Source organism: Microcoleus sp. K1-B1 (assembly GCF_036704705.1).
Taxonomy (GTDB): domain Bacteria; phylum Cyanobacteriota; class Cyanobacteriia; order Cyanobacteriales; family Microcoleaceae; genus Microcoleus.
The window spans coordinates 1-44829 of sequence record NZ_JAUBSH010000054.1 but is presented as its reverse complement, the minus strand read 5'-3'; the positions used below and the strand labels follow the sequence as shown (position 1 = coordinate 44829).

Annotated in this window: 30 protein-coding genes; 15 read left to right on the top strand and 15 right to left on the bottom strand. The window is 46.8% G+C overall.

Annotated elements, in window-relative coordinates:
* Positions 1-673 precede the first annotated feature (673 nt).
* From QUA83_RS19265 to QUA83_RS19235, 7 genes are all read right to left on the bottom strand, one after another.
* The gene (locus tag QUA83_RS19265; RefSeq protein WP_333101594.1) at positions 674-1954 is read right to left on the bottom strand and encodes a glycosyltransferase family 4 protein; all 1281 of its coding nucleotides are present in this window, start codon (positions 1952-1954) and stop codon (positions 674-676) included.
* Between the two features lie 137 nt (positions 1955-2091).
* Entirely contained in the window at positions 2092-2820 is a 729-nt protein-coding gene (locus tag QUA83_RS19260; protein ID WP_333245035.1) for a class I SAM-dependent methyltransferase, read from the bottom strand.
* A 138-nt stretch (positions 2821-2958) separates the two neighbouring features.
* Positions 2959-8316 (bottom strand): glycosyltransferase, encoded by a 5358-nt coding sequence (locus QUA83_RS19255; RefSeq protein WP_333295162.1) that lies wholly within the window; start codon positions 8314-8316, stop codon positions 2959-2961.
* A gap of 53 nt (positions 8317-8369) precedes the next feature.
* Positions 8370-9890, bottom strand: a complete 1521-nt coding sequence (locus QUA83_RS19250; RefSeq protein ID WP_333295161.1) for a methyltransferase — start codon at positions 9888-9890, stop codon at positions 8370-8372.
* Between the two features lie 15 nt (positions 9891-9905).
* Positions 9906-11318, bottom strand: a complete 1413-nt coding sequence (locus QUA83_RS19245; protein WP_333295159.1) for an ABC transporter ATP-binding protein — start codon at positions 11316-11318, stop codon at positions 9906-9908.
* Positions 11319-11515: 197 nt separating this feature from the next.
* Positions 11516-12367: an ABC transporter permease gene (locus QUA83_RS19240; RefSeq protein ID WP_333295158.1), complete on the bottom strand. Its 852-nt coding sequence runs from the start codon at positions 12365-12367 to the stop codon at positions 11516-11518.
* Between the two features lie 181 nt (positions 12368-12548).
* Positions 12549-13088, bottom strand: coding sequence for a hypothetical protein (locus QUA83_RS19235; protein WP_333295156.1), 540 nt, complete (start codon positions 13086-13088; stop codon positions 12549-12551).
* Positions 13089-13159: 71 nt separating this feature from the next.
* On the opposite strand from QUA83_RS19235, the gene ruvB reads away from it, so the two are divergent.
* The 4 genes from ruvB (at position 13160) to QUA83_RS19215 (ending at position 20506) form a co-directional block, all read left to right on the top strand.
* On the top strand, positions 13160-14248 hold the full coding sequence (gene ruvB, locus QUA83_RS19230; RefSeq protein WP_333295155.1) for a Holliday junction branch migration DNA helicase RuvB: 1089 nt from the start codon (positions 13160-13162) through the stop codon (positions 14246-14248).
* 12 nt (positions 14249-14260) lie between these two features.
* Complete coding sequence (locus tag QUA83_RS19225; protein ID WP_333295154.1) at positions 14261-14824, top strand: Uma2 family endonuclease; 564 nt, start codon at positions 14261-14263, stop codon at positions 14822-14824.
* A gap of 148 nt (positions 14825-14972) precedes the next feature.
* Positions 14973-16727 (top strand): DNA repair protein RecN, encoded by a 1755-nt coding sequence (gene recN / locus QUA83_RS19220; RefSeq protein WP_333295152.1) that lies wholly within the window; start codon positions 14973-14975, stop codon positions 16725-16727.
* A 596-nt stretch (positions 16728-17323) separates the two neighbouring features.
* Positions 17324-20506, top strand: a complete 3183-nt coding sequence (locus QUA83_RS19215; RefSeq protein ID WP_333295150.1) for a GAF domain-containing protein — start codon at positions 17324-17326, stop codon at positions 20504-20506.
* 31 nt (positions 20507-20537) lie between these two features.
* Here QUA83_RS19215 and QUA83_RS19210 read toward each other — a convergent pair whose 3' ends face one another.
* Positions 20538-20696, bottom strand: coding sequence for a hypothetical protein (locus tag QUA83_RS19210; RefSeq protein WP_333295148.1), 159 nt, complete (start codon positions 20694-20696; stop codon positions 20538-20540).
* Between the two features lie 263 nt (positions 20697-20959).
* Between QUA83_RS19210 and QUA83_RS19205 the strand changes: the two genes are divergently transcribed.
* The 3 genes from QUA83_RS19205 to QUA83_RS19195 all read left to right on the top strand — a co-directional run bounded on the left by QUA83_RS19205 (position 20960) and on the right by QUA83_RS19195 (position 24624).
* Complete coding sequence (locus QUA83_RS19205; protein WP_333295147.1) at positions 20960-21508, top strand: inorganic pyrophosphatase; 549 nt, start codon at positions 20960-20962, stop codon at positions 21506-21508.
* Between the two features lie 160 nt (positions 21509-21668).
* Positions 21669-22976: a serine/threonine-protein kinase gene (locus tag QUA83_RS19200; RefSeq protein WP_333295146.1), complete on the top strand. Its 1308-nt coding sequence runs from the start codon at positions 21669-21671 to the stop codon at positions 22974-22976.
* A 142-nt stretch (positions 22977-23118) separates the two neighbouring features.
* The gene (locus QUA83_RS19195) at positions 23119-24624 is read left to right on the top strand and encodes a serine/threonine-protein kinase (protein ID WP_333295144.1); all 1506 of its coding nucleotides are present in this window, start codon (positions 23119-23121) and stop codon (positions 24622-24624) included.
* Between the two features lie 35 nt (positions 24625-24659).
* On the opposite strand, the gene QUA83_RS19190 is transcribed toward QUA83_RS19195, so the two are convergent.
* Positions 24660-24839: a hypothetical protein gene (locus QUA83_RS19190; protein WP_333295143.1), complete on the bottom strand. Its 180-nt coding sequence runs from the start codon at positions 24837-24839 to the stop codon at positions 24660-24662.
* A gap of 31 nt (positions 24840-24870) precedes the next feature.
* On the opposite strand from QUA83_RS19190, the gene QUA83_RS19185 reads away from it, so the two are divergent.
* The 4 genes from QUA83_RS19185 to QUA83_RS19170 all read left to right on the top strand — a co-directional run bounded on the left by QUA83_RS19185 (position 24871) and on the right by QUA83_RS19170 (position 28741).
* Complete coding sequence (locus QUA83_RS19185) at positions 24871-25383, top strand: inorganic diphosphatase (protein ID WP_006634582.1); 513 nt, start codon at positions 24871-24873, stop codon at positions 25381-25383.
* Positions 25384-25899: 516 nt separating this feature from the next.
* On the top strand, positions 25900-26808 hold the full coding sequence (locus tag QUA83_RS19180; protein ID WP_333295141.1) for an MBL fold metallo-hydrolase: 909 nt from the start codon (positions 25900-25902) through the stop codon (positions 26806-26808).
* Between the two features lie 20 nt (positions 26809-26828).
* Complete coding sequence (locus QUA83_RS19175; RefSeq protein ID WP_333295139.1) at positions 26829-27395, top strand: diheme cytochrome C; 567 nt, start codon at positions 26829-26831, stop codon at positions 27393-27395.
* A 788-nt stretch (positions 27396-28183) separates the two neighbouring features.
* Positions 28184-28741 carry an HPP family protein gene (locus tag QUA83_RS19170; protein ID WP_333295138.1) on the top strand — a complete coding sequence of 186 codons (558 nt, stop codon included), beginning with the start codon at positions 28184-28186 and terminating at the stop codon, positions 28739-28741.
* A gap of 143 nt (positions 28742-28884) precedes the next feature.
* On the opposite strand, the gene QUA83_RS19165 is transcribed toward QUA83_RS19170, so the two are convergent.
* The 3 genes from QUA83_RS19165 to QUA83_RS19155 all read right to left on the bottom strand — a co-directional run bounded on the left by QUA83_RS19165 (position 28885) and on the right by QUA83_RS19155 (position 33930).
* Positions 28885-30021: a phosphodiester glycosidase family protein gene (locus tag QUA83_RS19165; RefSeq protein ID WP_333295137.1), complete on the bottom strand. Its 1137-nt coding sequence runs from the start codon at positions 30019-30021 to the stop codon at positions 28885-28887.
* A gap of 138 nt (positions 30022-30159) precedes the next feature.
* Entirely contained in the window at positions 30160-33285 is a 3126-nt protein-coding gene (ppc, locus tag QUA83_RS19160; protein WP_333295136.1) for a phosphoenolpyruvate carboxylase, read from the bottom strand.
* Between the two features lie 420 nt (positions 33286-33705).
* Complete coding sequence (locus QUA83_RS19155; protein ID WP_333295135.1) at positions 33706-33930, bottom strand: hypothetical protein; 225 nt, start codon at positions 33928-33930, stop codon at positions 33706-33708.
* A 635-nt stretch (positions 33931-34565) separates the two neighbouring features.
* Between QUA83_RS19155 and QUA83_RS19150 the strand changes: the two genes are divergently transcribed.
* The 4 genes from QUA83_RS19150 (at position 34566) to QUA83_RS19135 (ending at position 41980) form a co-directional block, all read left to right on the top strand.
* Complete coding sequence (locus tag QUA83_RS19150) at positions 34566-38090, top strand: hypothetical protein (protein WP_333295134.1); 3525 nt, start codon at positions 34566-34568, stop codon at positions 38088-38090.
* Positions 38091-38196: 106 nt separating this feature from the next.
* Positions 38197-41070 (top strand): zinc-dependent metalloprotease, encoded by a 2874-nt coding sequence (locus QUA83_RS19145; protein ID WP_445301790.1) that lies wholly within the window; start codon positions 38197-38199, stop codon positions 41068-41070.
* A gap of 158 nt (positions 41071-41228) precedes the next feature.
* Positions 41229-41657 (top strand): element excision factor XisH family protein, encoded by a 429-nt coding sequence (locus tag QUA83_RS19140; RefSeq protein WP_333295130.1) that lies wholly within the window; start codon positions 41229-41231, stop codon positions 41655-41657.
* Complete coding sequence (locus tag QUA83_RS19135; RefSeq protein WP_333295128.1) at positions 41633-41980, top strand: XisI protein; 348 nt, start codon at positions 41633-41635, stop codon at positions 41978-41980. The genes QUA83_RS19140 and QUA83_RS19135 overlap by 25 nt, the downstream gene beginning before the upstream one ends.
* Before the next feature lie 105 nt (positions 41981-42085).
* On the opposite strand, the gene QUA83_RS19130 is transcribed toward QUA83_RS19135, so the two are convergent.
* The 3 genes from QUA83_RS19130 to QUA83_RS19120 all read right to left on the bottom strand — a co-directional run bounded on the left by QUA83_RS19130 (position 42086) and on the right by QUA83_RS19120 (position 44531).
* Positions 42086-42709 carry a Uma2 family endonuclease gene (locus tag QUA83_RS19130; protein ID WP_333295127.1) on the bottom strand — a complete coding sequence of 208 codons (624 nt, stop codon included), beginning with the start codon at positions 42707-42709 and terminating at the stop codon, positions 42086-42088.
* A 168-nt stretch (positions 42710-42877) separates the two neighbouring features.
* Entirely contained in the window at positions 42878-43018 is a 141-nt protein-coding gene (locus QUA83_RS19125; RefSeq protein ID WP_333295125.1) for a hypothetical protein, read from the bottom strand.
* A gap of 175 nt (positions 43019-43193) precedes the next feature.
* Positions 43194-44531, bottom strand: a complete 1338-nt coding sequence (locus QUA83_RS19120) for a pentapeptide repeat-containing protein (RefSeq protein ID WP_333295124.1) — start codon at positions 44529-44531, stop codon at positions 43194-43196.
* Between the last annotated feature and the right edge of the window lie 298 nt (positions 44532-44829).

Here is a 44829-nt window from a genome sequence, read left to right as displayed (position 1 = left end):
CCTTATTCTCTCCCGGCGCGGTGGCTTTAGTTCTTCTCAAAGCCACCGTTCTCATCTTTATTTAGTCTAAAGTACAGGTAATGAAGTAAGCTAATCCGCATTTAAATTGCATAGTCAAATAAATTTTTCCTCTTGTGGGGAGTAGGGGTTGGGCATCCTGCCCGCCCTCAACATACAAATTAATGCACAACAGCTTAAGAGAGGGATAAAAGCCTTCGGGAGTCTCTCACTTTTGCAGCCAAGCTAGAAATTGGAGTTTTGAGGCAGGAGGCAGAAGGAAAGAGGCAGAAGGAAGGAAGGAGAAGAAGTGTTTTTACAAATATGAGATGCTCCCTTGCTATTGCTATTTGCGGCGGATTCACATTTAGGATACATTTAGGACAGTTCATACTTCCATTATGCAACGCCCGAAAATACACGGGACGGGCGGGACGCCCATCCCACACAAAAAATCAAAATCATCCCGCTATTATGCAACGCCTAAATTATTGATCTCGAAGCTAGTTTGCGACTAGCCTAGAAGGGATTAACGGACTGCTATCAAAATATTTAATTGGGAAACTAAAACGTCCAGATGTTCCGATGTTTATCGTCTAGTTGGTGAACCCTCCTGTGCGGTGTAGTCGCACAGGAGAGCTTGTGAAACGGGGTTTAGTGCTGACCAACTTTATTGCTAAATTCTCACTGCAAAAGATGCTGCTAATTCCCGTTCTGGTTCCATACCAACTGTAGGCGGCATGGAACGATTTGCTACTTGCTCGATCAGTTGTAAATGTTGTGGCAGCATTTTAGCTAAACTGTAGCGTTCTAGGGCGGTTTGACGGGCTTTGATGCGAATGTCTGCCATGCGGGTAGGATGGTCTAAAACTTCATCAATGCGATCGGCTACTTGTTTCGGCGAGAAGTAATCGACTAGCAAACCGTTTTCTCCGTCGCGGATAACTTCTCTGACTGGCCCTGTGTCGGAACCGATTACTAAACATCCGGTTGATAGAGATTCAATCATCGACCAAGATAGCACAAAAGGTCTGGTCAAATAAACGTGTACGTCGGATGCTTGAATTACTTTTAGATACAGTCCATAAGGTAGGGGGCCGACAAAGTGAACTCGCGACAAATCTAGGGGTACTTTTTTGAGCATATAGTCTTTGTAAGACTCGCCGTTGGGTAAAGAACGACCGTAACAAACTCTTTCTGAACCAACGATTACGACGTGACAGTTGGGGCGGCGTTCTTGTACATAGGCGATCGACTCAATGAATTCAGGAAAACCCCGGTAAGGTTCCATTCCCCGCGATACGTAGGTGACAATTTCATCAACGCCAGACAAGTCTAAGTTAGGCAAAATTAGTTTAGCACCTGGGTCTGGTTTGAAGTAATCGGTATCTACGCCGTCGTGGAGTGTGGATAATTTTTGTTGTAATTCTGGCGGAAATTGCGATCGCTGCCAATAAGTTGGTGATAAACCCCAATCGCAAGAATATAAATCGATCAGAATCGGCGCATTTTTGATTCTAATTCTGGCCATATCGTCAACTGTTAAAGGTTCCGCTGGGTCGAAATCTGCGTCGGAACCAATAGCATGATAAAACCACTCGAAATAGCACAGAAGGGGCGTATTTGGAAAAGCTTCTTTGACAAATAATGTCGGCCCCCAACCGGAATGTCCGCAGATAATATCAGGTACGAAACCGTCTGCTTTGAGTTGTTCTGCCATTCTAAATACGGCTTGTCCGTAGATGACGGCACTTTCTAAAGGGCGGACGTATTGGTGAGTCTGCGCGTGGGGTTCCCGGCTGGGGGTAAATGCTGCTTTGCGAACGCCGGGAATGTTCCACTCTGGGCGCTCGTTTTTAGTGCCGAAAACAATTTGATTTTTGGGATCTGCGCCTAAAGCCGTGATAATGTGGCGGTATTGGGCGGGGAAGTTGGGATGGAGAAATAATGCTTTCATTGTCAGTTGTCTGTTGACTGTTGACTGTTGACTGTTGACTGTTGACTGTTGACTGTTGACTGTTGACTGTTGACTGTTGATTGTTGTCTGTTGTTAGTTGGAATAAAATATTTTGAGGCGGCTAAAAAGCTTTTATTTTATTCATTGGGGGTTGGTGCTTTGCAGATCCAGACACAATCTCGCGGTACTGAAGATGTATTTTTCAGGATGATTTCATAGTTTAAATGATGGAGAAATTTTTCCATAATTGTATCAGTCATAACTGAAAATGCTGTGCCGTCTCTGTGCCCTAGCAAGTTTTTGTCCCACTCGCTGGCGAATTTTTGCCACCCTAATTCGCTAAAAATATTTGTGTGGTGAAACACGCAAATTCGATCGCCCCGCAGCAGTTTGGGAATTCGAGTCAGGTAGTTGAATATATCTACCGGCTCTACGTGTACCATTGTATCGTAACAAAAGCAGACATCGGCTGAACCTGGAGCGATGCCGTCTAATGTTAAACCGTCGAGTTTGACGTAAGAAACGCGATCGTCTCCCAAGCGCGATCGCGCCGCTTGCAGCATTTGACTGGAAATGTCGGCACAAATTAGTCGATCGCAATATTTCAGCAGCAGCGAACCGGTTTTTCCCCCGCCGATACCAATTTCTAAAACCGTATGTTCTTTTTTGATGTACGGTGCAATAAATTGCTGTTCTATTAGCGCTTCGTATTCGGCTAAGGAGTTGGCGGCACCGGCAGCTTTACCTATCCATTCGTCGCCAATATGGGCAAGTTCGGCATTAGTTTTTTGCCACTGTTGGGCGTAACTGTCCCAGGCCCTTTCATAATCTACTCTTGGGCGATCGGTCATTTTATCATCGTTCATTTTTGATTATTTTATAGTATTGATGGCTCAATTTTCAATATGTTCCGCAATTCTTGGCAAATTATATTAAATCCTGCCAAAAGTCTACGAGGTGAGTTACTGCCCTTCACTGGGGGGGACGCTGGCACTGTAAAATGACTAATGACGGCTGAAATATGCTTCGCAGAAAATATCTGCATAAGCTTGAGTCATTTCTTCAAAAGTATTAAGTGAATCCAAGACATATTTAGCATTTTCAGCTAACTGCTGCCGCAAAGATTTATCCTCCAATAAACTAATCAAAGCTGCAACTAATTCGTCCGGGCGATCGGGAGTATAAAACAAACCATTAATTCCCGGCCGCACTTGTTCTTTAATCCCAAAAACCGGCGATGTAACAATTGGCAAATCGCAGGCCATCGCCTCCAAAATCACTCTTGGGAAACTTTCGACGCGAGAAGTGCACACAAAAATATCAGCCGCTTTGTAATATTTTCCCGTCTCCCCTGTTTCCGGGACTACTGTCACCCTTTGTCCCAACTCTGCTGGCAATTCCCCCACCAAATCGGCTAATTTATTGCTGTAAATACTGGGGCGATCGCCCACAATAAAACACCTAATTTTATTGTGCCATTTGTCAGGCAAAAGTGAAAGTGCTTTAACTAAATCCTGCTGGCCTTTACGTTCGCATACCGTTCCCAGCAGCAAAATTACCACATCTTCCGCCGCAACACCTAAACTTTTTCTAGCCAATTCAGAATTCTCCGAATTTTCCAATTTGCTCAAATCTAAGCCGTTGTGAATCACTGTAAAATTGTGGTGGCTGTTGAGAGGCAAATACCTGTCCCGCGTGGCATCCGCCACAAAAATCACCTTGTAAGGAAAGCGAAAACACTCTAAAGCTCTCGCCGCAATCTCCGAACCAAACCTGTTAAAATAAGTTTGCCAAGGTTCGCTTTCGTGCACGTTCCACACCACAGGAATTCCGACTTGCCTCGCCGCATCAACTACAAAAAAGTTTTCTAAAGTATTGGCATAAATTGCATCTACTTTTAAACTTTCAATTTCTTTGCTAAAACTGCGGATGGCTTCATCATAAGCATCGCGCTGATAGATGTGTTCGAGAGGATTGTCGCGCACAATTACTTCAATTCCCTGCTGTTGGTAAGCTTGACGCAGGGGCCCGTCTGTTACGCAAAGTACGATCGGCTTAACCACACCCTCAGCCGCCAATTTCACCGCGATTTCGTACTGATGCAGCGGTGCACCCGTGAAATCTAGCGAATTGCTGCACATCAAAACTTTGACACGATTAACAAAACCATTGGCTGCTTCCAACCAACCAGAATCACTAAATTTGCGTTCTTCCTTCTCGGTTACATCCGTTACATCCGTTACAAAATCCGTTACAAAATCCGTTGCCGAACCTTTTTCCTTGATAAAAACTCGTCGAGGTTGAATATGAAAATACTCATCTTCTAAAGACAAGTGAGGACTGTAAAAACTGTCATTTTTGCCCGCATACTTGCGCCTAAAAGCCGCAACTTCTTGAGGATTGTCCGTAAAACCCCTAGAAGTTCCCTCTTTGTGCAACAACTCTGCATCAGGACAATATACGCACCGATAACCGCGTTCTAACAGCCGGTATCCGTAATCAGCATCATTGTAAGCAACAGCAAAATTCTCCTCATCAAAACCGCCCAATTCTAAGAACAATTGACGCGGAGTAATCGTGCAAGCGGCTGTTACCGCAGAGTAATTTCGCGTTACCATCGCTTGAGAAAGATAGCCTCGATTATTCTTGTCCATCAGCTTAAAAGCGTGACCAGCCAAGCCGTGATGCAGCCCGTGAATTACGCCTGCGTGCTGAATTCTGCCGTCGGGATATAACAGCCTCGCGCCGACTGCACCCACGCCCGCGATTTGAGCGTATCCCACCATTTGACTCAGCCAGCGCGGGTTAATTACTTCTGTATCGTTGTTCAAAAACAACACATATTCGCTGTCAACTTGTTCGGCAGCGCGGTTGTTAATGGCTGCAAAACTAAACTTGCCCCCAGGATTTTTTATCCGCAAAACTTGGCAACTTAATTCCTTTAAGTATTCCAGAGTTTTCGGATCGTCGCTTTCGTTGTCAATGACGGCAACTTGATAATTTTTGTAGGTTGTAGTTTCTAGAGAATCCAGACAGGCTTTCAGCAATTTTAGCTGATTTTTAGTAGGAATAATTACCGTTACTGATGGGCCGTTATCCGGGAAATCCTGGGCAAATATCCCCAAATTTTCTTTAATCGCCCATGCGTGCTGAGCGACATTGCCGTTAATTTTGCGGCGGTTTAGTGCGTCTTGAATGGCTTTTTGACCTGCGGAAAAACTGGCGGGTTTCGCGGCCCCAGATATGGCTGTAGAACCGGGTGCGGTTCGCCAGTGATACAGCACTAGCGGCAGGTGCGCGACGTGGCGAGAAATTTCGGTGGCTCTCAAGGCAAAATCGTAATCTTGGGAGCCTTCAAAACCTATCCGTAAACCGCCTATTTCTTCAAAAATGTGTTTTCTTACGGCGCACAAATGACCGAGATACATATAGGAAAGCAGCAGTTCCGGCGACCATTCCGGTTTGAATTGCGGGGCGAATCTGCGACCTTTGGTGTCGATTTTGTCGTCGTCTGAGTAGAGAAAATCGGTGTCTGGATGCGCGGCAAAATATAGGGCGACTTCGCCTAATGCGTCGGGAGTTAGTTCGTCGTCGTTATCTAAAAACAGGATGATGTCGCCTGTTGCGAGGGCGGCGGCGCTGTTGGTTGCAGCGCTGATGTTGCCGTTTTCTGTACGAAATGTGATGCGGATACGATCGTCCTTTTGAACCCAGCCTTTCAAATTTTCAGCAACAGTTAAATCGGTGCTGCAATCGTCGGCAATGCAGAGTTCCCAGTTTGGATAAACTTGATTGATTACACTGTCGATCGCACTTTCGAGAAAATCTATCTGCGGGTTGTAAACTGGCATTACTACCGAAATTTTTGGCAGGGGTTCCCGGCAGGATTTTAACCGAGAAATCAAATAATCGCGCGCGCGATCGTTCCACTGATTCACCTCCAGCCAAGCGTCATACCTATCAATGGGTTGAGGCACCACAAAACCTGCAGGTGGCAGTAAATCTCCCGGCGCAGTAAACTGTTTTTGCTGCCGATAAATCTTCCCCAACTGGCGGAGCACTTTCACAATTTCCCAGGGCAGGGGCACAATTCTACCAAGACGCTGTTTTCTTTCCCTCGCCCGCTGCTGAATTGCGGCTGTAAACCTTGATAACTCCTCAAATTTATCTGCACTTCGCTGCCAGATATGGTAGCGCCGCACTGTCAATTTTTTAGGCGCTTGAAAAGACAAAATTTCCCCGGTCTCTAACTCAGCTTGCAGAGAAACGTGCCATTCCCCTGGCGGCAAATCGACAAGGGCCTCAAAACCGCTTTCCGAACTGTTAACCCAGTCAGGAAACACTTCGCCGACATCTTTGCGCCGCAAACCGTAGGCGCATTCTACAGAATAATCGCCGCACAATAAGCTTAATTTAGCAATTTTGCGATCGTGGTGGCAGCACCAACCTGCAAACAAAATTTGACCCTGACGCTGTTCCCATACCACAGGTACATCTAACGATGCTTGAATCGTTGAAACTAACAACGGATAAGCTGCCAACAAATGCCATTTACCTCGGTCATCTTGCGCTTCCAGTAGCACTTCGTGCCGTCCCGCAGGCGCTTCCAATTCAATGGTAAAACCTGATTTCTTCGCAGCCGGAATATTAGAGTGTGCTAGCGCTATATCACTTCTATCTAGGCCGTAAACGCCGGCAAAACTCTGGTCTTTAATTCTGGCGCGAACTGCTGTAGTCTCTTTTTTTTGGTTAAAAACCCAGCCCACAATTAGCAGGTTGGAATCACAAACTTGCCAAGTAGTGGGTTGATCTAACGAAAAAATAAATTTAGGGAACAAGTCGCGGATTTTGCGCTGAACTTCCCACCATTTTTCTCTCAGTTGCCACCATCGAGAAGACTTGATTGTAGCAATTTCTGCCCGAAAATTTTCAGTTTCCTGGCGGGATTGTTCTAATTTTTCCTGAGTATCCTTTAATCTTTCCTGATTTTGACTTTGTGCTGTTTCTAACTGAAGTAACTCAGCTAACTTTTGCTGCAATATAAATTCAGTCTCTTCAAATTGTACCTGAGTTTGCCCTAATTCCGCTTCTAATTCTAATACTTTCGCTAAAGCTGTTTGAAATTGCGATTCTTTGCCGGCAAGCTGTACCTGAGTTTGGCCTAATTCTGTTTCTAATCCGAGGAGTTTCGCTAACGCTTCTTGAAATTGCGATTCTTTTCCTGAAAGCTGTACCTGGGTTTGCCCTAATTCGGCTTCTAATTTTAAGACTTTGGTTAAAGCTTCTTGAAATTGCGATTCTTTGCCGGCAAGCTGTACCTGAGTTTGTCCTAATTCTGTTTCTAATCCGAGGAGTTTTGCTAAAGCTTCTTGAAAATTTGATTCTTTGCCTGCAAGCTGTACTTGAGTTGCTCCTAATTCTGTCTCTAATCCCAACACTTTCGCCTGGGCCTGGTGAAATTGTTCTTGCCACTGTTTGAGTTCGGAAGATGTGGTTTTTTGCTGTTTTTCCAGCAAGCGGATTTTTAGCCAATCTTCAAATGGCCAGACTGGAGATGCTGGGAAATGAATAACTTGATCGATCGCATCTTTCGATTCGCTGCTAAGATTGCCAGCTTGGGTTTCCAAAAGTTGATAGAGTTCTAATGCTTCGGGAAAATATTTTTCTATTAAACTCGGTCTGTGACTTTTGACAATATCGTTGACTAATAAAGATTCTTCAAAATTGTCGCCCGGTATCGCACCTAAGTTAACATTAAATTTTTCGTTGACTCGATCGAGGAAAAGTTCAGGAGTGTTGCCGATGGGGTAAACGTTTGCTAGCAGACACCGATGGGGGAAGCGTTCGTAAAGTTCTAAAACTTTTTGATTGTAGTGAATCCACATTTTTACTGCCATTTCGGGATTTTGCAGCAAGCTGACATCGGTTCCCCGGCGGTAAAGGGAATCGACTACTTCCCAGGGCGATCGATAAACACAGATAAAATTAGCTTCAGGGAGCAAAGTCAGCCAAAAATCCCAAAAAAGGGCTGTTCGCGGGTCTTTCCAACCCCAATGTTTGTGAGGAAGTTGATTTTGCTCGATCGCCCTTTTGGCGATTTCCACGTATTCTGGTGCTACCGGAATCGTTTTTTCAAACGTACATCCGAGTTCATCAATACCGTGCGATCGCAAAACACTTTTGTGAAACTCCACAAAATCAACATTCTCGAAATGACCTTTCACATTTCCGTCGGCCGGGCCCACTAACTTTTTGCCAATATCAACCCCGACTTTCTGAAACAAAGAAGCTGTTAAAGACGTACCGGAACGGTGCATTCCGGTAACAATAAAAACCGACGGTTTGCTGTCATTTGTACTCACAATTTATCTCCCTTCTCCCTCGCCCTAATTCCCACACCAACCAAATTTACTCACTAATCTCCCGCTAAGCCCAGCTTTCGCCTGACTTGAAACCACGCGCTTCTGAGCTTCCAAAACTTGCTGCTTTCCATTGCCAAAACCCGACACTTCGCTTGCTCTAGTTCTTGCTTGAGATTAATTAGTTGATTTTCAGTTTTCTCCAACTGCATTTGCACAGATACTAATTGATTTTGAGTTTGCTCCAATTGCATTTGAGCTGAAACTAATTGAGTTTGAGTTTGTTGCAAATTTGTTTGAGATTCTTCCAACTTTGTTTGAGTAATCATTAACTTACTTTGATTTTGCTCCCATTCTATCCTAGCCGACTCTAACTGAGTCTCAAGTAATTTGAGTTTTGTTTGAGTAGAACCCAATAAAGACTGCGATTGCCTTTGGTTAACCAGTGATTGAACAGTGCAAGTTTCCAGAATCCATTCCCAACCATAGTTATTGATTGCTTTGACTATTAACACATCCTGCAACCCTACGGTTTTTTTGGGTAAATAACAGCTCCACCCCGACTGCAAAGCCCCATTAGTTTCAAAATATCCAGCCACATCCGGGCGATCGTAAAAAGGCTCGCACCTCTGTACCACCTCACCGTTTACCAGCACTTGCAGTTCCTCAATGCGACCGTCGAGATTCACATCAGCTACCCATCCTTCCAGATACAAATTCTCCTTATTTGTAAAAGCAGCAACATCAATATATCCTTCCGGGTGATGATTGAATTTCAACTCCGAAAAATCTCTAACTAGCTCATTTGTGACAACATACAAATCCTGAAATCTGCATATACCTTTTTTGATGCGGTGAACAAAAGCTTTGCCTCCGCTAACTCGCTCGACACATTCTCTCACAAACTTTTCAGTTACATAAGTTGTGCCGTATTCCTCCTTATCTAAAGACTGGCTTTCGCTTTGAGGACTAAACAATATACCATTAGCCGGCATTTCTATATTGCCTACGCGCAAACACTCATCGTGAACGCTGAACATCAAAATGCCGTTAGGAGTCAACAAATCGTACAAATTTTGCAACCAACTTGTAAAAGTTCTTTCCGGCATATGGCTGAAAAAAGAATTAGCCAGAATGCAGTCAAACTTGCGGTCAATTAAATAATTTTCAGGTTTCCCAGTTGAGACAATACCGTTAACGCCCAAGTATTCAGTTTGAAACTTAACCGCATTAGCATAAATATCAGAAACCCAAATTCGTTCCGGTGGTATTTCCTGAATCAAAAACCTGGTAAATCGACCGTAACCGCAGGCAAAATCTAGAAAAGAAGGTACTTTTTCAAAACTGCCAAAATGCCAGTCCACAACTTGTTTAACCGTATCCAAGATGCGACGCCCGATCGAATAATAGCGCACCAAAGCCCGATCGCGATCGTCTTTGACGTTGTTCAAGCTGAACAAATACATTTCATCGTCTTCGCAGATATTCAGTTTAAAATTTTCGGGAAACTTAGTTTGATCTTGAATAAATGCTTTGATTACGGGATTTTCGACTAAATCTAAATTGATATCGTTCATTGTTTTTACAGAATTTTAGATAACCTCTGTTGACTGCTCTTTCACTAGAGCATCAGCATTAACAACAGTTAAACACGGTTCGATCAGCAAGTCAACGATGCCGTTACCGCAGGACTCAGTACAAGACTGAACTCTAAACATCGCCACATCAACACAGCGATCCAGATAAGTTAAATCTCCATCTACTGTTCCCACAACCCCAGCATTCAGAAAATAAACACCGGGATTCAGCAAACATTTAAAATGAAACTTCACTACAATTGTCGTTCCCGCTTCCACATACCTAACTGACTGAGTAGAAGCCTTCAAAGAAGCACCCGCCAACTCAAAACCACTAATTGTTTTAATCAACATTCCAAACCTAACTTTGGAAGTTGACCGGGAGAAAGTGACAGAGTAAGTATAAATATAATCTTGACGACCGATCAAGTGATTTACCAGATTTCCCTTCAGCGTCTCGATGTGGGGGTTGATAATTTCCGCTCCGCGAGACGGATACCTTACCGTATTCGAGGGTATCATCCCCGGATCGTAAAACTCATCATAATATTCCTTGGGTTTAGAGAGATGTTGCTCCGGTTTAACTTCCCTCTTTGTGCTTTCTAAATTAGCATCCTGAAGGTGGTCTTGACTTTCCTGTTTTGTCAGTTGGTTCAGAGCTCGAATATCTGACTTCAACCCCAGAACCTGATCCGGATCGGCATAAATCAGCTTTTGATACTTAGAAATTACCACCTTCGGCGTGTGAGCGAGCAGTAATTCACCGCTATCCATTAAAATCGCCGAGGTACAAAGTTGCACCACAGAAGTAGCAGCGTGAGAAACAAATAAAATTGTTCCGCCACCTTCCTGAATGCTTTGCAAGCGGGCAAAACACTTGCGTTGAAAAGCTTCGTCGCCCACAGAAAGCGCTTCGTCAACCACCAAAATATCTGGCTCGACGCTAGTCGCAACGGCAAAAGCTAGCCTGACAAACATACCGCTAGAATAAGTTTTGACTGGCTGTTCAATGAAATCGCCAATATCAGCAAAAGCAGCTATATCGTCAAATTTTTCTTCAGTTTCTTTTTGATTGAATCCCAGTAACTGAGCGTTAAAAAACACATTTTGTCGCCCGGTAAATTCCGGGTTAAATCCGCTTCCGAGTTCCAACAAGGCGGAGACTCGGCCTTTAACATCTACGCTTCCTGTGGTAGGAGTCAGCGTCCCTACAATTATTTGCAGGAGAGTGCTTTTTCCCGAACCATTGCGACCGACGATTCCCAGAGTTTGTCCTTGAGGAATTTCCAGATTGATGTCGTGTAGGGCCCAAAATTCGTCCGCCAGTTTTTTGCTGGGGTAAATAATTTCCTTTAAGCGGTCTCCTGGACGATCGTACCGCTTAAAGCATTTGGAAACATTTTTTAGTGAAATTACATTTTCTGTCATCCGATTTTAGATTTTAGATTTTAGATTTTAGATTTTAGATTTTAGATTTTAGATTGATATTATGTCCGCTCCAACGAAAAATAGGTTTGTAATGAGTACGATCGTCCTCTGAATTTTTATGAGGATTTGCATTCCTCCCTAAAAACACCTTTATTGGGATTTTAGATTGAAGAATTGACTTTGGAGCTCAAATAAATTTACAGCACGTCAGCAAAAGCGGGACGCAAACGCCGGTAAACCGCCAAACCTCCACAAAATATAGCAGCAGAAATTAGCGTGGCGACACCCCATTCGCCCCAATGCTTAACTTCTCCAAGCAGGATGAGGTCTCGATAAACCTCGGAGATGGCGGCCATTGGATTCAGCCAAAATATCCACGCTCGCCACTGTTGGGGGATGATTGATGCTGGGTAGACGATCGGCGTCAAATAAAACCAAAAATTTAGAATAACACCTAATGTCTGAGGAATGTCTCGCAAAAATACAGTCAAGCCCGCTGTCAAATATCCCAAGCCAGCAGTTATCAGCAACTGAGGTACCCACACCAGCGGCAGCAAGCATAAAGTAGCGTTGAGCTTTTGCGACGACACTGCTACTATCACGATCAAAGCTGCTAAACCCAGAGAACTTTCAAGAAAAGCTGTAAAAATCGGCACTAGGGGCAGCAAACCGAGAGGAAATACCACTTTTTTCACTAAATTCGGCTGCCCCACCACTGATACTCCCGACTTGATCAAACCGCTGGTGAAGGCAGTCCAAGGCAGCAAACCTGCAAACAACCAGACTCCAAATGTAATGTCGCTGTTTTCTGGGAAGCCTGCAAGGCTGAGCTTTACCTTGAGGACGATCGAGAATACATAAGTGTAAATCACCAATTGCGATAGCTGATTCAGCAGCGGCCACAAATTGCCCAGAATCGAGCCTTTGTATTGAGCTTCCAAGTCCCGGCGCACCAATGTTGCCAGCAGATTCAGCTTCGCCCACCGCCGGGGCGTATTTGCCGGCCGCCGGCCGCCCAGCCTTCGGACCTTTTGGGCAACTCCTTTCACAGTTCTCTGCAATTTTTTCGCCCTCGTTCACTACCTTCACACCTAAATCAACTCAAGCTACAATTGTGCAGCTTTTGCTAAACCGCAATTATTCCACAGCCCCGTCGTTTTGATCAAGCATCTGCCACCCTGGCTTTGGCTTCTTCCTTCTTTCTTCTTTCCCCTTCCTTCGGAGGTTATTTTAGCCGATCGCCGATCGAACTGCCGAACCGATCGCTAGTTTTTGCTCGTCGTCGTAGCCCCACCGCTGGAAAAATTTTTCATACTCGCCGTTGCCACTCTGCAAACTTTCTAGCATTTGCGACGCTATAGTTTGACAGGCTGGCATTTGCAGCATTTGAATTAAATTGCGCGATCGCTCCTGCACTCTAGCAGAATCGGCCGCCATTTCCTCCTTTTGCTGGCGCGAATGATGCACGACCATTGCCGCCGACATCGCCAAATTTTTCACCAGCAGTTCTGCTACGATCTCAGGAGCCGATCGCAGCGCCTCGACTACTCCGGGTGACGGGTTATCTGCCTCCGGTCGATCGTCCGTTAGATAGGTGACAAAAAACCCCCTAGCACCGTTCTGTGTTTTCACCAGAGATGTAACAGCTTGCTGGATGTCGGCTTGTAAAAGTCGATTAGCCTCAATGAACGACAGTAAAGATTGAGTCAGCTCGATCGCCCCCTCAAAAGTTATGCTTTCCGATGCTAATAAAGAAGATGGAATACTCATAACGAACTCATTAATTTTAAAGATTCTGCTAACAAGTGTAAACAATTCCCGCTGCCAGATCGCAGATAAATATGGCTATTATATCCTCCAAACAACAGCCCCCCGACCCAAATCTACCCGAAGACATAGCCCCCGCCCGTCGCAAAAAAGCCGCCAAACCCCAGGCGGAATCTTTGCTAGAATCGCAAGAACTACCCGACGAAATCAACAGTAAACAAGACGACAAAATCCGACCCCAACGCTTAGCTGAATACATCGGGCAAAAAGACTTGAGAGAAGTTTTGGCGATCGCAATTGCAGCCGCCAAATCTCGCGGCGAACCTATGGATCACCTGTTACTCTACGGGCCTCCAGGGTTGGGAAAAACCACAATGTCGCTAATTCTAGCAGCAGAAATGGAAGTTGAATGCAAAATCACCACCGCCCCAGCTTTAGAAAAACCGCGAGATATTGTCGGATTGCTGATCAACCTCAAAGCAGGCGACGTGCTGTTTATCGACGAAATTCACCGCTTATCTAAAGTTACAGAAGAAATCCTCTATCCGGCGATGGAAGACTGTCGGTTAGATATTACGATCGGTCAAGGCAAAAGCGCCAAAATCCGCAGCATTCCCCTGAAACCATTTACCTTAGTAGGAGCAACCACAAAAGTCGGGTCGCTGACATCTCCATTGCGCGATCGCTTCGGCTTGATTCAAAGATTGCGCTACTACGAAATAGACGAACTTAGTCTAATTGTCCAAAGAAGCGCCCAAGTTCTCGACACTCAAATCACCCCAGAAGGAGCCACAGAAATTGCCCGCCGAGCGCGCGGAACCCCCCGCATCGCTAACCGCTTGCTGCGGCGAGTTAGAGACTACAGCGAAGTCAAAAATTTAAAGCCAATTGATGCCGAAGTTGCCTCACTCGCCCTGGAATTATTCAACGTCGATCCGCTAGGTTTGGATTGGACTGATCGGCGAATTTTGACAGCAATGATTGAGAACTTTAACGGCGGCCCCGTGGGCTTAGAAACCCTCGCAGCTTCCACAGGAGAAGACACTCAAACCATTGAGGACGTATACGAACCATACTTAATGCAAATCGGATTTTTGCAGCGGACAAGTCGGGGCAGAATGGTAACTATTGCTGCTAGGAAACACTTAGGTTTTATGGAATAAAAGGAGTAAAAAATGGTACAAGTACAAACAAAAACACTAACTTTGTCCGAGTTTCTAAAACTGCCAGAAACAGAACCAGCTAGCGAATATATCAACGGTCAAATCATCCAAAAACCTATGCCACAAGGAAAACATAGCAAGTTACAGGGAAAGCTAGTCACAAAAATTAACGAGATAGTGGAACCGAAAAAGATTGCCCTAGCATTTCCTGAATTGCGCTGTACTTTTGACGGTAGATCGATCGTGCCAGATGTCACAGTATTTACTTGGGAAAGAATACCAGTTGATAAAAATGGGGATATTGCTAATGTATTTGAAACTTACCCTGATTGGACTATTGAAATTCTGTCTCCTGGCCAGAGTCAAACTAAAGTAACTGGGAATATTTTACACTGTCTGAAAAACGGCACTAAAATGGGTTGGCTGATCGATCCGATGGTGCGCTCAATCTTAATTTATCCCCCTGGAAAGCAACCGGAACTTTTAGCCAAACCAGAAGAATTGTTGCCAGTTCCAGATTGGGCAGCAGAATTGCGGCTGACGGTAGGAGATTTGTTTGGATGGTTGAAACTATAGCAGAACTCAGTTGACAGTTGACAGTTGACAGTTGACAGTTGTTATTGGGTATCAATAATTTTCCAGGCTCTCCCTCCAATTAGCAATTAGCAATTAGCAATTAGCAATTACCAATTAACAATTAACAATTAACAATTCCCCATTCCTCATGTTGCTATACCTCCGAATAGAAAACTTTGCCTTAATTGACTGCCTGGATCTAGAATTTGGCCCGAGTTTGAACGTATTTACAGGGGAAACCGGCGCTGGTAAATCGATTATCCTAGATGCGATCGATGCAGTTTTGGGCGGGAAAGTCGATCGCCGATCGATTCGCACCGGAGCAGCGCGGGCAATATTGGAAGCTACCTTTGAATTGGACAAAGCCGCAGCTTTGTGGCTGGGCGAGCAAGAAATCGAACCCATAGACGGAAATTTAGCCGTTTGCAGCCGGGAAATTAACGCATCAAGCGGTGCTCTACGCACCAGATCCCGCTTGAACGGAATTCTCGTCAACCGCCAGTTAATGGATCAACTGCGCGATCGACTTGTCGAAATTACCGCCCAAGGCCAAACCGTCCACCTCGGACAAGAAACCCTCCAGCGAGAATGGCTCGATTTATACGGCGGCAAAAAGCTCACTGAAGCGCGATCGAGCATCACCTCCGCGTGGCTGGCAGCCAACAGCGCCAAAACCGCCCTCAAACGCAGGCGTCAGTCGGAACAGCAGCGACTGCAAAGACTTGATTTGTTAGAATACCAAGTCCGAGAACTCGGCGAAGCCCACATCGAAGACGCCGACGAACTTGAACACCTAGAACACGAATCAATCCGGCTAGGCCACGTCGTTGAATTGCAGCAGCAAAGTTACCAAGTCCACCAAGCCCTGTACCAAAACGATGGCGACAGCGCATCAGCCGCCGACTTGTTGAGCAAAGCCGAAGTAATTTTAAGCGACATGGCGGTTTACGATGTGCAATTGCAACCAATCCTAGAAATGGTCAGTGATGCTTTAGCTCAAGCCACAGAAGCCAGCCGACAAATTAGCAGCTACGGCGAACAATTAGAAGCAGATCCCGAAAGACTCGAAGAAGTAGAAGATCGGATTCGGGAACTCAAACAAATTTGCCGCAAATACGGGCCGCTCAAAGAAGCGCTCGCCTACTACCAAAGCATTCAAAACGAACTAAATGAACTTTTAGAAGGAGGCGAGTCAATGGAAGCCTTAGAACTCGCATATCAGACCGCTTTAGAGCAATTAAAAGACGCTTGCAGCCACCTCACCACCCTGCGACGCGAAGCAGCCCTCAAACTAGAAACGCACCTCGTAGGAGAACTTAAGCCGTTAGCAATGGAAAAAGTGCAATTTCAAGTCGAGATCTCGCCTTGTACCCCAACTGCTACCGGTGCCGACCAAATCGCCTTTTGTTTCAGCCCCAATCCGGGCGAACCTTTGCAACCTCTGGGCGCGATCGCCTCCGGGGGAGAAATGAGCCGCTTTCTACTCGCCATCAAAGCCTGTTTTTCCCAAATAGAAAGTGCCGGTACGCTGATTTTTGACGAAATCGACGCCGGAGTCTCCGGGAGAGTCGCCGGCGCGATCGCCAAAAAACTTTACCAACTCTCGGACAAACACCAAGTTCTCTGCGTCACCCACCAGCCGCTGATCGCCGCGATGGCTGATTTTCATTTTCGCGTCAACAAACAGACGATCGAAGCAGAACCAAGTATCGGCGAACCCGCAGCCGACTCCGAACCTGTCGAACGCACAGTAGTCAGAGTTGCCGCCCTCAACAGTGAGCAGCGGCGGGAAGAACTCGCCCAACTCGCCAGTGGCCGCTCAGCAACAGAAGCGATCGCCTTCGCCGAATCCCTGCTTGTCGAAGCCGCCGGATTGCGCCAAACTCAGTCTGCCCAACCCTGATCAGACCCTCAAGCCGATCGGGGGGTTAAAAGGCGGAGTTTTTTCAGAGTCGGAGGTTACACTAAAAATGTCAACCGCAAATTTTACAAAAAAAAGCTGAAAGCCCCGTGAATTTATTGGGATGAAAGCTAAGAGCAGCAAAATAGAGAGAAATTCTAGTTAAAAACCACAATTGTGTAGAGAAGGGCACACATCACTAGCAACTGGTAGTGTCACAATTGCGGCTAGTCCCACAAGGCCACCCCTCTTTCAGCAGTCCTCCCCCCAGTACGCATTCTTCTGGGGGCGATCGGCTCAAAGATCGGCAGAACTTACTTAAACCAGGCACGCACAATGTCAAAATCAGTTAATAAACCATTTAAACAAGATTCGCGATCTCTAAAAAGATTGCAGCACTCCCACAGCCTCGTTACTCTCCCTCCCTCCGTTGGGCAGCAAGGTCAACTGAATTTCCCTTGCCTTGTGGCCGGAGTTCTGTAAACTGGGAAATACTTTCACACATACTTGAGTCTTGTGCGACAGGTGACTCACTAATCCACTTCCCCACTCTCTTCGCTTAGAGACTAACCCTTACACTTAAGCTTCTGTAAAGGTCTATGAAATCTGCATCTTCCACCAATTACTCTTCTCTGGACAACGTGATTGATGTCGCTGTTGTCGGCGGTGAAAATCATCATCAGGAACATTATTCTCCCCCGGAAATTAGGAGCAGTGCAATTATCCCGCGCCAAGGAAACCTTTCCGGCATTCTCGACCTTCTAAATAAGCAAAGTTTCACAGTAGTAGTTAAGGAAGTAGAAGACAAACTTAAGGTTGTCAATCAAACCCTGGGAATGCTCGACAATATCCTGGAGAGCGAGGGATTTGACGCCATACTCAACGAGATGTTGCAGTCGATTACCCTCAAAACAGGGGAATTGCTGAATGCCGATCGCAGCACGATATTTTTATTAGACGACGAAAAAAATGAACTCTGGGCGATCGTCGCTAAAGACGAAAATGGCAAAAACTTAGAACTTCGATTTCCTGCCCACGTGGGCATTGCGGGAGAAGTAGCCACGTTCCAAAAAGTGGTTAATATTCCTTACGATTTTTACAACGACGAACGATCAGCTAACGCAAAAAAAACTGATGAAAAAACGGGCTACCGCACTTATACAATGCTGGCAATGCCCCTAATTAATGAAGACACAAAAGAGTTAGTAGCAGTTGTTCAACTGATTAATAAACTAAGACCAAACCACGAAAAATACCCAACTTTAGACGAACAAATCGACAGGCACGGATTTACTCAAGAAGACGAACAAGTTTTTAAAGAATTTGCTCCCTCTATTCGCCTAATTCTAGAATCGTCCAAATCTTTCTACGCAGCAACTCAAAGACAACGGGCAGCCACGGCGCTGATGAATGCCGTCAACGCTCTTTCTCAGAGCAGTTTAGACTTAGAAGATACCCTAAAAAGGGTGATGGATCAGGCCCAAGAACTCATGAACGCCGATCGCAGCACCCTGTGGCTGATCGACGAAGAGAAAGACGAACTGTGGACGAAAATCCCGATGGCCGGCAACTTGAAAGAAATTCGCATACCCAGAACCGCCGGTTTTGCAGGCATCGTCGCCCAATCTAGCGAACCGCTGCTGATTCCCTTTGATGTGTACGACGACCCCCGCGCCGCCACTTCCAAAGAAGTAGATCAAAAGTCGGGCTACCGCACTTGCAGTATGCTTTGTATGCCAGTATTTAACTCGGACAAAAAATTGATTGGCGTCACCCAATTAGTTAATAAAAAAAGACAAGGAGAATTCCCCCCCTACAACCCCCAAGATTGGCCTCACGCCCCCGAACAGTGGAAAGCGAGTTTCAATCGCAACGACATGGAATTTATGAAGGCGTTTAACATCCAAGCAGGAGTGGCGCTGCAAAACGCCAAACTGTTTGCCGAAGTCAAACAGCAAGAACAAAGACAAAAAGATATGCTGCACGCCTTGACTAACGGCGTGATTTCTACAGATAAAAAAGGCAATATAGTAGCGACCAATCCCAGTGCGAAAAAATTACTGGGTGTCAGCGATGCAGAATTAGCCGAAGGTCAATCTTTGCGCGAGTTAATTAAGTTAGAAAAAGGCGATTTTGCCAAGTGGTTTGATGCCTCTTTGTCTCCCGAAGACGATAAGGACCGCCAGCAGTATTACCCGGATCAAGTTTTGCTTTCCTTGGAAGGAGAAGGGCAAAGTATCAATCTCTCCATTAATTCAATGACTGACGCTACCGACCCCAACAAGGTCAACGGCGCGTTAGTCGTCATGGAAGATATTAGCAGCGCCAAGCAAATCAAAAACTTGATGTACCGTTACATGACGCCAGAAGTAGCCGAAGCTTTGTTAGCTTCAGGCGATACTGGATTGGGCGGTAAGCGCAAAAACGTTTCGGTGCTGTTCTCAGACATTCGCAGCTATACCACACTTACGGAAAAATTGCAAGCCGAAGAAGTGGTAGTGATGCTGAATAAATATTTTGAAGTGATGGTAGATGTCGTATTCGAGTACGGTGGGACTCTCGACAAATACATCGGTGACGCTCTGATGGCAGTTTTTGGCTCTCCAGCGCCCCTAGAGGATCATGCTTGGTGCGCCATGCAAACGGCAGTGAAAATGCGGGAAAAACTGGCCCAGTTCAATCGAGAGCGTATGGCACATGGCGAATTGCCGATCGGCATCGGTATGGGCGTACATTCCGATGAAGTTGTCAGCGGCAACATCGGTAGTAGCAAACGCATGGAATTGACTTCGATCGGAGACGGCGTTAACCTCGCCTCTCGCTTAGAAGGCGCTAGCAAGCAGTACGGCACCGACTTGATCATCAGCGACAATACTTACAGAGATTATGCCGATCGGCTGTACGTGCGAGAACTCGACTTTATTACTGTCAAAGGCAAAAGCGAACCCGTAATCGTTTACGAACTCGTCGGCATCCGCGAGGGATACTCGCCAGTGGGCAAGTCACTAACCGAAACACAGCAACAAATTATAGAACATTACACCAAGGGGCGCGAACATTACAAAGCTCCAGTCACCCAAAGACTCTCAGAAAGTGAGGTGAAAAACATCTTAAAGGATGTCGCCGAAATGCCGGAGGCAGAGATTAAGAAACTGTCCTACAATCTAGAGCAACAGTTGGAACACGAACTCAAAAACCTGTTATATCAACTGAAAAAGCTGTCAGAGTACGACCCGAAAAACCTGTCCGAAGCAGACAAACTCATCGTACTGTTGCAGACAGAAATCCAACTGCTGAAATTGGAAGGCATCAAAAACCTCTCGGAAGACGAAGCCAAAATGCTGCTGCAAGCAAAAATCAAGCCCCTATCAGCAGACGATATTAAATACCTGCAAGAAGGCGAAGTCAAAAAGCTGTTGGAAGCAGACATCTTAGAACCATCAAATCCCCAAATCAAGCGGCTGAAACCGGCAGAGATCAGGCAGCTATTGCAGGCGAAAATTAAAAGTCGGGCTTCTGAGACAGTTGCAGAAATGTTAGATGAGGAATTTGAAAACCTGGGACTCGATCGGGTGAAAAAACTGCTGAGCGAGTTTAAGAAAGCCTTAGAACCAAAAGCCAAGCAAGCCTTTAAAGACGCTGAACGCGAATTTAACGCCGTTCTGGAAGTTGACCCAAAAAACAAGGCAGCTAAATTGCACGTCGATCGCTGTATGTTATTTCAACATCGGTTTTCAGACGTACTCAACTGGGATGGTGTGTGGAATCTCACAGAAAAATAGCAGTGGCCCACAGCAAATGCTGGCGGTGGCGTCAGGGTTCCGGGTGGGGGCGATCGCGATCGGGGGTGCGCCTCCCATCCCACCACCAATTAACCTTAATATCCGATTGAGGTAATTGTAAATAAGCTCCAACAGGTATTATGGTTATATAACCGGATTTGAACTTGCCAGCGAGATGGCGGGGTTTCACCCTACGTGTTTCGTTTGCACTACCTACCGCAACAAACTTAGCACTTCTATTATTTGAAGCGCTTATAAATAGTTATGACTGGCGGCAGCGTTACCCGGTTTCTGAGAAAAATCTTGGACAAAGGCGACGAAACATCCGCTCAAAAACCGGGTTAATCACCCCGCCCGCGTAAGTCTTAATAGCGTTAGCGGCTCCTAAAAAGAGCTGCCTTCGCAGATAGTCAATGTTCTAGTCTTAGATATAGAAAACCACTAGCGTCAGTTATGGATAATTGGAATTCGCAATCGGGAGATGTTGAGTGGGTAGATCAGGTTTACCAACTATTGCTGGAGATTGCTCGGAGCTCCCTGTCAGATATCCCCAGAATCCCGGAAAATATCACTGTTAAGGCTATCCCTCTGATCCAGAAGGTACAAACCATTCAGCAAAGACCTGACGGGCAAGTGTTCAAATCAGGTTCCTTTTCAGTAAACGATCACGAATGGGTCGATCGAGTCTGCCAACTATTGGTAGAACTAACCAGCGCATCTTTGTCGGAACAGCCCAAAATGCCGGAAAACCTGGCAGGCAGATCTTTAGCCCTGGCAGATCGAGCACAAAAAATTAAAGAAGATATCGAAGAAAATGCAGCCCAAACCCCAGCAGATGAAGATGACAATTCCGTACAGTCTCCAGACGCGCTGCTTTCCCTCTTGCACCACAGTTTGAAAACTCAGCGCGCCAAAAGCTACAACCCCGATGCCCCCGAATGGCAGCAAGTCTTGAGTCTGCTCGACGTAGTGCAGTCAATTTACAAGCAAATCCAAAATTAAATTCCAGCTTAACTCAGGCGCGTCTTGATTGTCCCAGAAAGCTGGCTTTTAAAGGCGGTTGCTATTTGACATAAAATTTTTTTTGCCCTAGCCCAAACATTTCCGATTATTGCGCTTTTGTCAACTACACTAGGTTTAATCGGTTCTAGGGCAAGAGAACATGAGCGGAGAAAACATCGGCGATTTGTCAAAAGAAATATTAGCCGATCGCTATCAGTGCGATCGGCGGCTCGGCAAGCAAGCAGGAAGGCAAACCTTACTCGCCCGCGACTTAAAAACCCAAAAGCAAGTAGTAGTCAAACTCCTGTCATTCAGCAGCGACTTTAACTGGGAAGACTTAAAACTGTTCGAGCGAGAAGTCGAAACCTTAAAATCCCTATCCCATCCCGCAATTCCCCGATATCTCGACTCCTTTGAAATCGACACGCCCAAGCGCAAAGGATTCGCCCTAGTTCAGACTTACATCGCAGCCAAATCCCTACAAGAATATCTCTCAGACGGCCGCACCTTCAGCGAAAGCGAAGTCAAACAATTAGCAACAGAATTATTAGACATCCTCGCCTACCTGCACCAGCGACAGCCCCCAGTGATTCACCGCGACATTAAACCCAGCAATATTTTACTCAAGAATCGATCGGGAAACAGCGTCGGCGAAGTCTACCTAGTCGATTTCGGCGCTGTTCAAACCCTAGCAACGCAACAGGGAAAAACAGTCACCGTTGTCGGCACGTATGGCTATATGCCGCCCGAACAATTTGGCGGGAGAGCAGTTCCAGCTTCCGACTTGTACAGCGTGGGAGCAACATTAATCGCCTTAATTACCAAGCAGCATCCTGCCGACTTGCCACAGCAAGATTTGCAGATCGAGTTCGAGCAATTGACCAAACTCAGTCCCGGTTTTACCAATTGGCTGAAGTGGATGACGCATCCGAGTTTAGAATGCCGTCCCGCCTCAGTCCAAATAGCAAAAGAAGTTCTAGAAAAACCACAGGAAATAAATAAATATTCCCAGACATTGAGACTGGGAAAAACGCTAGATACCTCTAGGTTGTTCAAGAATGCGATCGGGCGCAGCACTTGGATGGGCACTCTAGGTGTAGGAGCTTGTGCAGCAATTTACGGCACCTTTCTTTTGCCGGTAGTGGCGACAATTCTCGGAGGATTTATCGGTCTTTTTCTGGGCTTGCTGCTGGGGTTGGGAAACGGAATAATCGTAGGAATTGTGACCCGCTTGTGGTTTTTTCCCCTAACTAATCCCAAACTTCACCGACAGGTTTTAACTGCAATTAGTATTGTACTCTGTACCTCGATCAGCATCGTCTACTTTCGGATAATGGGTTGGAATAAGCTAAACGATTTGAGTTTTGAGATTATTTTCTTGCTAGCACCGTCGCTAATTGCAGGACTGTCAATGGGGGCAAGTAGCAAGTCTATTGCCCGGTGGTATCAAAAAGAAAGTGGACTCTAATCTAAAATTTACAGTTCTGGACGCACTCCGACTCCTAGAAACCGGGTTTTTACGAAAAGACGCGTTAGAACCGCCAGACTCGCTAAAAAACCCGGTTTCTGAACCCCGACGTTCCCCTCACACTCAAATTCATGTAAAAAATATGACTAGCAAAATATTAGCAGAACGCTACGAAGTGCAGCGGCAACTAGGAAAACAAACTGGTCGCCAAACGCTGCTAGCTCGTGACTTACAAACTCACGAATTAGTTGTTATCAAACAGCTATTCCTCGGCAGCGATTTTGAATGGCAAGACCTCAAGCTATTTGAACGGGAAGCGGAAACTTTAAAAGCACTTTCTCACCCAGCAATTCCGCGCTACCTCGATTACCTGGAAATTGACGAACTAAACAGTAAAAGCTTTGCCCTGGTACAGACTTATGTAGAGGGAAAAACTTTGCAAGAGCATTTGCGATCGGGGCGTACTTTTAGCGAAAGCGAGGTAAAACAATTAGCTAAATCGCTGTTAGCAATTTTGAATTATTTGCACAAGCAAAATCCGCCTGTTATTCACCGCGATATTAAACCTAGCAATATTTTACTGCATAGCAGATCAGGTAACTCGGTTGGACAAGTTTATTTAGTTGATTTCGGTTCGGTGCAGAACCAAGCTGCAAAATTTGGCGGCACAATTACAGTAGTGGGAACTTACGGGTATATGGCACCCGAACAATTTGGCGGGCGCTCGGTTCCGGCTTCTGACCTCTACGGTTTAGGTGCAACTTTAATTTATTTGGTAACGGGTTTGCATCCCACCGAACTGTCGCAGCAGGATTTGAAAATTCAATTTGCCGATCGGGTACCGCAGGTCAATCCTAATTTAATAGATTGGCTGGAGTGGATGACAGAACCAAGTTTGTCCAAACGGTTATCTTCGGCTAGGGAAGCATGGCGAGGGCTTAAAAATCCCCACCTTATAAACAAAAGTCCTATGGTGGTGCTGCAGCCACAAGGCAGCGATATTAAACTTACAAAAAATTCGGAGTTTATAGAAATTGTAATTCCGCCACCAGGCATCGGTTTTGGTTTAATTGCCACGCTTTCGGCTGTGGTATCTGCGAGTCCTGTCTCATTTATAGCAAGGGATATGTTGAGCGATGCGTTAAAGATAAATTCCCAATTTTTTATAATAATATCAGGAAGTTTGTTATGTATGGCAGGACTAAAGTTGATATTTGCACTATTTAGGGAAAGGCGCCTCAGAATTGATCGCCAGCAAATCTCCTGTAGCAGCCATCTACTGGGGTTGAGATGGAATCATGCCAAGCCATCTCCCAGGAACGAGATTTGCCAGTTGGAAATTCAACAACGTGAATATAGAAACAGCGGTATTGGTGTAAAAGTTATAAAAGTTATGATTTTTGCTTTTTCAATCCCTAGAGAGTTATATCAAGCGGCATCATTACTTATGCAGGAGAGCCACTCGGAAGTGAGATTCGGGAAAGTCTATCAGATGATAGTTCAAGCAGGCAACCACAAATATCAGTTAGGAGAGAAGGAGGGACTAAGTGAATCAGAAATCAAGTGGTTAGCAACAGAACTGAGCCAGTGGTTGAGATTGAAAATTCAAAGAACTTTGACAGACGGTCAAAAGAAGAGATCGATGTGAAAATATCTCCCTCGCCCAAACCAAGCATTCCCCTCTCAAACTGTGGGATGGGCGTCCCGCCCGTCCGCTCTCTCTTGTGTGGGATGGGCGTCTCGCCCGAAAGCGTGTATTCTCCCCGCAGGCGACACACTCCCCCGCTTTCGGTCAATCTCATGCAGCATCGATCCCGATCGCCCGTAAAATGCTATCAAAGGGATTTGGCAAGTAGCACTCATCCCAATCATCTGTTAACTTGGAGATATTGTTGTGGACTTATCGCTAATTCCGGCACAGCCGAAACCAGGACTGCTCAACGTCCTCATCGAAATTACTGCCGGTAGCAAAAACAAGTACGAATTTGATAAAGACTTGCAAGCCTTTGCTCTCGATCGGGTGCTTTCTTCCTCAGTCCAATATCCGTGCGACTACGGCTTCATACCCAATACCTTAGCCGATGATGGCGACCCCCTCGACGGCATGGTGATGATGGATGAACCCACATTTCCAGGGTGCATAATCGCAGCCCGTCCGATCGGAATGCTGGAAATGATCGACGGAGGCGACAGGGACGAAAAACTTTTGTGCGTTCCCGACAAAGACCCCCGCTATGCTCACTATAAGTCCCTCAAAGACGTAGCCCCCCACCGCTTGGACGAAATAGCCGAATTTTTTAGAACCTACAAAAATTTGGAGAAAAAAGTCACGGAAATTCTGGGTTGGCAAGATGTCGATCAAGTAATGCCCTTAGTGGAAAAGTGCATCGCAGCCGATCGCAAATAAGCCCCTAGCCCGCACTCCTCGACTGCAACCCGACTAAAAACTCAGGGGGCCGAACTTAAGGCGATGCTGCACGTGAGGCGATGCAGTCGAGGAACGGGTAGCTAGAAGGTCAAATCAGTCGTGAATGCCGACTCACCGGAACAGCATTCCTAAAAACCGCGCCCCGCCCCCAATCTTGAAAAAAATACTACTCCTAGAGTAAGATGAAGCGCAAATTCTACCCCTGGGAAATGCGTTCTACGTTGGAGGAAATTTTACCCTAACACTTAGAGCGATCGGCGCTATCTTAATGTCAGAACACAGAACACGCCGGGCAGCCCGCATGATGCAAAAAATCATCTCTCAAGCGTGACATCTCCTAAACGAATCGGTAAGGTTGAGAATTCTAACAGCCCAAGTATTAGGCACTCGAATAGTTTCCCGATCGAGGGCTTTATTATAGTACAGATTGCTAAAAACTAAAAAGTAAAAACTAAGATTTCAACTCCCAAGTTCCAGCCCCCAAAACTAAAAAAAATGCCAGATTCCGCACCCTCTCTACCCAATCCACAGCCTTCCGATCACAAAGCCACTATGGAAAATAGTCCTTTGACCGAGTTTGTCGTTCAGTTTTGGGGCGTGCGGGGCAGCATCGCCACCCCCGGCACCAAAACACTGCGCTACGGAGGCAACACCTCCTGTGTAGAAATGCGCTTGGGCAAAAAACGCCTGATTTTTGACGGCGGCACCGGTCTGCGAGTTCTGGGCCTCAATCTGCTGCGACAAATGCCGGTGGAAGCCCATATGTTTTTCAGCCACACTCACTGGGATCACATTCAAGGGTTTCCGTTCTTTACTCCCGCCTTTATCCCAGGGAACTGCTTTCATATTTACGGTGCGATCGCCCCCAACGGCACTACAATCAAACACCGTCTTGCCGACCAAATGGTGCACCCCAATTTTCCCGTCCCCATCCAGGTGATGCAGTCAGACCTGAAATTCAACGATTTGACCCCTGGGGATATTCTCGAACTCGATGATGTGAAAATAGAAACGGCACTGCTGAACCATCCCAACACCGCGATCGGATATCGAGTCACCTGGGAGGGACACACAGCCGTCTACTGCACCGATACAGAGCACTTTCCCGATCGCCTGGACGACAACGTGTTACACCTAGCTCGCAACGCCGACGTGCTGATTTACGACGCCAACTACACCAACGAAGAGTATTACGACTTCAAAACCCCAAAAGTCGGCTGGGGACACTCGACTTGGCAAGCAGGAGTAGAAATAGCCAAAGCTGCTGGAGTCAAAAAAATCGTGATGTTTCACCATGATCCGGGTCACGACGACAATTTTCTCGATCGTACAGAAGCAGAGGTTCAGGCAGCGTTCGCCAATAGCTGCTTAGCCCGCGAAGGCATGAGTATACCTGTAATTTAACCAAACATAAATTCAGAATTATGAAACAGGAAAAACCCCGCAAACGTCGCAGAGTAGGCTTGCGGGGGCTTTACTCAACGTTGCTAGTGTTGATAATAATCTGCTGTACCTGTGGCGGATGGGTTGCTGCTCAGACTGCCTACTCTCGCACTCCCGCGCGACTTGCTCAGGTGTCTTCGATCGAGGATACTGGTACGGTCGATCGTATCCCCGAAGCCTACCAACTCGGACAGCAACTTTATCTAGAAAACTGCGCCACCTGTCACATCGCTTTACCGCCGCAAGTCTTACCTACAGAAACTTGGCGCAGATTGCTGCAAGATTCCCAACACTACGGACAAACCATCAAACTGCTAGTAGACCCGCCCCGCCTGCTAGTCTGGAACTACCTGCAAACTTTTTCCCGTCCCCAACCCAAAGACGAAGAACTCGCCTACCGAGTCGCCAGTTCTCGCTATTTCAAAGCTTTGCACCCCAAAGTCAAAATGTCACAACCCGCAAATATCAGCAGTTGCGTTACTTGTCACCCCGGTGCATCTAAATACAATTTCCGCAATCTTACCGCCGAGTGGCAAAACTCTCCGTAGCGAAGATTAAGCTGAAGTTCCCCCCGTAGAAATACTGACAGGTGGGTTAAAACCCTTGTGCTGCTTTGTGTTTCAGCTTATGAACCAGAAAACACGTACCCATGTAAGACTTGCCATCAAAAAGCAATCGCCCTATAATGGCATCAGACACTCGATCGGATGAAACCCCCGCTACATAAGCGTTTCAGCGATTGTACCCATGTACGGTGGCTCTAAAATGCTTAGAAGTCGCACATTGAGACAGTTTCAAGTTTTTGCCAGGGGGGAACTTCAGTTTAAAACCTTGCGATAAAGGAGACAGCCAAACTTTCCCCCCTTTAACCAATCTCGGCCCGCAAGTCAAAGAAAACCAATATTGACTCCAATGCAGCTTACGCTTACTGGGCCTCGCACCTTACAAATAACCTCTCGCTTTACCCTCATCAATAACTCTGACGGCTAACGGTGAAGTTTTGCGACTGCCGATAACGTCTATTGCCAAACCGACCAAACTCGCTAGTCCGTTCCAACTGAGATGTTCCACCATTGTCAATAAGCCTTTGATGAACGGGCTCTGGGGCCCGTTCCACAAGAGGAAAATCTACTCTTTGTGGAACAGGCCGGAAAGCCTGTTCTTGAGAATGGTGCCCGATGTGAGTTCCAACCGAGTGGTTAGCTGCTGCTTGAGTGGCATAGAAGTAAAAAATCTGTGCTTTTAACTACTTTTTGACAAATTGTTATGATATCTTAACTTTAGCGGAGGCTAGTTCAGACAATTTAAGAAGCCTGGTTATCAAGTAACCTGATTTATGATTGACCGTAAAAAAATTCAACTGCAATGGGAAAGTTATTGGTTTAAAACCTTTGGGAGATGGCGATCGTGTCCATTGAGCTGCCCAGTAGACAGACCTCATCCTCGGCATATTTTTTGGAGTTTGATTGGCAGTTTTTTGGCAATTACTGCAACGTCCTATCTTGCTCTAAAAACTAATTCTCCTTTACTAATGGCTCCGTTTGGCGCTACAAGCGTTCTGATCTTTGGTGTCCCTGACAGCCCTTTGGCTCAACCCCGGAATGTCATTGGGGGCAATTTCTTCGCTGCTCTCACCAGTTTAATGATTCTGCATTTTCTCGGTTCTTCTCCCTGGGCGATGGGAATGGCTGTTTCTAGTGCGATCGGCATTATGCAGATTACCCGAACTCTACATCCCCCTTCGGGAGCAGTTGCCTTAGTCGTCATGATGACCCAACCAGACTGGAAATTTTTGCTAACACCTGCTTTTGAGGGCTCAATAATCTTGGTCTTGTGCGCCGTCATCTTTAATAATTTAGCGGCAGAAAGGACGTATCCCAACCACTGGTTATAGCATTGTCTCTAATTCTCTCATCCTTCCCTTGGGAGCACTACCCAAAATCTGGATGCTCCCTCGATTCCTTCTTCCTTTTTCGTTCTTTCTTCCATCCGTTACATCCCGATTCACTGCGAGTTGCCGAACTTCCTTCTGCTAGATCAATCAAAAAACACTGATTTGTCCGGCGTTGGTCGAAATCCCTTTTGAAAGCGTTCCCATGACTGCTTTAACTGAGTCGGCGCCGGATATTCTTTATCGTAAACCACCAGGACATTCGTCAAATTCCGTCCCGGCGGCAATAAAATCTGCCCTTGATGAGCCAAACTAACCGAAGCGCCCCCGTCCAAATTCATCGCTTCAAAACAGCCGATCGCCTGCATAACTTTAGCTTCTGCTTCCAAAGACAAACTATCAAGAAAAGTCACCAAAAATAACTTATCTCTCGAAGCCGGAAAGCCGATCGCCGTTCTCGAACCCACGCCCAAAACACCAGCATCTTTAAAACCTTCAGACAAAGGAGACAGCCAAACTTTCCCCGCTTTAACCAATCTCGGCCCGCAAGTCAGAGAAAACCAATATTGACTCCAATCCGGCTTACCTTCAGTTCTAGCCGTCACCATTTCCAATTGATTTCCCGCTTTAATCCCCAAAGTTGTGCCGTAATTTTCCCATCGGCTATATTTCAGAAACTTACCCGCCGCCACCATATTTCCCAGCACAGATTTCTGCTCATCTTTACCAAAAAAAGTCCCGTTAGCAACAACAGCAGCCCGGTAACGCGACACCATATTTTCAAAAGGTTCGTCGCCCCGCGTTACTTTAGAACTATTGGCAAAATCTGCATTATTAGCTAACCCAATTGTGAGATAAATTTCTGGGTCTGCAAGGTCAATAGTTGTGAGATAAAAAGTAGCGCCAGCTACAGTTTTTCTGCTGACTTGTACAGGTTTTGCTTGCTTAGCAGAACGTTTGATAATTTGAGGTTGAGACGGCTGCACAGCCGGAGAATTTTCTGGCGATTTTACAATAGGATTACTGGGCAGAGGTTGATTGGTTTTTGCCGATTTTACAATGGGATTGCTGGGCAGAGGTTGAGGAGTTTGATTTGATTGTATACTTGATAAAAAAGCGAGTGACTTTTGCCACAGTTGACCTGCCAGAGTCAAGAAACTATCTCGGTTTTGGGCGATCGCAAAATAGTCAGCCGCAACCCGCGCCAAAGCTATGCCCGTTAAAAATAAAAAAGTGCGCCGCAGCATCGGGCGACAACCTTCAGACTGTTTGCGTTTAGACATAAAAAAATCTCAGCTAGGATAGCGAACAGTTTTCTATGGCTGTGACTACAAAAGGCGATCGCCCGAATTCTGAAACTAGCAGTAGCAAGGTGCTCCATCGCGCACCTCACCACTAATTCACAACTCAAAACTATTTGCCTAGCCGGTATTCCGCATCCCCGCAGCAATACCATTAATCGTCAGCAGAGCTCCCCGCAACAATTCACCCTTGCTATAACGCGAGTGAATCACCCCCGGAACCCCGCCACTACCGTGCTGCCGCAAGCGTTTCAGCAGCGAAACCTGCAACAAGCCCAAAGGCACAATCGTCGCATTTCGCAACTGCACCGATCGCTGCAGCGATGGATCTTCGTCCAACAAACGTTGGTGTCCGGTAATTGTTAAAACCAAATCGCGAATCAAGTGAAATTCGGCAGCAATTTGATCAAATAAAGCCTTAAAACGCTCTTTATCAGCAGGCAAAGCTAACTCCTGCACGTAGTGTTCTGCAATCTGCAAATCCACCTTCGATAAAGTCATTTCCACCTTAGAAATTACCATTCTAAAAAATGGCCATTTCAAGTAGAAATACTGCAAAAGTTTCATGTGTTCTTCTGGTTCCTCCAGCAAAAACTCTTGCAAAGCTGTGCCGACACCGTACCAAGAAGGCAGCAAAAAGCGGCTTTGAGTCCAGCTAAACACCCACGGAATTGCTCGCAAACCGCTGATGTCTTTTTTGCCACCGCGACGGGCCGGGCGAGAACTAATTTGCAACTGGCTGATTTCTTGAATCGGGGTAACTTGGTGGAAGAAATCGACTAAATCCGGCTGTTCGTAGATTAAATGGCGGTAGTGCGCTCGCGATTTCGCCGACAACTCCTCCATAATCTCATTCCAAGGGTCGATGCCATCAAAACCAGTGTGCAGCAAACTAGCTTGAATTACCGCCGCCGCCACAGTTTCCAAATTGTAAAGCGCCAACTCCGGCAAAGAATATTTAGAAGCCAAAACCTCGCCTTGTTCAGTAATCTTAATTCGCCCGCTAATACTCTTTCCAGGCTGAGCCAAAATTGCCTTGTAAGCAGGCCCGCCGCCGCGCCCTACAGAACCGCCTCGGCCGTGAAAAATTCGCAACTCCACACCGTGTTGTTCCGCAACCATTTGCAAAGCCTTTTGAGCTTTGTGTATTTCCCAATTGCTGCTGAGGAAACCAGAATCTTTATTGCTGTCCGAATAGCCCAGCATCACCTCTTGCAATTTGAGAGTTTCGATGGGACATTGGATATTTTCTTCGCTTTTTTCCGCTAGTTCCTGCGCGTATCCTCCTGCTAGCAAAGCGCGATAAAGCGGCAGTTCAAATATTTTTTGCATTACTTCCGGCGCTTTTTTCAAATCTTCCACCGTTTCAAACAGGGGAACTACTTGAATGTTGCTAATTCCTGTCGCCGGATCGTAAAGTCCCGCTTCTTTTGCTAACAGCAAAACCGCCAGTAAATCGCTGACATCGTGGCTCATGCTAATGACGTAAGTTTGGCAAATTTCCGGGCCAAACTCCTGCTGCATTTGCCGCAATATTCGGAAGGTATTGATCGTCTCGCAAGTTTTGGGAGAAAAGGGCAATTCTGCTGGAATTAAAGGGCGACGAGTTTGCAGTTCAGTTGCCAGCCAAATAATTCGATCGCATTCCGACATTTGATTGTAAGGCTTGGGCAAAATTTGCAAGTATTCAGCAATTTCCCTCAAAGCGTCGGAGTGTACAGTTGACTCTTGGCGAATATCTAGGTAAGCCAAATTAAACCCGTAAATTTCTACTTGGCAGAGCAGATTTTCCAAGTCCCGACAGCTCAAACCTGTTTCCACTAAATTGTGCTCGATGAGCTTGAGCTCGGTCAAAAACTCAGCGCCCGATCGATAAAGGCCGGTCATTCCGGGATTTGCTGACAAAGCTTCGCGCTCCCGCTGCAACTCGTCTCCTTTGTAGAGCCGCCAATTACGATCGCGCGTATTTTCCAGTCGCTGCTGCACGTAGGCCAGCTTCAACCGATAAGGTTCTTGCCTATAGCGAATCGCCCACTGCTCGTAAACCTCCGGGAATTCCGATTTGTCGCGATCGAGAGATTCGAGCAATTCCGGCAGCACGTCGCTCCAGTGCAGCGACAAACTCAAAAGTTCGTTCAGCCGCTTCACCGCCGCGATGTACTTCTCTAGCACCAAGTGGCGCTGATAGCAAGCCGTTTGCCAAGTAACTTTTGGAGTCACAGAAGGATTGCCGTCCCTGTCGGAACCCACCCAAGAACCGAACTTGCAAAAATTGTAACTCGGCGGTTTCAGATAAGGATAAGAAGCGTGGAGCGCTTGCTTTAAGCGCTGGTAGAGTTCGGGAATAGCATCAAACAGAACTTCCTCGAAGTAGTGGAGAGTGTACTCCACCTCGTCAAGTACAGTCGGCTTGAACTGGTGCAGTTCGTCAGTGCGCCACCAGAGGCGAATTTCTTCCATCAGTTGCTCTTGGAGAGCCGCCGCTTCCCAGCAAGATACCGGGTAGGGGCTTTGAGAGTCTGCCCCGATCACCTGAAATTTCTCGTCAACTTGGTCTAGCTGTTGGAGAATCTTCGCCATTCGTCGCTGTTTGGTGCGGATCGTGTGGCGAACAATTTCCGTCGGGTGAGCGGTGAATACCAAGCGGATGTCTAACTGATCGATCAAGCGCTGGATTTGCTGGCTGGGGACGTTCAAGCGCAGCAGCATCGGGAACAGTTGGTGAAAAGTTCCCGCATCTCGGGCGATCGTCTCGCTGCTGTCTGCACCGCGAGGAGTAATTTGGGCTGGGACTGGGCCTTCCCGGTGGCGGGGGCGATCGGGGGCATCAGTTGCTTGTCCTGGCAGCTTAGAAAACATCCGCCCACCAGCATCGTTGCTGCTAGCGTAAGCTAGCTGTTGGTCTCGCTGTTCGTAGTGCTGTTCGACAATGTTGATCAACTGAAAATACAGTGCAAAAGCCCTAGCGGCGCGGATGGCGGCGTTGAGATCGAGCTTTTCGATTAGCTGTACGACATTCGACTCGCGAAAGTGAGTGGCTTGTCCCTCGGCGGAATTGACCGATCGCATTTGTTGGAGCAAATCCACCAATTCCTGCCCGCACTCCTGTCGCAGCACCGATTCCCACAAGTCCTCTACAACTTTGAGGCGATTTCGCAGAAACAGGTCTGATTTTGAGTAAGCGGGAGAATGGGAAATAGATGTTGCATCAATAGCCTGTTCTGAAGACTGGAGGACTGAACTCATCGGGCTGTTCCTCAATAGCTGCGGGTGTCAAGAAAATTGTATGGTTTAGTTTCGCCTAAAACACTTTTGTTTGCAGTCAAATTTGAGACAACTTCTTGCAACGTAGAAAGTAGAAGGCACTTATGTACAAAGTATAAGGAAAGATTAATTCTTAGACCACAGATTGTACCTATTGTCAAGCTTTCATATCACTTTACTTGCGATTTTAGATTTTAGACGATCGGCGTGAGACGTTCTGCCAGGGGTCAGTTGAGTCGCGCCAAGTCGAACAATTTGAGATTTATTCCAAAGATGAATCTGGGGAGTTGAACTAGGGTCGAAAATTTTTATCTCTCCCCGACTCCTGTCGGGGGCTGGTATCCGTTTTTGGGCGGGGTCAAAAAAATTAACTTCTAGCTGCAGCATCCTTCCTTGGGCTTTCTAATCCTGTGATTGAGGAAAGTTGAGTACGGGAAGGCGCGAACCCCGAAAGACTTCTTCGCTTTCAACGCCGATCGACGAAACAAACTCAGCAGCAGCTTTAGCCACCACCAACCCGCCCAGCATTGGTAAGGCGACCAAGCTCAATAAAATGTCTGAGGGAACTGGCAATTTTGGACTGTTAGGTGTTTGAGTTTTGAGCAAGTCTTGGTTTTCCGACGGCATAAATTTCTCCTGTGTCAATCCGTAATCCTCAGTTTACAAGGGAAATAATCATCTTGACCGCTGCTTTGTGACTAATGACTTCTGAGCTCAAATCAGGTGACATCCGAATGATATGCTGCAAGCGATCGTCCCCGCCTAGCCAAGTCTATAAATATCTTCTCGCGAGATCTTAAGCTCGCACTCGGAAAAAAGGTTTTGTATAAAATCGGGATACTCCCCGAATGCGATCGATCGTGCGACTCTCTCCCCGTAGCCCAGCGATACCACAGCACTACAGTCGGAAAATAATAGACATTTCCAGAAAAGCCAGTCTTGAACAGGCAGGATGCCTGTTCCACAAGAATTATGAGAGAGATCTAATTATTATTCGGATGCAAACGGAAACGATATGACTAATGACGAATAACTTGTTGCTTGGCTTAATTTGGGCCTATCTGTGCCAAAATGTCGAGGTATTATCAAAAAAATATTCCCCAACGGCTCGAAGCCGAGGGGATACAAGGCAAGACACTAAGTCCAGCATGGCTTAAACCAGACAAAACGGTGAGGCTCGGCAAATCAAATAATTGTCGGTAAAATCTGTATCTGTGCTATTTCTAGAAAACAAAACCAGCTTTGGCAAAATTTAGAGTTTCATGTTGAATGCGAACGGGAGCATATTGGCAGACAATCCATCAAGCGCCTCGCAGTGGGCGCAAGAAGCTTTAGGGCTTCCCGAAGTTCAAGTACAAGCGCGTTTGCGGGGAAATCACCTGCACATTTTGTGCGAAGCAGCGCAGTGTCCGTCTCAAGAATTGGTGACGGCGAGATTTACCAACGCCCTCGAACACACGGATTTAACGCGACTGCTGCCCGATCGACCTAAAATTTACCAGTTGTTTCTGTGCGGCCGCAAAATCGGTTCCCGACAAAATGACTGGACAGTCCGGCTCGATTGCAGCAGTCCCAAGCGACAGCAACAGCAACAGCCACAGCAACCGGAACCAAAAGTTGCCGAAGTGCCGCCGCCAGCGAGTTCCCCCGACGAACCGCCAGCAAGCCCTAAAAAAGGCGGATTTTTCGGCAAATTTAAGAATGACAACCAGAAACTCAAACAGACACCAAAACCAGTAGAAACAGCAGCCCAACCGCCGCAAGTACGGGAAGAACTGGATTTTGACGCCGACAGTCTGCCCATCGCCTCCCGCATTCAATACCCAGAAGCTTTTGAAACTTCCCCCGTGACGATCGACACTTCGGCTGCTGCGACGCGGGAAGCTTTTAGTTCCGCCGTTCCCCCGCAGCAGAAAGCTAACCGTGGCGCGGTTGCTTTGATTCAATCCCCCGAAGCTGACTCAGGCGAGGGCGATCGGGATGGAACATTAACGGTTTCGCCGGAAACTTTGGCGCGCCGGGGCTATCCAGATGCGATCGCCAGCTATCTCAGCGAAATCCTCGGGCCGATGGGAGTTTCGGTGAAAGTAAGCATTCGCGAAAAAGAACTCAAAAGCAGCCGAGAAACCCTGCCGGTGAATGCGCCGGAAAATATCAAGCCCAAGGAACGCCGACTGCTGGTGCTGTGCGAGTCAGCTTACAGCCCAGACCCCTCATTGCTGGCCGAACCCATCGCCGGCAGGCTACGGAAACTGCAACTAGAGGATTTCCGGGAAGCCGTGATCGCCAGCCAAGTCAGCGGCGAAGCGAAGCCGGACTGGCTGCTGCGGGTGGATTTGACTTCGCCGGACAAAATTCTCAAGGAATGGGCCAGGTGGGGAGACGTACAGTCGATCGCCAAACTGCTAAATCAACACTTGGCTGCATCGAGAGTCGAAGTGCGGGCCACCCTCAAAGAAGCAACCCTCCACCTGTTTTGCAGCAAAACTGCCAAAAAAGGACAAAAGCCTAAACGGCAAGAATACCCGGATAAGCACCAAACCACCGACGCGATCGCCCCTTTGTTAGCCTCCTTTGCGCCCCAAGGCATCCGCGCAGCTACAATCTACGGCGTAGAACCAGCCAAGGACTCTCAGACGGCGCCGGAGTCCCCGGTGTGGATAGACTGGGTGGACTTGCCTGCAGCGCACCACCCCGACTTGGCGGCAAACGCTAGAACGCTGGCGATCGAGGGCGACCAATTGGCTTTGACTTTTTTATTGAACAGGTTGCTCAACCCCAATCTCAGACGCAAGCTGGAAACAGGAGGGATTCGGGCTGTCGTGCTGCAAAAAGGCAACGTGCTGCACGTCATGACAGAAGCTCTGACTTGCCCTTCTCAGTCGAAGGTAGGCCCGCCGGTGGCGAAATTCTTGCGGCACTTACAAATTCCGGGAGTGGCAGGGGTGCGAGTCTACGGACGCCGCGCGGGTCAGAAACTGCCCCTGTGGCGCTACGCAATCGACCTCAGAACGGCTGTTGACGAGGAATCAGCGACGACACCCGCACCGGTTCCCTCGCAAGGGGCTGTGTTGGAAAAGGAACCGGTACCCGACTTTGCGCCGGCGGAGGATGGGAGTTTTTCGGGTTTGGGCGACAATTTGGTGTTCGATGCTCCGATGCCCAACTCCTGGCGGCCCCGCTTCAAAATCAGACTCCCCGGATACAATCTGGGCGAGCAATTAGTTCAAGCTGCGGTGCAACCGCTTGTCGCTTCGGGTTTGTTTGTTCCCAACGATGGTTTATCAACGAATGCTGCTGCGCCCGGTGGCGTGAGAGCCGATCGCGCGGCGGGAATGGCTTTGATTTGGGCGATCGCTGGCTGTGTGCTGACTTTCAATACCGATTGGCTGCTCGGTCTATTTCTGCAATCTGCGACGGTCAGTCAAGCTCCTAGCGTCTCCGAAGTTTGCCGCGGGCCAAATTGTCAAAATTCAGCTCCCAAGGCTTTGGGCGACCTTACAGCCCGACTTCCGAACGAAACCGCGAACCCCGTTCCCCCTTCTGGGGAGGTGAATTTACCTCGAATTCCGTTGCAACCGTCGCCGGAAGCAAACCAGCAAGAGGCTTTCAATGGCTCTGGGTTTACGAAACCGGGAAATACTAGCGTTCCTGTAGCTGATGTTTCTGCTCCTCCGGTGTTCCCGACTTTGAGGAGCGAGCAGCTTGACGATCAGATAGCGCGCTATCAAGAGTACATTCACCTGCACAAAAAACCGCCGGATATTTTAATTGTCGGTAGTTCGAGGGCACTGCGGGGCATCGATCCGGCGGTTTTGGAAACAGCTTTGGCAGCTTCGGGGTATCCGGGGCTGAGGGCTTATAATTTTGGGGTTAATGGAGCTACTCTCCAGGTTGTAGATTCGATCATCCGCCGGATTTTGCCGCCGCAACAACTGCCGAAATTGTTGGTGTTGGCTGACGGGGCGAGGGCTCTCAACAGCGGGCGGCCGGATTTGACTTTTAGTGCGATCGCTTCTTCGGAAGGTTACAGGCAATTGAGCCGGGGTAGTTTTCTGATCCGCACCAATCAATTAGAATCCGAAACATCGAAGGAAAGCGCCAACAATCCGGTGGCGACTGCGACTGAATTGGTGAACAATTTGGGAGAAGCTCAAGCTAATGTTCAGCAATTGGTGAGTCAAAAGTTGGTTGAGGGTTCTGCAACTTACAAAAAGCGCGATCAACTTAAAGGGTTTTTGCGATCGATCGCCAATCCATCAGCCCCTGTTGCAACCGACAGCCCCCAAACCGCAGCCCTGGGTGAACAAACAACTGAAAACGTTCAGCCCACTGCTGCGAGTAAACCAGTCAGCGAGTATCAACCAAATGGCTTTTTGCCGATCGATATACGCTTCAATCCCGAAACTTACTTTCAGAAGCACCCGAAAGTATCTGGTTATTACGACTCCGACTATCAAAATTTTAAATTGGTAGGCGAACAAGCTCTAGCACTCAAAAATCTGATCGAATTTACCAAAGTTCGCAACATCAATCTCGTGTTTGTGAATATGCCTCTGACTGAAGATTATTTAGACCCGGTGCGGACAGGTTACGAACAAGAATTCCGGCAATATATGCAAGAATTAGCAGCTCAAAGCGGACTAATTTTCCTAGATAAGAGTTTATTGTGGCCCCAGGCGCGGGAATCTTTTTCCGACCCCAGCCACCTCAACCGTTACGGTGCTGTTGCAGTTTCTAAGCGGTTGGCTCAAGATCCCATGATTCCCTGGCCAGCGCAACAATAGTTTTGAGTTTTGAGTTTTGAGTTATTTTAGAAGTTAAATGAGCCCAAAGTTGCGAGTGCTGCGCGACTATCTCAAAACTATTCTTTCCGGCTGCTGGATACTGACAATGAAAAGATTGATATTTCCTGAAAATAGCAAGAATCAACATATCAAAAGTCCCAGAAAAAATTGGCCTTTGATATTTTTTATATTATCTTTAGCATTTTTCTGTTTCAGTTTGTATAAAGGTTTCTTTTTACCTTTAGCTTTATCATCTGGGCCGCCCAGCAACGAACAAAGTAGCGAACAGCAAACTCTGGCACCCTTTGAACAGGTGGTTAAAGACGCGCAAAAGTTAGAGGGATTATTTACCCTTTACCGCAATCAAGCAACTGATAAAGTATATCTGGAAATTAAACCGGAACAATTCAACAAAAAGTTCCTATGCTTTGTGACATTGGCATCGGGTTTGGGGGAAGCGGGCATTTTGAGCGGAATGCCGATCGGCGATTTCTTGTTTCAACTGCGGCGCGTCCAAAATAACGTGCAGTTTGTGATACCAAATATAAATTTTCGCACAAGTCCGGGCGACCCGCAAGCAGGTTCGGTAGCACGGGGATTTAGCGAGTCGATTCTCTATTCTTTGCCTCTCAAAAGCATTCATCCGCAAAGACAAACTCTGCTAATCGATTTAGGAGATTTGCTGATGAGCGAAAAACGCGATTTACCAGGGGTAAAAGCGATTTTGCCGATGCTTTTGGGCGCTTCTTACTCGATCGATGCAGACAAGTCTTCTTTTAAAGATGTTAAAGCGTTTCCGCTGAATGTGGAAATTGCTTCTGTCTATGGTTTTTCTAGCGATAATGACAGTGAACTTAACTATTTACCTTCGGTTCCTGACAGTCGGGCTTTTAACCTCCGCATTCACTACAGTTTCTCGGAAGTGCCGCTAAATAACGGCTACCGCCCCAGACTGGCGGACGAGCGAGTGGGCTATTTTCTTACAGCATATAAGGACTTTTCTGACAAAAGCAGCCGGGAGCCTTTTGTGCGCTATATCAATCGCTGGCATTTGCAAAAGCAAATCCCGACGGCGCCGATGTCGCCTCCGGTACAGCCGATCGTCTTTTGGATTGAAAATAATGTGCCTGTGGAATACCGAAACGCAATCCGCGAGGGCGTTTTGGCGTGGAACAAAGCTTTTGAAAAGGCAGGTTTTACTGAGGCAATTCAGGTCAAACAAATGCCGGACAATGCTAAATGGGACCCGGCTGACGTTCGCTACAATACTATCCGCTGGTCGAGTTCTTTTGAGCCTCAGTTTGCCGGCATCGGGCCGTCTCGTACTAACCCGCTGACGGGGGAAATTTTGGATGCTGACATTCTGTTGGATGCTAATGTTGTCCGGGAAATTAAACAGGGTTATCGGTCTTTGGTGGAACAAAATCGATCGCTATCTAAGAGTTTTCAAGGGCGAAACGGTTCTAATACCAATCCCTGTCAGTTCGGGATGTATTCTCGCTATTTGAAGGTGCTAGAAAATGGGGATTTAGGAAAAAGCAGCGGGGAAAATGCTCAAGGTGGAATTGCTGATGATTTGCCGACTTTGGTAGAAAGATACCAAGAGCAAAAGCGAGCTCCTTTATCGCGGTTGATGTCGAGTTCGGATATGTGTTTTGGGTTGGAATCGAGCCGGCAGTTTGCGATGGGGGCAATGTCGATGGATCTGTTGGAAAATGCAGCGCCTAGCAGTGGGACGATTGACAATTATGTGAATGAATATATCCGATTTTTGACAGCCCACGAAGTCGGTCACACTCTCGGTTTGAGGCACAATTTTCACGGGAGTACGATGCTGCAACCGGAGGATTTGAACAATACTCAGGTAACTCGCACGCAAGGTTTGGTAGCGTCGGTGATGGATTATGTACCGATTAATTTGGCACCTGCCGGAACTGTGCAAGGCGACTATTATCCGACGATTGTAGGGCCTTATGACGATTGGGCGATCGAGTATGGTTACAAGGTGATTGGCGGCCCAAACCCGAACAGCGACTTACCAACGCTGCAACAAATTGCCAGTCGCGCTGCGGAACAGCAATTATCTTACGCGCCGGATGAGGATTCTGTGGATATTCTCGATCCCGCTGCAAATACTTTTGATCTCAGCGCCAATATGCTGAGGTATTCGCAATGGCAATTGGATAATGCGAGGGCGATGTGGAAGCGTTTGGAAAAGCGAATTCCGGTTGGGGAAGACGGTTATAACGAACTGCGGGTGATGTTTGATTCGGTGTTCGGGTATTATGTCAACCAAGTGATGAATGCGACTTTGTATGTGGGGGGACAGTCGTTTAGTCGGATTCGCCCTGGCGATACTAATGCGAAGTTGCCGTTTGTGCCGATCGAACTTTCTCAGCAGCGAGAAGCTTTAGCAACATTAGAGAAGTACGTTTTTGCCCCGGATGCGTTTAGTTTTGCGCCGGAATTGCTGAATAAATTGGCGCCTTCGCGCTGGGAACACTGGGGAAGTCCGGCTTTGGTGTTTCCTCTAGATTACCCGATCGGCGATCGAATTACTTTTTTGCAGCGGTTTGTGTTGCGGGTTTTGCTATCTCCGATGCGCTTGGCGAGGCTGCGGGATGCCGAGTTAAAATCGGCGCCGGAAACTGCTTTGAGGTTGCCGGAAGTGTTGAATACTGTGCAAAAGGATATCTGGCAAGAGGTTTTGCAGCCGGAAAAGAAGATGCAAATTTCAACTTTTCGGCGTTCTTTGCAGCGGGAACATTTGGCGATTTTGATCGGAATGGTGCTGCGAAAAACGAGTGTTCCAGAGGATGCGCGGAGTTTGGCTTGGTACGAGTTGCGGCAGTTGCGGGAGGGTTTGAGCAAGAGTATTCGGAATTTGGATCGGAATGCTGATGCTTATACGCGGGCTCATTTGGAGGAAACGCGCGATCGAATTTCTAAGGTTTTGAATTCGCAAATTCAGTCGAATTAATTTGGGGTTCAGAAACCGGGTTTTTGAGGAAGATATTTCGTTGCCGCCCGCTGATTCGGTAAAAAACCCGGTTTCGGAGAATCTTAGTCAAGTTAAAATAATTCTGAACTTGCGTCGTATACGATAGATAGACAGGGAAGCTAAAAAGAATAGCCCTTATGCCTGCCAAAGACCTTTATCACGATATTGTCTGCACTGCCCTCATCAAAGATGGCTGGACAATCACTCATGACCCACTGATTCTAAAAATTGGGGGCCGCTCGGTCTTTGTCGATTTGGGGGCCCAGAAACTAATTGCGGCTGAACGAGGGTCTGAAAAAATTGCGATCGAGATCAAAAGCTTTCTGGGCCCTTCGCCCATTAATGACCTCGAAAATGCTTGGGGGCAGTTCTTTATGTACGCCAGAACGCTGCAAAGACGAGAGCCAGAGCGTCGTCTATACCTAGCTGTTAATCGCAACACCTTTGAAACGTTGTTTAAAGAAGAAGCTGGGCAATTGCTGCTAGAAGAACCAGGTTTTCGCCTGATAGTTTTTGACCCAAACACGGAGGAGATTATCCAATGGCAACCGCAAATCAACCTGTAGACGAATGGCGTGAGACGTTGGAGAAAATTCTCCAATACTATGCGGATCTTCCTTATACTTATGGGGATGTGATTACCTATGTGGTGGTCAGCCGCGATCGCAACCATTTTATGCTGATACATGAAGGTTGGGAAAATCATCTGCGAGTTCATGGTACTGTGGTTCACGCCGAAATTCGCAATGACAAAATCTGGATTCATTATGATGGCATTGAAGACGGCATCACTGATGAACTCGTCGCCTCTGGCGTACCCAAAGATCGGATTGTTCTGGCTTTTCATCCACCGGAAGTCCGAGAGTACACTGGATATGCGATCGCATAGTTTCTCCTCTTGACGAAAATTTTAGATAATATCAGCTTGATAGCGTATATCGTACCTTAATAATTTTTTGGCAATACTGAGTACCTTACAGATAAGTTAGAAACACTAAACTTCTGTCATGGCAAGAATTTGAGCGATGGTTAATACCAACTGAGGAAAAGTTGGAGAAACAATAATGGCTTCTCCTTGATATCGCTGTGCCTGATATTCACCATCGATTAAGCAGTTGATGGTCACTGTAGACTGTTTTGGAGAACCGATATACTGAACGCCTCCCAACCCTGCATAATCAACGATCCAATACTCCAGGATTCCTAAAGTTTCATACTCATTCAATTTGATGCGGTAATCATCCCGCCAATTCGTACTGACAACTTCGATCGCCAAGGGAGGTGGAATATAGGCAGCAGCAGAGGCAGAACTTTGACGCATTCTGACCCATTCTTCCTTGGCAAACACCACAATGTCGGCTTTACGACTCGATTCACTTTCGCCCGGGGCAGCGTTCAATCTGACTTGTTTACTTTGTCGAGGAACGTAGGGAAGGTTCAAGGATTGGCAATGATCTACCAAGAGACGACATAAACCATCGACGACATCCTCATGTTTGGCTGTGGGTTCACTCAAGGGCATGGCAACTCCATTGACTAGCTCGAATGACCTACCTGAGTCGTCATCCCAGTTGAGAAATTCCTCGAAGGAAAGGGTTTTTTGGGCGATCGCAACCATTGATATTAACCTTTTGCGTAGGTTGGCTCTCTGTTGTCTGTTTCCAGCTTAACGTGAGGTAGAGAGATAGATCGCTGCTTTTGTAGGGTGCGTTAACGAAGTATATCCTAAACTTTGACACCTCTTCTCGGTTTTACTGCCCGCGTCCTGCTTTGCAATCTACGAAACCTAATGCTTCTGTGTCGAGAAAACTGGCGATCGAAATGGCGATCGCGCTTCTCGGTTGCGATACTTCAGACGGGGAATTGAGCCGTCTCCGGGGCGATCGTACAAACTCTGATAATCTTGCCAGGTTGCAGGTAAGCACACGACAGAACCCGCAGCCCATTGAATTTTTTATGGTGAGATGAGGGCAAGCATGGTCTAAGCTGACTTTTGCAGCCATTGATTTTAATGATAGATCGTGAGGCATTGAGTGCGATCGAATTTGAGCCTTGCCGGTTGCTCGATTTGATTCTCGACTATTCCAACCTGTGTGCTTGCTTTATCTAATCGGTGTTTCACCAGGTATTTCACCCTCAAGAATTGTCTCTTCAAGAATTGTCTTTTCAAGATTCGCCCCTTCAAGATTCGCCCCTTCAAGATTCGCCCCTTCAAGATTCGCCCCTTCAAGATTCGCCTCTTGAAGATCCGCCCGTTGAAGATGCGCCCCTTGAAGATTCGCCCCTTGAAGATTCGCTCCTTGAAGATTCGCCCTTTGAAGCTCCGCCCTTTGAAGATTCGCCCTTTGAAGATTCGCCACTTCAAGATTCGCCCCTAGAAGAAGCGCCCCTTGAAGATTCGCATCTTGAAGATTCGCCCTTGGAAGATGCGCCCGCATAAGCCTCACCTCTTCAAGATTCGCCCCTTGAAGATTCGCCGATTGAAGATTGGCAAATGTCAGTTGTGATAATTGAAGATTTGACCCCCTAAAATCCGCATCATAAAAATCTCTCGCATACAAAATACATCTTGATAAATCTAAATAGCTCAGGCAATAAAAAGAAATGGGATTTGAGCCTCCTGTTCTTTGCCCTTGGAGTCTTGCGAGTAATGTTCCAAAAGCGTCAGGAGAAGGAAAATTAATTTTCGACAGCTTTTTAGTTAAACGATTAAAAACACCTAAAATAGCAAGCAAACTATCTTCGGAATTGCGGGCTTGTCGATTCTCTTCCTGAAAGTTAGGTCTGGGGTCGAGGCGATCCATTGGCATTCCATGCCGCAGCATGAATTCAATTAGATCACAGAAGGTCTGCTGCCATTTAGCAACATCAGAGGAATCTTGCAGATGCTCCAAGCGCACTTCATCCAAAATAAAGTTGAATAGATCTTCATCCATTGCAGATGAGCCACAGAGAATTGCCCAACGTTCTAGCGCCTCGCGTTCGTCCCAGCCTTCATCCGGATCTGTCTGGCGGTCTTCTAACTTTTTGTGAATCAGCCGCACCTCTCGCACAATTCGTCTTGCCGTCAGATATTCACCAAAGCTTTTGTGGGTAAATTCAAAAGTCTTTTCACCAGAGCTATCGTTCCCACTTTGACGGAAGTAAAAAGCAGTCAATAAGCGCGTAATGCTAGCTTTGGAATCATCTTGGAAGCCTCTTTGAAAAAGGGTTAATAGTTTTTTCAGACCACTATTATCACAGTGGCTTTGAATCTCTTTGACAGTAGTAGTTCGTCCATTACCATGCCAGGAAGCTAAAGCAATTTCTTCGAGAATCCGAACAAAATCTTTCTCCTCAATTCCTTGAATCGCAGCGTGTTGAGCGGCAGCCCAACCGCGTTCATAAATAGCTTTGAGTAAATCAGCATAGACCGCATTTAGGTTCGTTTCCTCCGACAACTTCAGTTCACCTCGTTGAAGGCTAAGGGCAACTAAATAATTAAGCAGGGGTTGAGCTGTAATCTCAGTCAGATTTCCTTGGTTTAGCTCTGGCGGTAAACCAGTATAGCCACTTCCACTTGCTTTACCATAGTGCTGCCACCAAAGCTGTCGTTGGTCTTCCTCTAGTAAATTTTTGGTATCGACATACTGCTGCTGGCGGTCATCTTCGGGTAAAAAGTAGGGTGCATCTCACTTTTGCGAATGTGTCAAAAAAGAGTTAAAATGAAAAAGCTAGTAAAATCGTCAAATAAAGATG

Bases quoted from the DNA above. Each gene is read 5' to 3' on its own strand.
- QUA83_RS19265 (WP_333101594.1), bottom strand. From the start codon at position 1,954: ATGAAAGCATTATTTCTCCATCCCAACTTCCCCGCCCAATACCGCCAC.
- QUA83_RS19130 (WP_333295127.1), bottom strand. From the start codon at position 42,709: ATGGTTGCGATCGCCCAAAAAACCCTTTCCTTCGAGGAATTTCTCAAC.
- QUA83_RS19245 (WP_333295159.1), bottom strand. From the start codon at position 11,318: ATGACAGAAAATGTAATTTCACTAAAAAATGTTTCCAAATGCTTTAAG.
- ppc (WP_333295136.1), bottom strand. From the start codon at position 33,285: ATGAGTTCAGTCCTCCAGTCTTCAGAACAGGCTATTGATGCAACATCT.
- QUA83_RS19190 (WP_333295143.1), bottom strand. From the start codon at position 24,839: ATGAGTGCTACTTGCCAAATCCCTTTGATAGCATTTTACGGGCGATCG.
- QUA83_RS19215 (WP_333295150.1), top strand. From the start codon at position 17,324: ATGAAATCTGCATCTTCCACCAATTACTCTTCTCTGGACAACGTGATT.
- QUA83_RS19205 (WP_333295147.1), top strand. From the start codon at position 20,960: ATGGATAATTGGAATTCGCAATCGGGAGATGTTGAGTGGGTAGATCAG.
- QUA83_RS19140 (WP_333295130.1), top strand. From the start codon at position 41,229: ATGCCTGCCAAAGACCTTTATCACGATATTGTCTGCACTGCCCTCATC.
- QUA83_RS19225 (WP_333295154.1), top strand. From the start codon at position 14,261: ATGGTACAAGTACAAACAAAAACACTAACTTTGTCCGAGTTTCTAAAA.
- recN (WP_333295152.1), top strand. From the start codon at position 14,973: ATGTTGCTATACCTCCGAATAGAAAACTTTGCCTTAATTGACTGCCTG.
- QUA83_RS19195 (WP_333295144.1), top strand. From the start codon at position 23,119: ATGACTAGCAAAATATTAGCAGAACGCTACGAAGTGCAGCGGCAACTA.
- QUA83_RS19260 (WP_333245035.1), bottom strand. From the start codon at position 2,820: ATGAACGATGATAAAATGACCGATCGCCCAAGAGTAGATTATGAAAGG.
- QUA83_RS19170 (WP_333295138.1), top strand. From the start codon at position 28,184: ATGATTGACCGTAAAAAAATTCAACTGCAATGGGAAAGTTATTGGTTT.
- QUA83_RS19150 (WP_333295134.1), top strand. From the start codon at position 34,566: ATGTTGAATGCGAACGGGAGCATATTGGCAGACAATCCATCAAGCGCC.
- QUA83_RS19250 (WP_333295161.1), bottom strand. From the start codon at position 9,890: ATGAACGATATCAATTTAGATTTAGTCGAAAATCCCGTAATCAAAGCA.
- ruvB (WP_333295155.1), top strand. From the start codon at position 13,160: ATGGCTATTATATCCTCCAAACAACAGCCCCCCGACCCAAATCTACCC.
- QUA83_RS19180 (WP_333295141.1), top strand. From the start codon at position 25,900: ATGCCAGATTCCGCACCCTCTCTACCCAATCCACAGCCTTCCGATCAC.
- QUA83_RS19135 (WP_333295128.1), top strand. From the start codon at position 41,633: ATGGCAACCGCAAATCAACCTGTAGACGAATGGCGTGAGACGTTGGAG.
- QUA83_RS19200 (WP_333295146.1), top strand. From the start codon at position 21,669: ATGAGCGGAGAAAACATCGGCGATTTGTCAAAAGAAATATTAGCCGAT.
- QUA83_RS19145 (WP_445301790.1), top strand. From the start codon at position 38,197: ATGAAAAGATTGATATTTCCTGAAAATAGCAAGAATCAACATATCAAA.
- QUA83_RS19175 (WP_333295139.1), top strand. From the start codon at position 26,829: ATGAAACAGGAAAAACCCCGCAAACGTCGCAGAGTAGGCTTGCGGGGG.
- QUA83_RS19235 (WP_333295156.1), bottom strand. From the start codon at position 13,088: ATGAGTATTCCATCTTCTTTATTAGCATCGGAAAGCATAACTTTTGAG.
- QUA83_RS19155 (WP_333295135.1), bottom strand. From the start codon at position 33,930: ATGCCGTCGGAAAACCAAGACTTGCTCAAAACTCAAACACCTAACAGT.
- QUA83_RS19165 (WP_333295137.1), bottom strand. From the start codon at position 30,021: ATGTCTAAACGCAAACAGTCTGAAGGTTGTCGCCCGATGCTGCGGCGC.